Source organism: Streptomyces sp. NPDC104307 (assembly GCF_055584045.1).
Genome location: NZ_JBVJMU010000001.1, coordinates 1,216,157 through 1,271,900, shown reverse-complemented (window position 1 = coordinate 1,271,900; position 55,744 = coordinate 1,216,157). Strand labels below are relative to the sequence as shown.

Sequence of the window (55,744 nt, the reverse complement as noted above, 5' to 3'; positions counted from 1 at the left end):
CCAACTTTGTAGATCGGGATTGCGTTCCCCCTCTTGCGGGCGGCGCGCCGCCGGAGACGCGCTGGCTCGCTGCGCCGCCGCCCTCCCCGGGCCGTCCGGGGGAGGGCGGCGGCTCCGGTTCAGCGGCGGATGAGCCTGCGGGCCGTCGCTGCCGCGACCGCCGCCGTGCGTGAGTCGACGCCCAGCTTGGCGTAGATGTGCACCAGATGGGACTTCACCGTCGCCTGGCTCAGGAACAGCTGCTTGCTGATCCGCAGGTTCGACAGCCCCTCGCCGACCAGTTGCAGGACCTCCAGCTCGCGCTTGGTGAGGGCCTCCGCGGGGGTCCGCATCCGGTCCATCAGCCGGTGCGCGACGGCCGGGGCGAGCGCGGACCGGCCGGCCGCCGCCGTACGGACCGCGGCGGCCAGCTCCTCCGGCGGGGCGTCCTTCAGCAGATAACCGGCGGCCCCCGCCTCGACCGCGGCCAGGATGTCGGCGTCCGTGTCGTAGGTGGTCAGGATCAGCACCCGGGGCGCGTCCGGCACCGAGGTGATCGCCGCGGTCGCCTCGGAGCCGTGCAGACCGGCGCCGAACTGGAGGTCCATCAGGACGACGTCGAACTCGCCCGTGGCGGCCAGGGCCACGGCCTGCTCCGCGGTGGCGGCCTCCGCCGCGACGTGGAAGTCCGGCTCGGTGTCCAGCACGGCCCGCAGCCCCGCCCGGACCACCGGGTGGTCATCGGCGAGCAGCAGCCTGATCGGCGTGGTCATGCGGGATCCTGTCCGTTCGGGCCTGCGAAGAGCGGTGAATCCGTACCGGCGGGGAGCGGCAGGGTGAGGGCGACGGCCGTGCCCTGGCCGGGCGCCGACTCGACGCTCAGCGTGCCGCCCAGCGAACGGGCCCGCGACCGCATGGCGGGCAGCCCGAAGCCGCCCGTCCCCGTGCCGCTGCCGCCGGGCAGGACGGCGTCCGGCGAGAAGCCGCAGCCGTCGTCGACCACGTCCAGCGACACCGAGGTGTCCATGAAGCTCAGCGTGATCTCGGTCCGCCGCGCCCCGGCGTGCCGCACGGTGTTGGCCAGCGCCGACTGCGCGGTACGCAGCAACGCCACCTCGTACGGGGTGGGCAGCTCCACCGGGGTGCCGCTGACGGCGAACTGCACGGTGAGAGCGGCGTCCGTACCGCGCTCTGAGAGCCGTTCCAGGGCGGCCGCGAGGGAGCCGTTCTCCAGGTCGGGCGGGGTCAGGGCGCGGACGAAGCGGCGGGCCTCCGCGAGGTTGTCCTGGGCGGCCTCGCGGGCCTGGCGGACATGCGGGGTGGCGGGCGCGTCCGGTTCCAGGGTGCGTTCGGCCGCGCGCAGGAGCAGTTGGATGCTGGAGAGGCCCTGCGCGAGGGTGTCGTGGATCTCCCGCGCGAGGCGTTCGCGTTCCGCGAGGGTGCCCGCGGTGCGTTCGGCCGCCGCCAGCTCCGCCCGGGTCGAGACGAGCTCCTCGATGAGTTCGCGGCGCCGCTCGCTCTCCCGGAACAGCGCGTCGTACCCGAGCACCGTCGCGACGGCCACCGCGGCGCCGAGGACCGGGCCGATGAAGGTGCCGGGCGTGACCTCCTGCCCGTGCACCAGGAAGCTGACGATGGCGGCGGCCGCGGTCACCGCGACGGCGGGCAGCCCCCAGCGCATCGGCAGCAGGTGCAACTGGAGGAAGTAGAGCGGGAACGCCACCCACAGCCCGTCCGGCGACAGGACCAGCAGCACCAGCCAGAGCGCCCCCAGTACGGCGAGCCAGCACGCCCCGGCCAGGGTCCCCGGCTGCACGACGGGGGCCAGCGCACCCGCCGCGTACACCGAGGCCAGCACGCAGGACACCACGACGACGGCGGTGGCGTGCGGGTCCCCGGCGCTCACGGCCTTGACCGCCGCCAGCGCCAGCAGCCCCAGCAGCAGGGCGTGCAGACACAGCCGCAGCGCGGCGGCGACCGGCGGATGAACACGTGATTCCATGATTCGTCCAGCGTAGGCGGGCGGTGCCGTGGGTCGGTCAATCGAAAGGTTGATGTCTCGCCCAGCCCGAGGGCGATGTTTCCCGGGCCGCCCCGGCCGACGCTGGAGTCATGTTCGTCGCATGGAGAGATCTTCGGTTCGCCAGAGGCCGGTTCGCGCTCATGGGCACGGTCGTGGTGCTGATCACGCTGCTCGTGGGTCTGCTGTCCGGCCTCACGGCAGGACTGGCTCGGGAGAACACCTCGGCCGTCACGGGGCTGAGCGCCGACCACTTGGCGTTCGCCGCCCCGCCCGACGGCCAGTCGGTGTCCTTCACCAATTCCACCGTCAAGGAGAGCGCCTGGCGGAGCTGGGCCGGACAGCCCGGCGTCGAGAAGGCCCGGCCGCTCGGCATCCGCACGATCGACGCCGCCGCGGTGGCGGGGGAGCGGACGGCGGCCGTCTCGGCGTTCGGCGTCGAACCGGACAGCGGCCTGGCGCCCTCCGGTACCCCGGTCGGACCCGGAAGGGTAGTGCTCTCCGAGCAGGCCGCGGAGGACCTCTCCGCCCGCACGGGTGACCGGCTGCGGCTCGGCGGCACCGAGGTCACCGTCGCGGCCGTCGCGGGCGACGCCTCGTACAGCCATACGCCGGTCGTATGGACCGGGCTGGCCGACTGGCAGCGGCTCGGCGCCGACGACGCGGCCCGCGCCACCGTGATCGCCCTGACCACCACCGACGGCGCGGACCTGGCGGCGGGCGACCGCGCGGCCGGCACCAGCACGCTCACCCTGGACGGATCCCTCACCGCCATCGGCTCCTACCAGGCCGAGAACGGCTCGCTCCAGCTGATGCGCGGGTTCCTCTTCGCCATCTCCGCCCTCGTCATCGGCGCCTTCTTCACCGTCTGGACGATCCAGCGCAGCGGCGACGTCGCCGTCCTCAAGGCACTCGGTGCCTCCACGCCCTATCTGCTCCGGGACGCGCTCGGGCAGGCCGTGGTGATGCTCGCCATCGGCACGGGGACCGGCACCGCCCTGGCCTCCGGCATCGGCGCCCTGGTCAGCGGCGGCGCCGTGCCCTTCGTCCTGGAGGCATCGACCGTCCTCGTCCCGGCAGCCGTCATGATCGCCCTCGGCGCCGTCGGGGCGGCCCTGTCCATCCGGCGGATCACCGCCGTCGACCCGCTCACCGCACTCGGGAGTGCCCGATGACCCTCATGCTCACCGATGTCACGCTCACCTACCCCGACGGCGACGGGCGGCTCACCGCCCTGGACCGGGTGGCACTCGATGTACCCGCCGGCACCCTCACCGCGGTCGTCGGCCCCTCCGGCTCCGGCAAGTCCAGCCTGCTCGCCGTGGCCGCCACCCTGGTCACCCCGGACGAGGGCGCCGTCGTCGTCGCAGGGACCAACACGGTGGGGCTCAGCCGTGCGGACAAGGCGGCGCTGCGCCGCGAGCGGATCGGCATCGTCTTCCAGCAGTCCAATCTGCTGCCGTCGCTGACCGCCGCGGAGCAGCTCCAGGTCATGGCCCATCTGTCGGGCGGTGCGCCCCGGACCGCCCGGACCCGGGCGCTGGAACTGCTCGACGCGGTCGGCCTGGCAGACAAGGCCGACCGCAGGCCGCACCAGCTGTCCGGCGGTCAGCGCCAGCGGATCAACATCGCGCGGGCCCTGATGAACGACCCGGCGGTCCTGCTCGTCGACGAGCCGACCAGCGCGCTCGACCAGGAACGGGGTGCGGCCGTGCTGGACCTGCTCGTCACGCTGACCCGCGAACGGTCCACGGCGACCGTCATGGTCACCCACGACCGGACCCAGCTGGACCGGATGGACGTGACGGTCACGATGCGGGACGGCCGGCTGACCGCCCCGGCACTGGCCTGAGCCCCCGCTCAGCCGCCGGACGTCCCGCTGCTGGCCAGTACCTCGGAGAGCTCCTTGGCGGCCTGCTGGAGCATCGGCACGATCCGCTCGGTGGCCGCCTCCGTCACCCGGCCCGCCGGACCCGAGATCGAGATCGCGGCGGAGGTCGGTGAGTTGGGTACCGAGACCGCGAGGCAGCGGACCCCTATCTCCTGCTCGTTGTCATCCACCGCGTAGCCCGCCCGGCGGACCTGCTCCAGCGCGTCCAGGAAGCCCTCGGGGGTGGTGATCGTCTTCTCGGTCGCGGCCGGCATCCCGGTGCGCGCCAGCAGCGCCCGCACCTCGTCCGGCGAGGTGTGCGCGAGCAGTGCCTTGCCGACACCGGTGGAGTGCGGCAGCACCCGGCGGCCGACCTCGGTGAACATCCGCATCGAGTGCTTGGACGGCACCTGCGCCACGTACACGATCTCGTCGCCGTCGAGCAGCGCCATGTTCGCGGTCTCGCCGGTCTCCTCGACCAGCCGCGCGAGATACGGGCGGGCCCAGGTGCCGAGCAGCCGTGCGGCGGACTCGCCGAGCCGGATCAGGCGCGGGCCGAGCGCGTACCGCCGGTTGGGCTGCTGGCGGACGTATCCGCAGACCACGAGCGTGCGCATCAGCCGGTGAATGGTGGGCAGCGGCAGCCCGCTGCTCGCGGAGAGCTCACTCAGACCGACCTCGCCCCCCGCGTCGGCCATCCGCTCCAGCAGATCGAAGGCGCGCTCAAGGGACTGCACACCACCGCTGGGTCCGGCGGGCTTGGAGTCGGATGTGCTGGCGTGGGACGGCGGCACGTCAACGGTCCTTTCGAAGCGGAAGAGCAAGGCAGCAGCCTACCGGGCGCTTCCCGATCGGCCCACTGTTCCGGGTCGGCGTCCTGGCCGGTCAGGGCCCGTTTGTCCGGGTGTCCACCGGCGGCCGGACGGTTCTGGCGCACGGCCTCCGGCTTATTCTACGTTCCGCTCTACGAAATTAGTCTTTTACTTTGTGGAAATCTCCAGTCGACATCCCTCATGGTCCGCTGGGTGGCCGACGCGGAGAGCGGGGGTCTTGACGGGCCGCTTTCGCGAGTGAAGACTCCGTCAACAGTTCGTTGAATTTCTGGAAGTGGGGAGCACGCGTGTCCGCTACGGACGTGAAGCTGGTACTGCGCTCGACGCGGGTCGTCACTCCTGAGGGGACGCGGCCCGCGACGGTCGCCGTCACCGACGGGAAGATCGACGCCGTCCTGGCGTACGACGCGGAGGTGCCCGAGGGCGCCCGGCTGGAGGACTTCGGTGACGACGTCCTGCTGCCCGGCCTGGTGGACACCCACGTCCATGTGAACGACCCCGGCCGCACCGAGTGGGAGGGCTTCTACACCGCCACCCGCGCCGCCGCGGCCGGTGGGATCACCACCCTGCTCGACATGCCGCTCAACTCCCTCCCGCCCACCACCACCGTCGAGCACCTGCGCGTCAAGCAGCGGGTGGCCGCCCCCAAGGCGCACATCGACACCGGCTTCTGGGGCGGTGCGATCCCGTCCAACGTGAAGGACCTGCGCCCGCTGTACGAGGCCGGGGTCTTCGGCTTCAAGTGCTTCCTGTCGCCTTCCGGCGTCGAGGAGTTCCCCGAGCTGGACCAGGAGCAGCTGGCCCGCTCGATGGCGGAGATCGCCGGGTTCGGCGGGCTCCTGATCGTGCACGCGGAGGACCCGCACCACCTGGCGGCCGCACCCCAGCGCGGCGGCCCCGCCTACGCGGACTTCCTGGCCTCGCGGCCGCGCGACGCCGAGAACACCGCGATCGAGGGGCTGATCGCCCACGCCAAGCGGCTGAACGCCCGCATCCACGTACTGCATCTGTCCTCCAGCGACGCGCTGCCGCTGATCGCCGCGGCCAAGCGCGAGGGGGTGCGGGTCACGGTCGAGTCCTGCCCGCACTTCCTCACCCTCACCGCGGAGGAGGTCCCGGACGGCGCCACCGAGTTCAAGTGCTGCCCGCCCATCCGCGAGGCGGCCAACCAGGACGCGCTGTGGGAGGGGCTCGCGGACGGCACCATCGACTGCATCGTCTCCGACCACTCGCCCTGCACCACAGATCTCAAGACGCCGGACTTCGCCTCCGCGTGGGGCGGGATCTCCTCCCTCCAGCTCGGTCTGCCCGCCATCTGGACCGAGGCCCGCAAGCGCGGCCACTCGCTCGACGACGTCGCCCGCTGGATGTCGGCCGCCCCCGCCGAACTGGCCGGTCTGCGCTCCAAGGGTGCGATCGAGGCCGGCCGGGACGCCGACTTCGCGGTCCTCGCCCCCGACGCCACCTTCACCGTCGACCCGGCCGGGCTGTTCCACCGCAACCAGGTCACCGCGTACGCCGGCCGGACCCTGCACGGCGTCGTCAGGTCCACCTGGCTGCGCGGCGTACGGATCGCGTCGGACGGCGTGCTCGACGCCCCCACCGGCCGCCTCCTCGAAAGGGACCGCTGAACACGGCCGGCTCTTGCTGGGGACGGGCTGGGGGCGCGGGCCCTACTGGGCGGCCGCCGGTTCGAACGCCACATCCAGGCAGTCGAAACCGCGCAGCCCGTTGTTGATCATCGGCTTGGACTGGAGGATCTCGAAGCGGGTGACCCGGTCGGCGAGCCGTTCCAGTAGCGCGCTCATCTCCAGCCTGGCGAGGTGCATACCGACACACACGTGCTCGCCCCGCCCGAAGGCGAGGTGATCCGAGGGGCGGCGGGTGATGTCGAAGCGCGTCGGGTCCGGGTAGTGCCGGTCGTCGCGGTTGGCGGAGGCGTAGAGCAGCGCGACCCGGGAGCCGGCGGAAAGTCCGACACCGCCGATCTCATGCTCCTCGGTGAGAAACCGGCTGAACTGGGGAACCGGTGATTCGAGGCGCAACGACTCGTTGATCGCGTGCGGGATCAGCGATCGGTCATCGCGCAGCAGGTCCCACTGAGCGGGGTGCTGGGCGAACAGCGCCACCATGTTGGCGATGGCGAGAATCGTCGTGTCCAGACTCGGAGTGACGTAGTCGAGCATCATCATCGGACACTTGTCGGGCGAGATTTCGCCACGGTCGGCGGCCTCGTAGAGCTGCGCCGCCCAGCCGTTGGGATCGATCTTCCCCGGCACGGCGTCGTTCATGGCGAAGGACATGAACTCCTCGACGGCAGGTCCCGCCGCGGCGGCGCGCTCGTCGGCGGGGCCTTGGGTGTTCCAGATGGCGGCGGCCCATTCGAGCATCTTCTCCCGTCCGTGTTCCGGGAGGCCGACCAGATCCGACACCACGGCCATGGGGAGGTGTCCCGCCAACTCGGCGACGACATCGCACCGGCCCTGGCCGACCACCCGCTCGACGACCCGGTCGGCCTCGCTCTCGATACGCGGAGTGATCTCACGCATCCGGTCTGCCCGCAGCGGCCGTCCCAACACGGTTCGCATCGCCGTGTGTTCGGGCGGATCGCTGCACAGCGTGATCCCCTCAAGCTGGGCGTTCACCTCCCTGTCCACGAACACACCGTGTGCTGAGGAGAACGTCTGCCAGTCCGTCAGGGCAGCGCGTACCTCGTCGTAGCGCGGCAACGCGTACATGTCGTAGCGGGCCAGGTACACCACGGGCCCGAGTGCCCTCAGCTCGTCATAGATTGCGTAGGGGGCGACGCGCGCCGAATCGGTGTAGAGGTCGACGTCGCTGACGGGTATGCCGGGCAATGGTCCTCCTGGGGACGCGCGCGACCTGGTGCCGCTCGGACGCAGTAACTGCTGCCCAGAAGTGCCAAGAATGAACGAACCTCGCCTCGGCTGATCCATAAGCTCGGTCCGAGGGCTCGGCCCCGTCGCGGCTGAATCCGACGCAGTTCTGTGTGACAGGTTCGGTTGCGCGGCTTGGAGGGCTGGTGTGCTCAGAACTCCTCGTGCGTCGAGGGGTCCCCGCCGAACCGCTGCCGGGGCCCGGCCGCGATGCGCGCCAGCTCCTGGGCCGTCAGCTCGAAGCCGAAGAGGTCCAGGTTCTCGCGCTGCCGTCCCGGATCGGCGCTCTTCGGGATCGGGACGGCCCCGAGCTGGGTGTGCCAGCGCAGCACCGCCTGTCCCGGTGTCACCCCGTGCGCCCGCGCGACGGCGACGAGACCGGGGTCGGCCAGCAGGTCGTGACCTCGGCCCAGCGGGCTCCAGCTCTCCGTGACGATGCCCTTGGCGGCGTGCACGGCCCGCAACTCCTCCTGCGGCAGCCGGGGATGCATCTCGATCTGGTTGACGGCGGGCAGCACCCCCGTCTCCCGCTCCAGCCGGTCCAGGTGGTCCGCGGTGAAGTTGGAGACCCCGATCGACCGTACGAGCCCCTCCTCGCGGAGCCGGATCATGGCCTTCCAGGTATCGACGTACAGATCGACGCGGGGCAGCGGCCAGTGGATGAGGTAGAGGTCCACGTAGGAGAGGCCCAGGTTGCGCCGGGACTCCTCGAACGAGGCCAGCGTCTTCTCGTACCCGTGGTGGCGGCCCGGCACCTTGGTGGTGACGAAGACGTCCTCCCGGTCCAGCCCGCTGCGGGCGATCCCGCGCCCGGTGCCGGTCTCGTTGCCGTAGTTCAGCGCGGTGTCGACGAGCCGGTAGCCGAGGCCCAGGGCCCCGGCCACGGCTTCCTCCGCCGCGTCGTCGTCCAGGGGCCAGGTGCCGAGCCCGACCGAGGGCACGGTCCGGCCGTCGATGAGTGTGTGCGACGGGGTCTCGGGCATGTTCGGCTTCCTCTCGTCGGACGGCTGCCTGCCCGGCCAGCCTAGGGTCACTTCTCGCGGCCGGCCTCGCGGTGCAACTGCGCGATGACCTCGTCGACCCGGCTCCGCTCGTAGCCCCGGCGGACGAGTTCGAAGGCCACCGCTTCGGGCGGCGGCGCACCGCCACGGAGCCGGACGAGGTAGGCGTCGACCTGATCGCGGTCGTATCCGCGCCGGGCGATGGTGAAGCCGAACTCCTCGTGCAGCGGGGGTTCGTACTCCTCGCGCGCCTCACGTGAGCCGCGTGACCAGAACATGGGTGCCTCCTCCGGCAGGGTGGGCGGACGGACGGAAACGTCCGCCCACCCTGCCACGGAACTCAGGCGGCGTGGCCACCGTCCACCACGACCTCGGTTCCGGTGATGTACGCGGCCTCGTCACCGGCCAGGTAGGCGATGAGCGAGGCCACTTCTGCGGCCGTGCCGAACCGGTCCAGCGCGGTCGCGGCCCGCTGCCCGGCGGCGAACGGGCCGTCGGCCGGGTTGAGATCGGTGTCCACCGGTCCGGGCTGGACCAGGTTGACGGTGATCCCGCGCGGGCCGAGCTCGCGGGCGAGCGGCTTGGTGAGTCCGGACAGCGCCGACTTGCTCATTGCGTAGAGCGTGCCGCCCGGTCCGCCCGCGAACCGGCTCAGGGCCGTGCCGAGGGTGATGATGCGGCCGCCGCGCTCCATCAGGCCGGCCGCCGCCCGGCAGGCCAGGAAGACGGCCCGCACGTTGACCGCGAGCACTTGGTCCACATCGGCGGTGCTGAGGGTGTCGATGGGGCCGAGGACGCCGATGCCCGCGTTGTTGACCAGGACGTCGAGCCGGCCGAACGTCTCCGCCGTCCGGTGCACCGCCGAGGGGACGGCCTCCGGGTCGGCCGAATCGGCGCGCAGGGCGACCGCGCGGCGGCCGCACGCCTCGATCTTCCGCACGGTCTCCTGGGCGGCGGCCTCGTCCCTGGCGTAGGTCAGCGCCACATCGGCGCCGTCCTGGGCGAGCCGCAGGGCGGTCGCGGCGCCGATGCCCCGGCTGCCGCCGGTGACGAGTGCGACGCGGTTGGAGCCGGTGCTGCTGGTGCTGTTCATCAGGGGTCCTGTCCGTTGCCGGTGGTGGTGTCGCCGGTTGGCTGACAAGGACAAGGAAAGTTCTTCTGCGGCCCGGAGACCGGCGGGAAACGGACGCCCACTCCGTTTCGGTGTCCCGGCCGGCCGATGAGTTGCGGCCCGCGCGGGGGTCAGAACAGATGGAAGCGGAATCCGCGGCCGTTACCGAGCCCCGAAGAAGGAGCAGGACCATGGCGAAGCTGACCCTCATCACCTTCCTGACGCTCGACGGCGTCATGCAGGCCCCGGGCGGCCCCGAGGAGGACCCGAGCGACGGATTCGAGTACGGCGGCTGGCAGGCCCCCGTCATCGACGAGGAGAGCGGGCGGTTCGTCGGGGAGCTGTTCGACCGCTCGGCGGCCTTCCTGCTCGGCAGGCGTACCTACGACATCTTCGCGGGGTACTGGCCGGGCATCACCGACCCCGACAACCCGATCGCCGGCCGGCTCAACCGGTACCCCAAGTACGTCGTCTCGACCACCCTGGAGAAGGCCGACTGGGAGAACACCACCGTGATCTCCACCGATGTCGCCGCCGAGATCGCCCGGGTCAAGGAGCGCACCCAAGGGGGCGAGGTGCAGATCTACGGCAGTGGTGTACTCGCCCGGTCCCTGATGGCGCACGGCCTGATCGACGAGTACAACCTGCTGGTCCACCCGGTCGTGCTCGGCGCGGGCAAGCGGCTGTTCACGGACGGCGGACTGCCGACGGCCTTCGAGCTGACCGGCGCCCGCACGACGCCCAACGGCATCGCGATCAACACCTACCGGCCCACCGGGCGGGCCGAGTTCGGCTCCATCCCCGACGGCACGTGAACGACCGGCACGTGCGTACCCAGTACGAGAACGAGCGGTACGTGGACGGCCCCCGCGCTCAGCCGCCGTGCGGCGGGCTCCAGTCCGGCGAACGGCCGAGCGCCGACAGCACGAGCCGGAAGGTGTCCGGGCTCCCGGAACCCGCCGCCCCACCGCCCGGCAGGGCGGGCCGGAAGGCCGCCCCCGGCCGCTCGCGCGACTCGCCGCCGGGGACGCGCAGGGCGATGGGCAGCGCGGCCTCGACGACGTCCGGAGGGAAGGCTGTGCGCAGCCCGAGGGAGGCCGCCGCGTCCCAGGAATGCACCACGTAGTCGATGAAGTGGAACCCGATCGCGGTCGGCGCGGCGAACGTCGCGGCGGCATCGATCTCCGGAAGCGCGAACCGCCGCTCCAGCATGCCCGGTTCCGCGAACGCGTCCAGCACCGCATCGGCTGCCTCCCGGTACCGGGCCGCCGGATCGTCCCCGTACGGGCGGGTCCGCCAGGCGGCGGCACCGGCCCCCTGACCCCGCGCGGCGGCGGCGAACCCGAGGTGCTGGGCGCCCATGTGCTCGACGAGGCGGCGCAGCGTCCAGTCGGAGCAGGGGGAGGGGCGGTCCCAGTCGCCGGGGCCCGCGCTCCGCACGATGCGCACGGATTCCAGCACTGCGGCCCGGTCGAGCTGCACGATGTCCACGGTCGGGGTTCCTTTCGTCGGGCGGAACAGATGGTTCGGGCGGTACAGATGGTTCGGGTGGGCCCGGGGGTTCGGGTGAGCTTGGCGGTGTGGGGAGGTCAGGCCGGCGGCGTCGGCCACGGTGCCGTTCCGGATACCAGCCGCCAGGCGGATTGGCGGAGCACGGCGGGGGAGGTGAACGGGGCCGTCCAGGTGGCGGAACGCAGAGTGCCGCGGTCCCGGTGGGCGCGGACGATGCGCTGGTGGTCGGGGCGGGCGACGAAGCCCATCAGGTGTTCGGGGGAGGTCCAGACGGTGATGGACCCGGAACGGTTCATCCGGGGGCTCACGTCCACCCACAGCCACATGCCGACCGCGCCCGGGGTCGCCGGCCAGGTGCGGCGCAGCCGCATGCCCGCAGCCCCGACGGACGGGGTGCTCCAGGGGCGGTGAGTGACGAACTCGGTGACACCGACGACCACTTCGGTCCCCCGTTCCACGGTCCGGGCGGCGGGGCCGCTCCGCCAGTGCGTGCTCCAGAGGATGTGCGGCACGGGCTGTCCTTCCCCCTGCGTGGTCCGGCCGGGCCGTCGCGGAGTTCCGCAACGGATGACCGCGACCATACAGTTGAACGAACGATCGTGCTATTAGTTTTGGGCAAGCCGCCTGACAGAGGGCAGGTGCGCCAGGCGCTACGCGCTGCCGGGCAGCGAAGAGGCGTCCACCGCCACCGCCCGCAGCCGTTCCAGGATCGCGCGCGCCGCCCTCGTGTAACCCTCGGAGCTCTTCCGGAGCACCGAGTCGCCGTTGGCCAGCTCCAGGAACGCGATGATCTCGAAGGCGAGCTGGGCGGCATCGCAGTCCGCCTGGATCTCGCCCAGTGCCCGTGCCTCCTCGATGCGCCGCTCCACGAAGGCGACCCAGCCGGACTGCGCGGCCACGAGCGCGTCGTGCACCGGGCCCTCGCGCGCGTCGAACTCCGCGATGGCCGCGTAGAAGAAGCAGCCCCCGGGGAACACCCGCTGCTCCGAGTACGCGATCCAGCGCTCGTACAGCTCCCGGATCCGCCCCAGCCCGGCCGGAACGGCGCGTACCGGCCGTACGACATGCTCGTCGTACACCGCGGCGGCGGCCCGCACGGTGGCCAGCTGGAGCTCCTCCTTGGAGCCGAAGAGGGCGAACACACCGCTCTTGCTCAGCCGGAGCTCGGTGGCGAGCCGGCCGAGCGAGAGGCCTTCGAGGCCCTCCACCGACGCGACCGAGGCAGCGTGCGCGAGCACCAGCTGCCGGGTGCGGTTGCCCCGTTCGACCCTTCCGTCCTGGCGTGCTCCCGCCATCTGGCGACTCCGTGCTCGGTGGGGTGCGGGGCGGCCGATGTCGGACCGGCCCGGGGCTCGCCATTGTAGGAGGGCGACCGGTACGGTGATCGTTCCGCGTGCGAGCCAGTGAGGTCTCCGCATCCTGCCTGTGGAGAACCAGGAGATCCGGGTGTCCTCAATCGCCGTTCCCGCACTCGCACCGCAGCGCCGGGCGTGGCTCACCGATCTGCCCGTCCTGCTGGTCGCGGTCGTCTGGGGTTCCAGCTACCTGGCGGCCAAGGGCATCACCACGGCGCAGACCGTCATCGCGGTCCTGGTGCTGAGGTTCGCCGTCGTGCTGCCCGTGCTGGTGGTCGCCGGGCGGCGCAGGCTGTCGGCGCTGACCGCGGCGCAGTGGCGGGGCGCGGGGCTGCTGGGCCTGGTGCTCAGCGGGATCTTCCTGGTGGAGACGTACGGCATCGTGCACACCTCGGCGACCAACGCCGGGCTCATCATCAGCCTCACCGTGGTCTTCACCCCGCTCGCCGAGGCGGCGGTGACCCGGGTCCGGCCGGCCGGGAGCTTTCTCGCCGCGGCCGGGCTCTCGGTGGCCGGTGTGGTGCTGCTGACCCAGGGCAGCGGATTCACCAGCCCCTCCGCGGGCGATCTGCTGATGCTCGTCGCCGCCCTGGCCCGCACCCTGCACGTACTGCTCATGGCGCGTATCAAGTCCGTCCGCTCTGCGGACTCGCTGTCGCTGACCACCGTCCAGCTCGGCAGCGCGGTCGCCGTCTTCGCGGCTCTGGCCGCCGTCCCCGGCACCGGCGAGTCGCCGTGGTCGGTCGCCGCCGGATTCGGTGTCCGCGAGTGGGGTGGGCTGCTCTTCCTGTCGGTCTTCTGCACGCTCTTCGCGTTCTTCGTGCAGATGTGGTCCGTACGCCGCACCTCGCCGTCCCGGGTCAGCCTGCTGCTCGGTACGGAACCGCTCTGGGCCGCCGCCGTCGGCATCGCGATCGGCGGCGAACGCCTCGGCGTCCTCGGAGCGGCGGGCGCGGTCCTGGTGCTCGCGGGTACGGCCTGGGGGCGCCGCAGCGCGGCCCCGGCTACTCCTTGACCGAGTCAGACGCGATCATGACGGCGGTCCCCGTCACCACCAGCACGATGCTGACGAACAACGAGTAGCCGCCGAGGAACGGCAGCCGTTGCACCAGGCCGAAGAAGTGGAACCAGCCGAGCCATTCGTGGAGCAGCCCCGCGGCCCCCTGGGCGAAGACCAGGAAGCCGACCGTCTCGCAGAGTCTCTTCATGGGAGTGAGCCTGGCGCGCCGGGCACCGCCGTCGCATCGGCCGGTGGTCCGGGCCGCTCGTCCGAAAGTCTTCCCTTCCGCGACTTTGGTCGCCTCCCGGCCCCGAACCGCCGGAAGCCGTGATTCCGCTGCGTAGCTTTGTCGATATGACGCGCACGGAGTACCCCTGGCTGCTGCCCTCGGCGATGGCCGACCCCGAGCTGCCCGGTGACCGGGGCGCCCGCTCCCGCCGCACCGTGCGCGACTGGATCGTCGACATCACGGCGTTCCTCTGCGCGGCGGGCATCGGCCTGGCGACCATCGCGACGATCGAGGCCGACCCCACCACGCCCGAGGGCGTCGTCTTCGTGGACTCGCTGGTCGGCGCCGCGGCCTGCTGCGCGCTGTGGGCCCGGCGGCGGTGGCCGGTCGGCCTCGCGGTGGCGATGACGGCGCTCTCCATCGTGGAGCCCGTCGCGGCCGGGGCGCTGCTGGTGGCCCTCTTCAGCGTGGCCGTGCACCGGCCGTTCCGCCCCGTCGCCTTCGTCGGCGCGGGCGCCCTGGCCGTCGCCCCGATCCAGCCCTACGTGCGCCCCGACCCGACCACCTCGTTCATCGCGTCCACCGTCATCGGCGTCCTGCTGATCCTGCTGGTGCTCAGTTGGGGCATGGTCGTACGCTCCAGACGCCAGCTCGTCGTCACCCTGCGCGAGCGCGCCCGGCGCGCCGAGACCGAGGCCGGACTGCGCGCCGAACAGGCCCAGCGGCTGGCCCGCGAGGACATCGCCCGGGAGATGCACGACGTCCTCGCCCACCGGCTGACCCTGCTCTCCGTGCACGCCGGAGCCCTGGAGTTCCGGCCCGACGCACCCCCCGCGGAGGTGGCCCGCGCCGCCGGAGTCATCCGGGACAGCGCGCACGAGGCGCTCCAGGACCTCCGCGAGATCATCGGGGTGCTGCGCAGCCCCCGGGACAGCGAGGGTGACCGGCCGCAGCCCACCCTCGCCACGCTCGACGCGCTGGTCGCCGAATCCCGACTGGCCGGGATGAAGGTGGCCCTCGACAACGACCTGGCAGAGCCGGACGCGGCGCCCGCCGCCACCGGCCGCACCGTCTACCGCATCGCCCAGGAGGGCCTGACCAACGCCCGCAAGCACGCACCGGGCACCGAGGTCACCGTCAGGGTCTGCGGCGGCCCCGGCCGGGGCATCACCGTCGAGGTGCGCAACCCGGCCCCCACCGAGCCCTTCGAGCAGGTGCCCGGCTCCGGACAGGGGCTCATCGGACTGACCGAACGAGCCACCCTCGCCGGCGGCCGCCTCGACCACGGACCCGAACCTGACGGCGGGTTCGGGGTCCGGGCTTGGCTACCGTGGCCGTCATGACCACCCCGACTCCCGCCCCCGCCGACCGCCCCGTCCGGCTCCTCATCGTCGACGACGACCCCCTCGTACGGGCCGGGCTCGCCCTGATGCTCGGCGGCGCCGACGACATCGACATCGTGGGGGAGGGTGCCGACGGCAGCGAGGCGCCCGGACTCGTCGAGCGGCTCCGCCCGGACGTCGTCCTGATGGACATCCGGATGCCGGTCATGGACGGGCTGACCGCCACCGAGGTGCTGCGCGGCCGCCCGGACGCACCCGAGGTCATCGTCCTGACCACCTTCCACGCCGACGAACAGGTGCTGCGCGCGATCCGTGCCGGAGCGGCCGGCTTCGTGCTCAAGGACACCCCGCCCGGACAGATCGTCGACTCGGTGCGCCGCGTGGCGGCCGGTGACCCGGTCCTGTCGCCCGCGGTGACCCGGCAGCTCATGGCCCGCGCCGCGGGCCCCGGCGGGGAGGAGAAGGCCGACCGCGCGCAGGGGGCCCGCCGACGGCTCGCCTCGCTCGCCGAACGGGAACGCGAGGTGGCCATCGCCGTCGGGCACGGCCGTTCCAACGCCGAGATCGCCGCGGCGCTCTATCTGAGCGTGGCCACCGTGAAGACCCAGGTGTCACGGATTCTGGCCAAGTTCGACTTCAACAACCGAGTCCAGATCGCCCTGCTGGTCCACGACGCGGGCCTGCTCGACGACGGAGACGGCCCGGGGCTGTCCTGAACTCTCCGTCCGTCCCGGACCCGGCGGCATACGCTGAACCGGCCGGTCCCCGGCGGCCGGACCGATCAGACCGGGAGGGTGGGCCCATGTCCGATGTCGACGTAGATCTGCGTGGGGTCGCGGACTTCACCGCGAATCCGTACCCGTACTACGAGAAGATGCGCGCCGCGGGTCCGGTGCACTCCGCGCGGACGGACGAGTTCGACCGGGTGTGGCTCGTCGTCGGGTACGACGAAGGACGGTCGGTCCTGGCCGACCAGCGGTTCGGCAAGGACTGGCGTACGCTGCCCGGCCAGACGGGCATGGGCGACCCGATCAACGCCAACATGCTGGAGATGGACGCACCCGACCACACCCGGCTGCGCAAGCTGGTCGCGCGGGAGTTCACCGCCCGCCGGATCGAGGCGCTGCGGCCCCGCGTGCGGCAGATCACCGACGGACTGCTCGACGCGATGGTGCCCGCCGGCCGGGCGGATCTCGTCGACGCCTTCGCCTTCCCGCTGCCCATCACCGTCATCTGCGAACTCATCGGCGTCCCCGACCTGGACCGGGACGCCTTTCGGCTGCTGTCCAACGGAGTGGTCTCCCCGGCGGGCGCGACCGAGGAGGGCGACGCGGCCCGTGCCATGGGCGGCTACCTCGCCGAACTGATCGAGGACAAGCGCCGCTCGCCGGGCGAGGACCTGCTGAGTGCGCTGATCGCCGCCCGGTACGAGGACGAGGACGCGCTGTCGCCCGACGAACTGGTCGGCATGGCCTTCCTGTTGCTCGTCGCAGGCCATGAGACGACCGTCAACCTGATCTCCAACGGGGTGCGCGCACTGCTCGAACACCCTGAGCAACTGGCGGCTCTGCGCGCCGACTTCGGACTGATCGACGGGGCGGTCGAGGAGATGCTCCGCTATGACGGGCCGGTGGAGGCCGCCACCTTCCGGTTCGCCCGGGAGACCGTGCCGATCGGCTCCGCCACCATCGCGGAGGGCGATTCGGTCCTGGTCGCCCTGGCAGGCGCCGACCGCGACCCCGCCCGCTACCCGGAACCCGACCGCTTCGACATCCGCCGCGACGCGCAGGGACACCTGGCCTTCGGGCACGGGATCCACTTCTGCCTGGGCGCGCCGCTGGCCCGGATGGAGGGCCGCATCGCGGTGCGGGCGCTGCTGGAGCGGTGCCCCGGACTGGATTTCGATCCGGACGCCGGGGAACCGGACTGGCTGCCCGGCATGCTGATCAGGGGGACGCGGAAGCTGCCCGTGCGCTGGTGAGGCAGACTCGCCGCAGGACAGCGTGCCTCGCCGCAGGACAGCGGACCTCGCCGCTGGACAGCAGGCACAGGTGAACAGAGAGGAACCCGTCATGACCGGACTCGACCTGGAGATGGCGCAGAAGGTGCTCGACAGCCAGCCGTTCAGCGGGCTCGTCGGCGCGCGGATCACCGCGTTCGGGGACGGCGGGGCCACGCTGGAGATCGACGGCCGTGAGGAACTCCAGCAGCAGAACGGGTTCCTGCACGGCGGGGTGCTCGCGTACGCCGCCGACAACGCGCTCACCTTCGCCGCCGGAACGACACTCGGCCCGGCCGTGCTGACCGGCGGCTTCTCGATCCAGTACCTGCGGCCCGCCACCGGCGGCGGACTCGTCGCCCGTGCCTTCGTCGTCCACTCCGGCCGCCGGCAGGCGGTGGCGCGCTGTGATCTGTTCAGCGTGGACGGGAGCGGGGCAGAAACCCTGTGCGCGGTCGCCCAGGGCACCGTGCTGAATGCCGCGTCGGCCTGAAGGAGCCCTGCTTGACCACGGAAGAGGCAGTCGATCTCGGAGCGATGGGGGACAGGTTCACCCGCGATCCGTACAGCGTGTACGCGGCCCTGCGGGCCCGTGGCCCCGTCCACCGGGTCCGCATCCCGGAGGGCGCGCCCGCCTGGCTCGTCGTCGGGTACGAGGAGGGCCGGGCCGCGCTCGCGGACCAGCGGCTCTCCAAACAGTGGGCCCTGGCCTCGCCCGGCCTCGGCGTGAGCAAGGTCTCCTCCGGGACGTCCATGCTCAGCACGGACGCACCCGTGCACACCCGGCTGCGCAAGCTGGTCACCCGGGAGTTCACGCCCCGCCGCATGCAGCAACTCCTGCCGAGTGTGCGGCGGATGACCGACGAACTGCTCGACACGATGCTGGCGCTGCCCGGCCGCCGTACCGACCTCGTCGACTCGCTGGCGTTCCCGCTCCCGATGTCCGTCATCTGTGAACTGCTCGGCGTCCCCTTCCTGGACCGCCAGGCCTTCCGGGCCTGGTCCAACACCGCGGTGTCCTCCATCGACGCGGCGGCGCGGAGCGCGGCGAACTCCGACACCTCCCGCTATCTGGCCGGGCTCCTCGACGACAAGCGCGAACAGCCCGGCGACGACCTGATGAGCGCGCTGATCCACACGGCCGACGAGGACGGCGACCGGCTCTCGGCCGATGAACTGATGGGCATGGCCTGGCTGTTGCTCGTGGCCGGCCATGAGACCACGGTGAGCCTCATTTCCAACGGGGTGCTCGCCCTGCTCACCCACCCCGAACAGCTCGCGGCGCTACGGGCGGAGCCAGCGCTGATCGACAACGCGGTGGAGGAGATGCTGCGTTACGCGGGCCCGATCGAGACCCCCACGTACCGCTTCACGACCGGCCCGATCGACATCGGCGGCACGGTCGTCCCGGGCGGCGGCGAGCTGGTCCTGATCGCGACGGCCGACGCCAACCGCGACCCGGACCGCTACCCGGACGCGGACCGGTTCGACATCACCAGGGACGCCCGGGGGCATGTCGCCTTCGGCCACGGGATCCACTACTGCCTGGGCGCGCCGCTGGCCCGTATCGAGGCGGCGGTGGCGGTCGGATCGCTGCTGGAGCGCTGCCCGGGGCTGGCGCTCGACACCGATCCGGACACGCTGACCTGGCGGACGGGGATGCTCATCAGGGGGCCGGAGGCTCTGCCGGTCCGGTGGTGAGCCGACTCCAGGCCCTCGCCGGAGTCAGGCCCCGGGGATCTCCGTCAGCTCCACCGGCCGGCGCTCCCGGCGTGAGAGCTCGCACGCCTCCGCGACCCGCAGCGCGTGCAGGGCCTCGCGCCCGTCGCAGGGATTGGCCGCCTCGCCCCGCACCAGCCGGACGAAGGCGTCCAGCTCGGCCTCGTACGCCGGGGCGAAGCGTTCCAGGAACCCGGGCCAGGGCTTGGCCGGGGCGGCGGGGCCCTGCGGTTCCGCGGAGGTCAGCGGGGTGCGGTCGTCCAGGCCGACCGCGAGCTGGTCCAGCTCTCCGGCGAGCTCCATCCGCACGTCGTACCCGGCGCCGTTGCAGCGGGTCGCCGTCGCCGTGACGAGGGTGCCGTCGTCGAGGGTCAGCAGCGCCGCCGCGGTGTCCACGTCACCGGCCTCGCGGAACATCGCGGGTCCGGCGTCCGAGCCGGTGGCGTACACCCGGGCCACCTCATGGCCCGTCACCCAGCGCACCATGTCGAAGTCGTGGATCAGGCAGTCCCGGTACAGCCCGCCGGAGAGCGGCAGGTAGGCCGCGGGCGGCGGCGCCGGGTCGGAGGTCACCGTCCGCACGGTGTGCAGCCGGCCCAGCTCCCCGCCGCGCACGGCCGAGCGCGCCGCCAGGTACCCCGCGTCGAACCGTCGCATGAACCCGAGCTGGAGCACGCTCTCGGCCTCCCGCGTCTCGCGCAGCGCGGCCAGCGTGCCCGGCAGGTCGAGGGCGACGGGCTTCTCGCAGAACGCGGGCACCCCGGCGCGGGCGGCCCGGCCGATCAGCTCGGCGTGCGCCGCGGTGGCCGAGGCGATCACCACGGCGTCCACGCCCGCGCCGAACACCTCCGCGGCGGACCCTGCGGTGACCGCCCCGGTCCGGCGCGCGACCTCCGCCGCGCGGGCCGGGTCCGTGTCCGTCACCACCAGGGCGTCCACCGAGGGGTGGCGGGACAGCACGCCCGCGTGGAAGGAGCCGATCCGGCCGGTGCCGATGAGTCCGATGCGCATGGACCCAACGTGCCGGTCACCGGCAACGCTGTCAACTGTATGTCCTGACAAAGTCGGCCAGGTGTCGGAGCGCGGCCCGCGCCGGGCCCCGCCTCACTCCTTCGATTCCCGCCGCCCCGTACGGTGACAGCGCCCCATGACTTCCGTACGGTGTCGGAGGCTTCCCGGCTTCGCGTACGGCCCCGGGGGCGGCGCCAGGCCGCCCCCGGGCGCCGTACGCGCCCCGTCCCGACACACGCGCCGCGCCCTGCCGGGTGACGGCGGCGGCGGCTCGGGGATACTTGCCCAGCCGGACCGGGACCGTACGGGCCCCGGCTCCACCAGCAGCACAACGAGCAGCACGAGAAGGGCACGGAGTCGTGGCAAGGGTTCGGACAGGGGTACGTGCGATGGGCGCCGTGCTTGCGGCGGTGCTCGGGGCTTCCCTCATGGGATGCAGCAGCACCGGCGGCAAGCGGGCGGAGGAGCGAGCGGCACAGTCCGCCGCCGAGGGCCGGTCCGCGGTGAACACGCCCCGCTGGACCTTCGCCATGGTCACCCACTCGGGCGACGGCGACACCTTCTGGGACATCGTCCAGAAGGGCGCCAAGATGGCGGCGGGCAAGGACAACATCAACTTCCTTTACTCGCACAACGACGAGGCGCAGCAGCAGGCCCAGCTGGTCCAGGCCGCCATCGACAAGAAGGTCGACGGGCTGATCGTCACGCTCGCCAAGCCCGACGCCATGAAGGACGTCGTCGCCAAGGCGACCAGGGCCGGTATTCCGGTGATCACGGTCAACTCGGGTGTCGCGGAGTCCAAGCAGTTCGGCGCGCTCACCCACATCGGCCAGGACGAGTCCATCGCCGGTGAGGCCGTCGGTGAGGAGCTCAACAAGCGCGGCCGCAAGAAGGCCCTGTGCATCCTGCACGAGCAGGGCAACGTGGGCCACGAGCAGCGCTGCGCCGGAACGAAGAAGGCCTTCGACGGCCAGATCCAGAACCTGTACGTCGAGGGCACCAACATGCCGGACGTCCAGGCCTCCATCGAGGCGAAGCTCCAGTCCGACAAGGACATCGACGCGGTCGTCACCCTCGGCGCGCCCTTCGCGGACGCCGCCGTCAAGGCGAAGCAGACCGCGGGCAGCAAGGCCGAGATCGACACCTTCGACCTGAACGCCAAGGTCGCCGCCGAGCTGAAGGCCAAGACCCTCGGCTTCGCCGTCGACCAGCAGCCCTACCTCCAGGGGTACGAGGCCGTCGACCTGCTCTGGCTCTACCGCTACAACCGCAACGTGCTCGGCGGCGGCCGCCCGGTCCTCACCGGTCCCCAGGTCATCACCTCCGCCGACGCGGCCCAGCTCGCCGAGTACGCGGACCGGGGAACCCGATGACCGCGGCCTCCGGATCCTCCTCGCCCGCCGGTACGGACGAACGGCTGCTGCGCACCTCACCGCTGCGCAAGCTGCTCGGCCGCCCCGAGCTGGGCTCCGTCGTCGGCGCGCTGGCCGTCTTCCTCTTCTTCGCGATCGTCGCCGACAGCTTCCTGCGCGCCACCAGCTTCGGCACGGTCCTGTACGCGGCCTCCACCATCGGGATCATGGCGGCCCCGGTCGCGCTGCTGATGATCGGCGGCGAGTTCGACCTCTCGGCGGGGGTGATGGTCACCAGCTCCGCGCTGATCTCGTCGATGTTCAGCTACCAGATGACGGCGAACGTCTGGGTCGGCGTCTTCGTGTCGCTGCTGGTCACGCTCGCCATCGGCGCGTTCAACGGCTTCATGCTGACCCGCACCAAACTGCCGAGCTTCATCATCACGCTCGGTACGTTCCTGATGCTGACCGGTCTGAACCTCGGCTTCACCAAGCTGATCAGCGGGACCGTCTCGACGAAGACCATCGGCAACATGGAGGGCTTCCCCTCCGCCCGCAAGCTGTTCGCCTCCTACTGGACCGTCGGCGGCGTCGAGCTCAAGGTGACCATCCTGTGGTGGGCGGTCCTCGTCGCCGTCGCCACCTGGATCCTGCTCCGCACCCGCTTCGGGAACTGGATCTACGCGGTCGGCGGCGGCGCCGACGCGGCCCGCGCGGTCGGCGTCCCGGTGATCCGGACGAAGATCGGGCTCTACCTCGGCGTCGCCTTCGCCGCCTGGGTCTCCGGACAGCACCTGCTGTTCAGCTATGACGTGGTGCAGTCCGGCGAGGGTGTCGGCAACGAGCTGATCTACATCATCGCGGCGGTCATCGGCGGCTGCCTGATCACCGGCGGCTACGGCTCCGCCATCGGCTCGGCGGTCGGCGCCTTCATCTTCGGCATGACCAGCAAGGGCATCGTGTACGCGGAGTGGAACCCGGACTGGTTCAAATTCTTCCTCGGAGCGATGCTGCTCCTGGCCACCCTGCTCAACGCATGGGTACGCAAGCGCGCGGAGGCGACGAAATGACGGCCCCCAAGGCACCGGACGTGCCGGAGGACACCGAGCCGCGGGCGCTGGTCGAGCTCGACCACGTCAGTAAGTACTACGGCAACATCAAGGCACTGGAGGACGTCTCGCTGGAGGTGCACGCGGGCGAGATCTCCTGCGTCCTCGGCGACAACGGCGCCGGCAAGTCCACCCTCATCAAGATCATCGCGGGGCTGCACCGGCACGACGCCGGAAGCTTCCTCGTGGACGGCGAGGAGACCACCCTCGCCAACCCGCGTGACGCCCTGGACCGGGGCATCGCCACGGTCTACCAGGACCTCGCCGTCGTCCCGCTGATGCCGGTCTGGCGGAACTTCTTCCTCGGCTCTGAGCCGACGACCGGCGTGGGCCCCTTCAAGCGCCTCGACGTCCGGCTGATGCGCGAGACGACCCGCTCCGCGCTGCTGCGGATGGGCATCGACCTGCGCGACGTCGACCAGCCCATCGGCACCCTGTCCGGCGGCGAGCGCCAGTGCGTGGCCATCGCGCGGGCCGTCCACTTCGGCGCCAAGGTGCTCGTCCTGGACGAGCCGACCGCGGCGCTCGGCGTCAAGCAGTCCGGCGTCGTCCTCAAGTACGTCGCGGCGGCCAGGGACGCCGGACTGGGCGTGGTTCTCATCACGCACAACCCGCACCACGCGTACCTGGTCGGTGACCGCTTCGTGCTGCTCAAGCGCGGCGCGATGGCCGGCAGCCACACCCGGGGCAGCATCACGCTGGACGAGCTCACCCGCCAGATGGCGGGCGGCAGCGAGCTGGAGGAGCTCAGCCACGAGCTGGAGCGGACCCCCGGTCCTGACCTGTCCGGCGGCCCCGCGACGAAGCACGACACTCCGTAGTCCGGCCGGGCCGCGGAGCCCGTCCGGCAGCCCCGTCCCCCCGGCAGTGGCAGAATCGGGGCCGACGGGCGCCGCCCGCCGCCGGGATCAGTACGCGCCCGGCCACCCCGACCCCCCAGGGACGATGAGCACGTACCGCGACTTCACGCACCGCGGCTCCGCCCGCGCCACCGTCCTGCGGACCGTCGGCACCCGGGAGCGGCGCTCGCACCTCACCGCGCCGAGGGTCCCCACCGTCGGCATCGACATCGGGGGGACGAAGGTGATGGCCGGCGTCGTCGACGCCGACGGCAACATCCTGGAGACCCTGCGCACCGAGACGCCGGACAAGTCCAAGAGCCCCAAGGTCGTCGAGGACACCATCGTCGAGCTGGTCCTTGACCTCTCCGACCGGCACGACGTGCACGCGGTGGGCATCGGCGCGGCCGGCTGGGTCGACGCGGACCGGTCCAAGGTGCTGTTCGCCCCGCACCTCGCCTGGCGCGACGAACCCCTGCGCGACGCCATCGCCTCCCGGCTGGTCGTCCCGGTCATGGTCGACAACGACGCCAACACCGCCGCCTGGGCCGAATGGCGCTTCGGCGCGGGCCGGGGCGAGGACCACCTCGTCATGATCACGCTCGGCACCGGCATCGGCGGCGCGATCCTGGAGGACGGTCAGGTCAAGCGCGGCAAATACGGCGTAGCGGGTGAGTTCGGACACATGCAGGTGGTGCCCGGCGGCCACCGCTGCCCCTGCGGCAACCGGGGCTGCTGGGAGCAGTACAGCTCCGGGAACGCACTCGTCCGGGAGGCCAGGGAACTGGCCGCGGCGGACTCCCCGGTGGCCCACGGAATCATCGAACGGGTCAAGGGCAACATCCCCGAGATCACCGGACCGCTCATCACCGAACTGGCCCGCGAGGGCGATGCGATGTGCATCGAACTCCTCCAGGACATCGGCCAGTGGCTCGGCGTCGGCATCGCCAACCTGGCCGCCGCGCTCGACCCCTCCTGCTTCGTCATCGGAGGCGGCGTCAGCGCCGCCGACGACCTGCTGATCGGACCGGCCAGGGACGCCTTCAAACGCCACCTCACCGGCCGCGGCTACCGCCCGGAGGCGCGCATCGCGAAGGCGCAGCTCGGCCCGGAGGCGGGTATGGTCGGCGCCGCCGACCTCGCCAGACTGGTGGCCCGCAGGTTCCGCCGTACCAACCGCCGCCGCGTCGAGCGGTACGAGCGGTACGCGCAGATCTACGACCAGGCGGCGAGCACCATCCGTAACACCCGCAACACCCGCACTTCCTAGGGATTCCCAGAGCGATGAACGCAGCCGAGCACCCCGTCGTGCCGCGTCAGTCCCCGCCGCCCGAACCGGGCGACGGGCGGCTGCCGGAGGACCGGCGCAGAACGATCCGCCGGCGCCTGATCACGGCGACCATCATCGTGCTGCTCATCGGCGTCCCCGCCGGATATCTGCTGATCTCCGCGAGCCAGAGCCGCCGCTCCGGCCAGGACAAGGCCGCGGAGGCCGCCGCGCAGGGGCTGCGCGAGGGCTGGCCGTCCCGGATGCTGCGCCGGATCTTCGAGGTGCCCATCCCCTGGGACGCGCAGGACGTCGAGTACTACGAGACGAACAACTGGAAGGCCAGCCGGATGTACGTGCAGTTCCGCACGTCGTCCAACGGCCTCGACCGGTTCCTGACCAACGTCGGCACCGGCCGGGCGGCCCTGACCGAGGGCAAGGTCACCGTCGGCGCCCGCGACACGAAGGTCGCGGGCTGGTACTTCGGCAAGGGTGTCGCGTGGGCGGGAACCACGCACACCAACAAGGACCCGCGCCCCACCCAGGACATCACCGTCGACATGACCGACCCGATGGCCCCTGTCGTCTACGTCGTCTCCGCGGCCACCCCCTGACACACCCGCCGGCCGGTGCCGGCGGAGGTGCCAGGGGGCCGCGGCGCGTGGTCAGACGCGGTCTGCCGCGATCAGGAGGTACTGGAAGGAGCCGTCCTTGTAGGAGTTGATGAACGCGTCCTCGATCCCCGTCACCAGCGAGGACGTGGCCCGCAGCTCCCAGTAGGGCAGGGTGTCGGGGGTGAGGTCGATGATGGTCTGCGGCACCAGGCGGTTGTCGGCCATGGCGCGCAGGTACTCCCGGCGGGAGTGGATGTTGCACTCGAAGTGCGCGTTGATCTGCGAGACCCACTTCGAGGGCTGGCCGTACCGGGGGTTCCAGCAGCCGGTGATGGTCACGTATCGGCCGCCGACCTCCAGGACGCGGGAGTGCTCCGCGAAGAGGTCGTGGAGGTCGACGTACATGCTCGACTCGTTGTTCCAGGAGGCCGCCGCGGATCCGGTCTCGAACGGGGTGGCGAGCATGTTGCAGACACGCGCCCGGACGTGGTCCTGGAGGCCGAGTTCGCGGGCCCGGCCGTTGGCGAATTCGGCCTGCTTGGTGGAGAGCGTGACCCCTTCGACCTTGCACCCGAAGCGCTGGTGCGCCATCACCATCGAGCCGCCCCGGCCGCAGCCGGCGTCCAGCAGGGTGTCCTCCCGCCCGATGTGGCCGAGGTGTCCCAGGAGATATTCCGCCTGCGCCGACTCCAGCCGGTGCAGCTCGGAGATCAGCGCCTTCTCGCCGGCGCCGTCCCCGGCGGCACCGAGCGCGGCGGTGTCGATCTCACCGATGCCGTAGTGGTGGTGGTAGAGCCCGTCGACATCGCCCAGGCGCAGGTTCACAGGCCTGGCCTCGCCGTCCCAGTAGCGCGCGATGTCTCCCTGGTACGGGGTCGCGGGGCTGGGGATGCGCACCGGGGCGGAGGCGGCCGTGCGGGTGGAGCCGCCGGTGGCGGTGAGTTCGGCGTTGGTCACGGATGAATCCATTCTCTTACCAGAAATCGGGCAAGCTGTAGCGGTAGGTGTTCGACTGATGCCAGTGGTGATTGCCGTCGACCCAGGCGGCCACGCCGCGCAGGAAGCGCTGCACACTCGGCACCGGGGATTCCGCGGCCAGGGAGGCCGCGGCGGTTTCGAAGTCGTGCATGAGCTCGTTGTGGATCTCGACCGACTTCAGATAGGCGTCGCGGTCGGAGACCCCCTCACGTTCGGAGATCACGACGGGCAGGTTCAGGTGCCGGCCCGTCGCGTCGAGCTCCTTGGTGTACGAGTACAGGTCGTTCACGATGGTCGTCGCGTTTCCCGCCAGGGCGATGACCTCCTGCATGGCCGGCTGGGCGTGCAGGTCCGCGGGGAGCTCGTAGCCCCCGACGGTGTCGGTGATGGTGGGGCAGGGGCGGAAATTGTTGAACTGGCGCATCGCCAGGTACTCCCACACCTCCGGGACGTGGTCCATCTGCGCCCAGGCCGCTTCGGCGAGGTAGCCCATGTGCAGCCGGGCCATGTCGTGCCGGAGCCGGTCCGCCTGGGAGGGGCCGGCGGCTCCGACGAAGTACTCCATGGCGGAGCGGTAGGCACGCCGGGGCGCGTCCGCGTGGAGCGACTTCGCCCACTGCGGCCGGTACTCCGCGGTGGTGTGCAGGGAGTCCAGAGCGGTGTGCGCCAGCAGCAGCCGCTCGCCCAGGCCGTCGGGTGATCCGCCGTGGTCCTCGCAGTAGCAGTCGTCCACCGCGTTCTCGGCCACCATCAGGCGGGTGGCGAGCATGAGATGGTCGATGGTGGGCGCGTCCGGATGGCAGCCGACCATGTAGCGGCCCACGGAGAAGCCGTCGAACTCCTCCTCCCAGTCCTCTGGATACAGCGAGACCTCGTCCAGGGCCCAGGCCTTGATCCGTCGGCTGACCTCTTCGACCCGCACCGGATCGGGCTCCGGAATCGGGTGGTAGTAGAGGCCCGGGATCACCTTGCCCTGGGCGTCGGCCTGGGTACCTGCCTGCGCACCGCTCTCCGCCGGGGCCGCCGGGGGAGGGGGCGTGTCCCGCCGCAGCAGCGTGCGCAGGCTCGCGGTGCCCAGGCCGGTGGGCCCGCCCAGGACCCGCACCGGCCCGGCGGGAGGGGCCGCTGCCGGAGGCGGGGGCGGGGAGGGCACCGGCGGACGGGGCAGGCCCCCGGCGGCGGCGCCGATGTCCCGGGCGCGGGACGCGGCCTCGGCGAGTACGTGAGCCCCGAAGCGGGAAGCGGCCTCCGGCAGTCTCGGCTGCGGAGGTGGCAGCTCGGGTGCGGGCATCCATGACTCCTTGGTGGGTGGGCGGTTGTCCGGAGGCTTCCGGGCGAGGGGCGCCGGGCGAGCACGATCGGCCTGCCGGATCCGCGCCCTCGCACCACGCGGCACGGGCCGGCCGGCTACTTGGGCCAGTTGGCGATCTGCACGTTCTCCAGCACACCGACCGCGTCCGGCACGAGGATGGCCGCGGAATAGTAGGTGGTGACGAGGTAGGACGTGATCGCCTTCTCGTCGAGCCCCATGAACCGGACCGACAGTCCCGGCTCGTACTCGTCCGGCAGACCCGTCTGGTGCAGGCCGACCACGCCCTGGTTCTCCTCGCCGGTACGCATGCAGAGGATCGAGCTGGTCCGCTCCTGCGTGACGGGGATCTTGTTGCAGGGGAGGATCGGCACCCCGCGCCAGGCCGGAACCTGCTGGCCGCCGAGGTCGACATGGTCCGGGTAGAGTCCGCGCGAGTTGAACTCCCGCCCGATCGCCGCGATCGTCCGGGGGTGCGCGAGGAAGAACTTGGAACCTCGGCGGCGGCAGAGCAGTTCGTCCAGGTCGTCCGGGGTCGGCGCGCCGGAGTGCGGCTGGATGCGCTGCTTGAAGTCGGCGTTGTGGAGCAGCCCGAACTCCCGGTTGTTGATCAGCTCGTGCTCCTGGCGCTCGCGCAGCGCCTCGATGGTGAGCCTGAGCTGCTCCTCGGTCTGGTTCATCGGCCCGTTGTAGAGGTCCGCGACCCTGGTGTGGATCCGCAGGATGGTCTGGGCGACCGAGAGTTCGTACTCGCGCGGATTCAGCTCGTAGTCCGCGAAGGCGCCGGGCAGCGCGTGCTCGCCGGTGTGGCCGGCCGACATCGCGATCTCCGCCTCGCCGCGATGGTTCTGCGCCTGGCGGGAGCGCGAGGTGAACTGCTCGACGTGGTCTCGGAGTCCGGGGGCCGAGGCGACCACGGCCATGAAGTCGGCGCGGGACAAGGTGAGCAGCGTGCCGGACGTCTCGGCGACAGCGGTCTGCTCCCACCGGGCGTCCTCGTCCAGCAGCGCGTTGTCCCCGAACCGGTCACCGTCCGCGAGGACGTCCAGGGCGATCTCGTCGCCGTAACCGCCCACGGAGGTCTGGCCGATGCGGCCGTGTGCGATGAGGTGGATCCGGTCCGCCGCCGCTCCCCGCTCGACCAGCGTCTCGCCCGCCCGGAAGTCACGCTGGACGCACCGGCCGGCGATGGCGGTCAGCGCGTCGAGGTCGTCGAAGCCGCGAAGCAGGGCCAGTTCACCCAGCTCCTGGGGGATCACCCGGACCTCGGCGCCGTCCTGGACGAACTCCACCTTGCCGTCCCCGACGGTGTAGGCGAGCCGGCGGTTCACCCGGTAGGCACCGCCCTTGGTCTCCACCCAGGGGAGCATCCGCAGCAGCCAGCGGGAGGTGATCTCCTGCATCTGCGGGGCGGACTTGGTCGTGGAGGCGAGGTTACGGGCAGCCGCTGTCCCGAGACTGGACTGTTTGGGCAGTTCCAGCCGTGCTTCCGAGTTCGAGTCAACAGTCATCGGGGAGGCTCTCCTTGGTCAGGGCAGTCGAGGTCATATGCGAACACACCGAACAACTGGACGAAAGCGTGGGATACGAAGGTGAATCCGTCCAGATCCAGGGGAACAGTAATGGCCGCTCCGCCGCCCGGACCAAGGAAATCTGCCGATATTAACTCGATGCGATGATCGCGGCCGGGTGATGTTTGTGCTGGTCCCGGCGGGATCTGGCCATGTTTCGGCGCGGGTGCACGCGAGATGCGGGGCGGCGGCCGGGGCTCATCCCGCGGAGCCGTCGTCGGCCTTCCGGTCAGGCCGGGAAGAATTGTTGAGAGCGTACAATCTCTCGCTTCCGAATCGGTCGGCTCCTGCCCTGAGTTCCCTGCTGAATGCTGGAATGATCGCCGTGAGGGCAGATCGTTGATCTGTCGTATTCAGACAGTTCCAGGAGGCTCGTGTGACCCATGACAGTCGTGTGCTGGTTACGGGCGTCGGTGCGATGACGCCACTGGGAGCCGACGCGCCGTCGACCTGGTCGGGGCTGCTGGCCGGTACGTCCGGGGTGCGTCTCCTGGCGGAGGAGTGGGCGGCTGACCTGCCGGTGCACGTGGCGGCCGGGCTCACGGTGGACCCCGCCTCCCTGCTGCCGAGGGCCGAGGCCAGGAAGCTGGACCGGGGCGAGCAGATCGCCGTCCTCGGCGCGCGCGAGGCCTGGCGGGACGCCGGGGCTCCGCAGGTCGAGCCGGAAAGGTTCGCAGTCGTCATCGGTACCGGAACCGGTGGTGTACTAAGCACACTGGGGCAGGACGACATCTTCGAACGCGCCGGTATTCGCCGGCTGTCGCCGTTCGCGGTCCCCATGCTGATGCCCAACGGGCCGGCCGCCTGGGTGAGTATGGACCTGGGCGCGAAGGGGGGTGCCAGGACTCCGGTGAGCGCCTGCGCGTCCGGGGCCGAGGCCCTGGCCCTCGGGCAGGACCTGATCCGCGGCGGCCGGGCCGACGTGGTGGTCGCGGGTGGCGTGGAGGCGTGCCTGCACCCCTTCACCATCGCGGCATTCGCCCAGATGAAGGCCCTGTCGACACGCTCCGCAGACCCGGAGACCGTGTCCCGCCCCTTCGACGTCAAGCGGTCCGGGTTCGTCATGGGCGAGGGCGTGGGGATGGTGGTGCTCGAACGCGCCGGGTTCGCCCGCGCCCGTGGAGCACGTGCCTACGGCACGCTGGCCGGCAGCGCCGTGAGTTCGAGCGCGAACCACATCACGGCGTCCGACGCGGACGGCCAGGCCCGCGCCATGGAGCTGGCGCTGCACGACGCGGGCCTGGCCCCGGCGGACATCGGAATCGTGCACGCCCACGCCACCTCGACCGAGTCCGGCGACCTGGCGGAGGCCGAGGCGATCAGCCTGGTGATCGGCGGCCACGCCGCGGTGACGGCGACGAAGTCGATGACCGGCCACATGATCGGCGCGTCCGGTACGGTCGGCGCCATGGCCGCTCTGCTCGCGCTCAGGGACGGCACTGTCCCGGCCACGCGCAATCTCGACGAACTCGACCCGCGCGTCGAACTGGACGTGGTGCGCGGCGAGCGGCGCACCGGGCAGTGGTCCGCCGCGCTGGCCAACTCGTTCGGGTTCGGCGGACACAACGTCAGCCTCGTCTTCACCAGGTGACGCCGAGGACCGCGGCTATTCCGGCGGAGGCGCGCCCCCTCCGCCGCGCCACATGGCGACGAGTGCCCTGACCGCCTCCTTGCCGCCGGGCCGGGAGGCGAGGCAGGCGATCAGCGTGGCGATGAACAGCACCGGCACGTATTCGGCCGGCAGGTATCCGCTGATGCCCGGCGGCTGAACCACTGTGACCGGTACGGGAGTCGCGGGCGCGGGCTCGGTCCGCGGGAGAGTCTGGACCGGGGCGGATACGGGGGCCGGGGTGGTGCCGGGTTCCGCGATCGCCTGCGCCGACGCGGAGGCCGACAGGACCAGCAGCACCAGCAGGAGCAGCAGGAGCAGGACGGCGGCAGCGATGACCGCGCGGGCCGTACGAGGGTGAGTTCGCGCCGGCCGGGCGGGGCGGGCGAGCGGGCGCCGCCGGGATTCTGTGGCGGCCTCGCCGCTGGGTGTGTTCGTCATGGTGGCGATGGTGGGGCGCGGGCCGTGTCCCGGCCGGGTCCGGTTTCGGCGTACCGGGAAGAACCGCAGGCGGGAGCGGTTACGGTCGACCTGTCCGGAGCGGATCCGGACCGGAGATATCCGGAGGTGGGGTTGACCGACCACGAACCGCGGTCAGATCGTCGGGAGTTCGCCGCGCGCGTCGTCGAGCTGATCGACGCCTCCGGGCTGAGCAGGGCGGAGTTCGTGCGCCGGGCCGCCCTGATCGAACGGCATCTGCCCGATCCTCCGAAGCGCGCCCCGAGCTTCTCGGAGCAGCGCCTCAGCGACTGGTGCTCCGGCAGGAACGTTCCCAACGAGCGCGTCGTCATCGCCCTGGTCCATACGGCGGTCCAGGCCCGACGGAGCCAAGGCCTGCCCCCGGCCAACCGTCTGACGCCGGGACTTCTCTCGGTTGACCGGTGGCTCGGCCGGCGACGCCGGGCACGCACCGAGCGACCGACCGGGCTGCCGGGCGAGCGGGCGGCCGGTTCCGGCCTTCCGGCCCCGGCACCCGTCGACGTACCCACGGACCCCGTGGCATCGCGGAACCCGCCTGCCGGTCGGGCGTCCCCCGCCCCGCACGAGCCGGTGGGAGACTGGCTGACCGAGACAACCGATCCCTTCGCGCTGGGAGTTCACCGCAGCATCGCGGTGCCCAGGGGGCGCTCTGCGGGGTCGCCCCCGTTGCCGCCCTACGTAGGACGCGCACACGACGAACGGCTGGCGGCCGGAGTCGACGCGGCGGTCACGGCGGGGGAGAGCAAACTGCTCTGGCTGACCGGTGATTCGTCCTACGGCAAGAGCCGCGCCTGTTGGGAGGCGCTCGGCGCGCTGCGGCGTCGTGGCGACTGGCGGCTGTGGGCACCGCACAGCGCGGAGGAAGCCCTCGCGGGGCTCCACCGGGTGGCGCCGCAGACCGTGATCTGGCTGGACGAGACCCGCTACACGTGCCTGCCCGCCACCGGCGGTGCCGACGGCGGTCAGCTCGCCGACCGGATCGACGACCTCGTCCACAGCGCGCGGCGGGCGCCCGTACTCGTTCTGGGGACGATGTGGACGCGGACGTGGCACGAGCTGACCGCGGGAACCGACCCGAGGGCCCGGTGCTTCCAGTCACTGCTGCGGGATCCGATCCCCGTGCCGCCCCGCTTCACCGACGACGACATGCGGGCGCTGCGACGTGCGGCGAACACCGACGCGAGGCTCGCCGCAGCCTCGGAACAGGCCGCCGACGGGGAGGTCGCCCAGTGGCTGGCCGGAACACCCGTGGTCCTGGCGCGGTGGGAAGCCGCGCCGGAGAACGCGCGGGCGCTGCTGCTCGCCGCCATGGACATCCGTCGGCTCGGGCATGATCAGCGGATTCCGCTCGCACTGCTCGAAGCCGCGGTGCCGGTCTACCTCAGTGCCTCCCAGCGCGAGCGGCTGCTGCGCCGCCCCGACTGGCTGCGCGAGGCCCTGTCGTACGCCACCGAGGAGTGCCTCGGAGCCGCCGGGCCACTCACCCCCACGCCGCCGCCCGCAGAGGCCGGACCGGGAGTCCCGCACTACCGGCTGAGCGACGTCCTGGACCAGTACGGGCAGGAGCGGCGGACTGTCGAGCCGGTCCCTCCCGCACTGTGGCGGACACTGGCCGAGCACATGGATGCCACCGGTCTGCTGGAACTGGCACGGACCGCTCACCGCCGCGGGCTGTACCGGCTGGCCCACGATCTGTGCCGCGACGCACTACGGGCCGGAAACCGGGGTGCGTGGTGGCAGGCGGCCGAGTTCCTGCGGCATCAGGGACGTATCCCCGAGGCCGATGCCTGGACCGAGGCCGCCGCCGAGGCCTCGGACGCGGCCGCGCTGGCGTGGATGGCTTCCCGGTGGTGGGAGACGGACCCCGCGGGCGATTCGTGGTTCGCCAGGGCGGTGGACGCCGCGGCGGACCCGGAGCCGCTGGTGGATGCCGCCGGGCGCCTCTACGAGTGCGGCGACAGCGAGCGGGCGCATGAGTGGTACGACGTGATCATCGCCCGGTTCCCGGACGGCACGGCGGCCCTGGATCTCGCCTGGCGACTCGTCGAAGCGGATCAGTGGGACGAGGCTTTGCGCTACTACGAGACTGCCGCGCGGGGCGGAAACCTCGATGCCTACCAACTGGCCTGCGTGGACGCTGTCTACGTCCGTCGCTGGCGCGAGGCCCGGGAGTTGCTGGCGCGTGCCGTCGCCGTCGGCCGCACCCGCCACCTCTTCGAGTCCTACGCTCCTGTGCCGGACGAGGACTGGCCGGAGGCCAACGCCTTCTTCCGGGCAGCCGTGGCGTCGGGTCTGACCGAGGCCCGGTCCGCCTGGGCGTCGACGTTGGCCGCGTCGGACCGGGTGGAGGAGGCGCTGGGCGTACTGGAAGCGGTGCCGACGGACAGAGAGGAGGTTTCGCTGTACGCGCAGTTGCTGCCGGACGGCCGTCTGAACGAAGCCGTGGCACGGCTGAGCGCGTTTCCCTGGCCGGCACGCGAGATACCGGTCCTGATTGTCGTGAGCCGGCTGATCCACGCGGACCGCGTGAGCGAGGCCCGGCAGGTCTGCGCGGTCCTGCCCGCGGCGGGCAGGGTGTCGTCGCTCCACGCGGGCGCGGCATGGCTGCTCGACGCGGGCCGCCCCGAGTCCGCCCTGACCTGGTTCGACGAGGCCGCCTCGATCGACCCGGCCTCGATGGCGAATGCCGCCCGCGCCCTGGAGGGTGCCGGTCACGAGCGGGCGGCGCACTACTACGCCCGCGCGCTGGAGGCGGGGAACGCACAGGCCCAACAATGGTTCGCCGACACCCTGACCGCCGCGCGCAGCTTCGGTGAGGCACTGACCTGGTACGAGAAGTCCTGGCGGCAGGGCGAGATCCAGGCTCTGAAGAGCGCGGCCGAATCCGTGTACGCGGCGGGCCGGGAGCAGGAGGCCCTCGTTCTGTACGGAAGGTACTGGGGCGCCCGGACCGACCCGCTCATGTTGGCCCCTCCCTGCCCTCCGGGCGAAGAGGCCACCGTTGCCCGCGTACGCCGGTACGGCTGGGACATCGACGGAGCGCCCGCCGGTGAGTGGGCGGCTCCGCTGCCGCCATGAGCGCGAATCGGCTCCGCCCGGGGAGGGCGGAGCCGATTCGCGGTGACGTTCGTACGGGGTCAGGCGTGGCGGCGGTTGCCGGTGAAGACGCGGTACAGCACGAGGAGGATGAGCGAGCCGACGATGGCCGCGATCCAGGTGGAGAGGTCGAAGAAGCCGTCGATGGAGTCGACGCCGAAGATGACCTTGCCGAGCCAGCCGCCGAGCAGACCGCCCGCGATACCGATGAACATCGTGATGATGATGCCGCCCGGGTCCTTGCCCGGCATCAGGGCCTTGGCGATGAGGCCCGCGAGCAAGCCGATGATGATCCAAGCAATGATGCCCATAATGCCTCTCCTACCTGGTTGTATAAAGTCGCTGTCAAGGACCGTCTTTACCGTGTCGGTGCTTTCAAACGTTGGTCACACCGTTGCGTGGCACCGCTGCCGCGTACGGCCGACTTCCGCTTCGTGGCGCGTGACGCCGGCCGGTAGGTGTGGGACGACAGGCCTCGAAGGCCAATCGGCTGCCGTCGGGAACAGACGGTCCGGCCGGTGCGGTTGCATCACCGGGGGACCGGCGCCGCACGGGCGGGGAATCGCGGCGACCGCAGTGTCGACCGCCCCGCCGGGTGACGGCCCCCGGATCGCGGTATGCCCGCCGCGCACGCACACCGAGAAGTATGTCCGCAGGAGGACTTTTCCATGACTGACCGGCCGTTGACCCTCATGGCAGTGCACGCCCACCCCGATGACGAGGCCACCGGAACCGGCGGAATCCTCGCGCGCTACGCGGCGGAAGGCATCCGCACGGTTCTCGTGACCTGTACCGACGGCGGTTGCGGTGACGGACCCGGGGGTGTCAAGCCGGGCAGCCCCGGGCACGATCCGGCGGCCGTCGCGTCAATGCGCCGCAAGGAGCTTGAGGCGAGCTGCGAGGTCCTGAAGATCAGCGACCTGGAGATGCTCGACTACGCGGACTCCGGGATGATCGGCTGGCCGAGCAACGAAGCGCCCGGATCCTTCTGGCAGACCCCCGTGGAGGAGGGCGCCGCCCGGCTCGCGGAGCTCATGCGGCACTACCGGCCCGATGTGGTCGTCACGTACGACGAGAACGGCTTCTACGGCCACCCCGACCACATCCAGGCCAACCGCATCACGATGGCGGCGCTGGAGATGACATCGCTGACCCCGAAGGTGTACTGGACGACGATGCCCCGCTCCATGATGCAGCGGTTCGGGGAGACCATGCGTGAGTTCCACGAGGACATGCCGGAGCCGGACCCCGCAGAGGCCGCCGCGCTGGCCGAGATCGGCCTCCCCGACGACGAGGTCACCACGTGGGTGGACACCACCGCGTTCAGCGGTCAGAAGTTCGACTCGCTGGCAGCGCACGCCAGCCAGGGCGAGAACATCTTCTTCCTCAAGATGGGCAAGGAGAGGTTCGCCGAGTTCATGGGCCTGGAGACCTTCGTGCGCGTCAAGGACGCCACCGGGGCGGCCCTGCCCGAGAACGATCTCTTCGCCGGACTGCGCTGATCTCCGCCTGACCGCGCTCCGCTACTCGATCTGCCCGAGCGTGAGCATCGCCTCCGCGACCTCGTCGACGGCCGCGTCGGGGATCGTGGTGGCCGCCCCGTCGAGGACGAGCAGCCGTGCCCCGGGGATCTCGCGCGCGATCGCCTCGCCGTTGCCGACGGGGAAGAACGGGTCGCGGCGGCCGTGGACGACGAGTGCGGGGACCGTGATACCGGGCAGACGCTCGCGCCAACGGGGTGTGCAGTCGAGCTTGGAGAACACCATGCCCAACTGGTTGGCCAGGTGGACCGGCGGCGCGGAGCCGGGCGTGCGGTCCCAGACGCGCCCGGCGACCGCGCGTGCGGCGGCGGGGTCGTCGCCACGGATCTCCGCGCCGTCGGCGGCGAACTCCGCCACCGCCGCACGGTCGGTCCAGTCGGGCATCGGGCGCGCGAACAGCCGGCTCATCGTCGCCCGGTCGTGGTCGGGGAGGTCCTCGTCGGGCGGGCCGGGGGCGACCGGGCGGGTACCGGCCAGGGTGAGCGCCGAGAACGTGCCCGGATGGTCGAGCACGGCCACCTGGGCGACCATCCCGCCGACGCCGATCCCCGCGAGGTGCGCGGGCCGCCCGCCGAGCGCGTCGGCAAGGGCCGCCGCGTCGGCGGCGAGATCGCGCAGGGTGTAGGCGGGAGCCTGCGGGTCCGCCGTCGTCGACTCCCCGCTGTCGCGCAGGTCGTAGCGGACCACGCGGCGTCCGCCCCCGGCGAGGCGCTCGCACAGCGCGTCGGGCCAGGAGAGCATGGTCGTCCCGCCCACGAGCAGGACGAGTGGCGCGTCGTCGTCACCGAACGACTCGATGCCCAGGGTGATCTCATGGACGGCGACAGGGCGGTGGGGGCGCCCTGTGGCGGGGACGTCGGGAGAGACGGAGCCGGGGGAAACGACGCTGATGCGAGTCATACCAGGGCAGACTCGGTCCACCGGCCGAACTCATCGCTGCCCTGCTCCGACCGGCCATCGAGGCCCTGGCGGGGGAGCAGGGCCGAACCGGAAAAGAATTCCGCGCCGCGTTGTCGGATTCCGCGAAGGCCGTTCGTCGTCCTCATGAAGCGTCCGAAAGGAGAACGGTCATGAAGTACGTGTTGTTCATCGCCACGGACCCCGCGGGGGAGCCGACCGACGAGAACCCGCAGGCATGGGTCGAGAAGTGGAACGACCGAGGCGTCCGGGTGGAGGGAATGCCGCTCAAGCCGGCCGAGGAGACCAGAACGGTCCGCGTGCGCGGGGACCGGGTTCTGGTCACCGACGGCCCGTTCGCCGAGACGGCCGAGTGGATCGCCGGGTACGACCTCCTGGAGGCCGCTGACCTCGACGAGGCGATCGAGGTCGCCGCCTCGCACCCGATGGCGACCGCAGGACGCATCGAGGTCCGGCCCGCCGAACCGATCGATCACGGGCCCGGCACCGGAAACACCCCGCACGAGGGCGACGCGCCCGCTTCCCGCTTCCTCGCGATCATGCGGACGGACCCGGACGCGCCGGCCTTCACCCCCGAGCCCGCCGCGGTGGCCGACTGGGTCCGCGAGGGCCTCGCCTCCGGCCACTACCTGGCCGGTGAGCACCTGCGTCCCGTCCAGGACGCCACCCTCGTACGCCGCCGCGAAGGGGAGTTGCTGATCACCGACGGCGCTTACACGGACGGGCCGGAACAGGTGTCCGGGATCGTGTTCGTGGACGGTGAATGGGAGGAGGCGATCCGCTACCTCGCCCGCTGTCCCATGGCGCGGTCCGGAAGCGTCGAACTGCGCGAGTTCTGGAGCGACTTCTCGTGAACACCGGGCCGGCACAGGTGCGGGCGGCGCTCGCGGAGGCGTACCGGAGCGAGTGGGGCGTCGTGTTCGGCACGATCGTGCGCCTCACCGGCGACTGGGAGCTGGCCGAGGACTGCGCACAGGAGGCGTTCGCCCGCGCCCTGCCGGCCTGGGAACGGGAAGGGGTGCCGCAGAAGCCGGGGGCGTGGCTGGTGACCGCCGCGCGGCACCGTGCCTTCGACGTACTGCGCCGGGGGACGACCGAGCGCGGCAAGCTGGCCGAGGTCGCCGCGCTCGATGCGGCCCGCGAACCGCAGCCGCCCGGGGACGAGCGGCTACGGCTGGTGTTCACCTGCTGCCACCCGGCGCTCCCGATGGAATCCAGGGTCGCACTGACCCTGCGGGCGGTCAGCGGCCTGACCACACGCGAGATCGCCCGCGTCTTCCTGGTGGGCGAGGACACCGTGTCGCAACGGATCCTGCGGGCGAAACGCAAGATCGCGGCCGCAGGCATCCCGTACCGGGTACCGCCGCCCGGCGCCCGCGCCGAACGGCTGGACGGCGTACTCGCCGTCATCTACCTCATGTTCACCGAGGGTTACGCACCGAGTGACGGCAGCACCCAGCGCGACACCCTCGCGGAGGAGGCCGTCCGCCTCGCCCGGCTCGTCGCCGCCGAGGCACCGGACGAGCCGGAGGCGCGGGGGCTCCTCGCACTGCTGCTGCTCCAGCATTCGAGGCGCGCCGCCCGGCTCGACGCCGACGGCGGGCTGGTCACGCTGGACCGGCAGGACCGCACCCGGTGGGACCACGCACTCATCGCGGAGGGAGTTGCTCTCGCCCGCGAGGCCGTCGATTCAGGCGGCTCCTACGCCCTCCAGGCGGCCATCGCCGCGCAGCACGCCCTCGCCCCGACCGCGGCCGCGACCGACTGGGCGGCGATCGTGACGTGGTACGACCGGCTCCTCGCCCTGCGCGCGAACCCGGTGGTCGAGCTCAACCGCGCTGTCGCGGTCGGGATGCACCAGGGCCCTCAGGCGCAACTGGACGCAGTGGACGCTCTCGGTACGTCCAAGAAGCTGGCCGGGAACCACGCCGTGCCCGCGGTCCGCGCGGACGCGCTGCGCCGGCTCGGCCGCGCGCGTGAGGCTGCCGGGGTATACCGGACGGCGGAGTCGATCGCCCCGAACGCGGCGATCGCCCGGGAGTACGCCAAGCAGGCCGAAGTACTGGAACAGATGGCTGAAGGGAACGTCCCGCTGTGACGCATGCGCATGAGGACGAAGTGCTCGCCCGGATCGCCCAAGGGCTCATCTACACCGAGTCGGAAGCGGCTTCCCTGAACTCCGAGCGGCGGACGGAGCAGATCTTCGACTACAACCACACACCGCCGCGCGAGGAGGAGCGGCGCCGGTCGCTGCTCGTCGAGATCCTCGGCTCGGTCGGGGAACGTACGGTGCTGCTGCCGCCGTTCCACGCCGCGTTCGGCAGCAACGTCCACATCGGGGACGACTTCTTCGGGAATGTGAATCTGACGTTCGTCGACGACGTGGACATCCGCATAGGCAACGGCGTCATGATCGCGCCCGGCGTGACGCTGGCCACGACGGGACATCCGGTGCACCCGGCACGCCGGGTCGACTTCGCGCGGTTCTCCGAACCGATCGTCATCGAGGACAAGGTGTGGATCGGCAGCAACGTGGTGGTCCTGCCGGGGGTGCGGATCGGATACGGCTCGGTCATCGGCGCCGGCAGCGTCGTCAGCCGCGACGTCCCCCCGATGACGGTCGCTCTCGGGACACCCTGCCGGGTGGTCCGCGAGATCACGGACGCGGACCTCACCACCCGCCTCGCCGGTCGGTAGCGCGCTCTGCCCCGCCCGGCAGCCGCCTGATCGGGCGGCTGCCGGGCTTGTTGTCACAGGCGCCGCTTAGAGTCTCTCCCACTCGTCACGGTGCGTTGCCCCGGACGGGTTTCATCGGCGTGTGCCGCCGGTTCGGCGGCCGTTCGGAACAATGGGGAGAACAGCGCATGGGGTGGGTTCCGGCGGGCGACTACGAAGTCGCCCTGGAGGCGGGCACGGTGGTCTGCCGCAATGGGAAGGGCCGGCGGCTGAAGTCCGTTCCGGCCAGATTGAAGGACGACCCGGCGGTCGTCGGACTCCGGCAGCTGACCGAGTGGCTGGAGCAGCACGCACACCAGTGCCTGACCGACGTCGAGCAGTGGATGGTGCGTTCGCTGCCCGTTCCCACCGCCGTGCTCGCCCGGGTCTGGCCCGACCCGGCGTGGCAGACGGCCCTGCGGGACGTGGTGATCACCGGCGTGGACGGTGGGGTCGCCGGGTTCCTGCGTGATGTCGATCCCGAGCGCGGCCTCGGCCTCGTCGACCTGGACGGCGATACGGTCCGGATCACCCCGGACGTCGTCCGCGTGCCGCACCCCGTCCTCCTCGACGACCTCGACGAGCTGCGGGAGTTCGCGGTCGAACTGGAGGTGCGTCAGAACGTGGGCCAGTTGTTCCGCGAGGTGTGGAGCCGTCCGCCCGGCCTCGGCCCGGACACCACGTCCGTGGAGACCTACGCCGGCGGCGTGTTCAAGGAACTGCGCTTCCTGCACGGCCGCGTGACCCAGCTCGGATACCGCTCGCGCGGCGGATACGCGGTCTGCCCGGTCGTCGAGGACGGTGCCACGACCGAGGCGCGCATCTGGATCGGTGAGCACGACGGATACGACGAGTACGGCACCGAGACGGGCTCCCTGGGCTGGACCGACCCCGCGGGGCGCGCGCTGACGGCCGCAGAGGTCGGCCCCGTCGCGTGGTCGGAAGGTATGCGCATGGCGGCGGCGCTCTACGCCGGACGCGACGTGGCGGACGAGGAGCGGGCGGCATGAGCACCACGACGACGAACACCCACACGGACACGACGGCGGCGGGCACTGCCGCCCTCCCCGCCCAGGCCCGGGGCCCCGTGGCCGAGGCCCGCGCGGCGGCTCTGCTGGACGCGGGCGCGATCCTCCCGGCCGGCACCACGGAGCGGGACGACGCCGACGCGCTGACCGCCCGCACCTACACGCACAGCGCCCTCGGTGACCGCACCGTGGTCCGGCTCGTGCCCGGCACCCTCGGTGAAGCCGAGGACCTGGCCCTGGAGTTCCTCGGGCTGGCCCGGTCGCAGGAGGCGCCCGTCGTCGGCCAGGTGCGCCGCGAGGCGCTGGGCTTCCCCGCCTGGGCGCTGGTCAACGACCCGGCCAACGGCCACCACGCCCTGGCCCTGGTCAAGGACATCGAGCGGCTGGGCCGGCAGGCCAGGACCCGCGCCGGAGCGGCCAAGGAGGGCTTCGACGCACTCGGCACCCGGCTCGGCCGGGCCGTACCCCACTTCCTCCCCACCTACTACGAGCAGGTGGCGCGCCTCTTCCTCCAGGCCGAGAACACCAGCTACGCCGCCTCCTTCTTCGGCAAGGCCCGCGAGGCCGAGCGGGTGCACGGGCTGGTCGTGGACGAGGACCGGCAGCGGGCCGTCTTCCTGGAGTTCGCCTTCGCCGGCGCGCTCACCGTCAAGGCACTGCGGCAGTACGTGCGTGACCTGGTGGCCCGGCTCGAACCGGCTGACGCCTGGGCGCAGTTCCGCCGGCTGCTGGTCGAGCGCTGCGCGGCCGGCATGCCCCCGTACGCGGCGCTGCCGCAGGACGTGCGCGCGCTGGTGAAGGCCGCCGGTCTGGACCGGGAGGCCGCAGAGCGCGAGCTGGTGGCCGATCTGATCGCCGCCCCGGGAGTCGTCCGCGCCCCCGCCTCGTTCTGGGCCGCCTACCGCTCCGCGATCGTCGGCCTCGCTGAGCAGGACGCGTCCGTGCGGGCCCGGCTCCTCGGCTTCTTCCCGGAGACCTTCAGCGAGGACCGCCGGGAGAAGGCCGGCGAATCCGACTGGCTCGCGTTGCTGGCCGAGTCCGGCGCGGAGGAGCTGCTGACCGGCCTCCCGGACCCGGCGGGGAACGCTCCCGCCGACTCCGTCGCGTCCGTCGCGTCCGCTGCGTCCGCCTCCGCCGTCTCCCCGGCGGACTGGCTCGCCCGCTGGGAGGCACACCGCCGGCGCAACCGGGCCACCGCGGGCCGCAGCTCGGGAACCCTCGACCTGGCCGCCCGGATGGCGGACCGGCTGCGCGCCGACGGGCGCCCCGTCGAACTGTTCCAGGGCCGCTGGCAGCGCAACGCCGACCTGGACCTCCTCGACCTCTGCCTGGCCTCCGGCATCCCCGTAGCCGAACCGGACGAGCGGGAAGCGGGCACCAGGCAGGGCCCCGGTGTTCCGCTCGGCTCCTGGCTCACCGACACCGCGCCCGGCGCGCGGGACCTCACCGCCGTCTCCGGACAGCCGGCCTTCCGCGCCCTGCTGCGCAGGACCGTCGGCGAACTCGGCGACGGGTACGGCCAGCGGCTGAGCGACGCCGGCCTGGCGAAGCTGGCGGCGCACCCCGTGCTCTCCGGCATCCTGCGGGAGTGGCTGACCGCCTGCGCGGAGGAGTACACGGCCGCGCGAGGCCTCCCCGGGCTGCAATCCGCCCTCAACAGGCTCTCGTTCTTCCGCACCGTGATCGCGGACGTCGCCCCGGAGGCCGTGCGGCTGCTCAGGGGCCACGAGGTCGTGCCGCTGCTCGCGGCCACCCTGCGCACCGGTGTCCTCGACGAACTGGGCTGGGCCGCGCTCGATACGGCCTACGCCGAACTGGCCGCCGAATCCGCCGGCGTGCAGCGGCGGGGCCGCCGCTCTGAAGGCGTCGGGGTCACCGGCGCCTGGCCCGCGCTGATCCTGAACACGCTCGAACGGGCCGTCGTCGTCGGCCCGGAAGGCGTGCTGCTGCGGCACACGCTGCGGCTGCCCGCCGCCGTCGACCACTGGCGGTCGCTCGCCTTCCGTTATGTCGACGGCGAGTTGCTGGTCATGTGGTGGGAGGACGGCAAGTCGCGCGGCTACTGGTCGCACCGCCCCGCAGAACCGTTCACCGTCGGCGGCGAGCAGATACCCCGCTGGGGCGGCTCCGGCCCCTCGGATCAGGTCTGCCTGCCGCTGCCCGGCGGCGGCCGCGCCACCGGGGGCAAGGCCCTGCACGCGGGCGACACCTCCCTGCCGCCCCAGCGCGCCGTCATCTCCGACGGCACCGGTCTCTGGCGGGAAGGCCACCAGGGCACGCAGCGGGTGTGGCTGGAATACGACCCGGCCACCGGCACGCACGGCCGGGCGTCCCTGCCCGCCTTCCTCCGCTCCGGGGTGCGGGACGGCACCCGGCTGCTCGCCGAGCACTGCCAGGTGCTGCCCCTCCAACCCGGCCTGGAGAAAACCCCGTTCGGTACGGACGGCACGGTCCTCGGCCGCTGGGTCCGCAGCACGGCCACCGAGCCCGGCACGGCCGCCCCCGCCGACGGGCACCGGATCGTCGCCGGCACCCCCGACGGCCACACGGTCACCCTGCCGCACCCGCTGCCCGACGGCGGGTCCCCGGTGCCGCTCGGCGCACTCACCCTGCCCGGCGGGTCACGGCCCCTGGTGGCCCTCTACCACCGCTCCGTCGCGGCGCACCCGGCGGACGCGGACGGAGCCGGTGGCATCCTGTGGTCCGTCACCACCGACTCCTCCGGCGGGAACGACGCGGCGGGCACCCCGTATGTGCCTCCCGTCGCCTACTGGCACGCGCTGCGCCCGAGGGACGAGCGGGGCTCCGCCGCCCTGCGGAACCTGACCGGCTCCCGGGCGGGGGAGCTGTTCGAGGTGGTCGCCGCCGCCGTCGCCCGGCACCTGGAGGCGTTCCGGGCCGCCCAGGAGTACACCGGGCCCTCGGCGCGGGAGCTGAGCGAGGAGGCCATGGCCCGGGTGCTGCCCGAGGTGTCCGACGCACGGCTCCTCGCTGGCGTCACCGCCGTCGTCCGGGACGCGGTGGACCGCGCCGCGTCGGCCGCCCGGTACCTGGAACCGCCCAAGCCCGCGCAGCCGGCCACGTCCCGGAACACCGCGCGCATCCAGGGCATGTTCTTCGAACACGAGCCCGAGCACGGCGACGACACGACCCTGCAGACCGCCTCCGCCTGGGACTCCGAGCGGATGCGCGGCGGCTGGTGGGGAGCCGGGAAGCGGTGGACCGTGATCCGGCAGATCCTCGCCGTCAACCATGTACTCGGCGGCGAGCCCGCGTTCGGTCCGTCCATCACGTCCAAGGCCCCGTTCACCTCTGCGGACGGCTGGCAGCGCGACGAGTACACCGTGCCGAGCGACGCCCTGACCTGGGCCTCCCTCCTCGACAACCTGCCCGAACTGGCCTACCGGGCCGCCTCCGCGACCACCTCCCCCGAGCACCGCGCCGGACTCCTCGTGCTCCTGGAGACCCTCGCCGCGGGCCCGCTGGCCGAGCCGGCGGGCACAGTGCGGCAGGTGGAGCTCGTCGAGCCGTTCGGCGTGGGGACATCCGGGACGGGACGCCCGGAGGCCGTGCACCGCCTCGGCCAGGTGCTGCGCAGGGGCGCCCGCACCGTCGTGATCCTCGCCCACCGCGGCCGGAACTACCGGAGCGACGCGGAACGCTGGCTCGCCCTCGACCACGACCCGGCCGGCGCCTTCGGCCCCGTCCCCGGATTCACCCTGGACCACGAGCACGTGTACCGGCACGGCATCGCCCGCGACCGGCTCACCCGGCTCATCGCCCTGGTACGGGAGCAGGGCCCCGCACCCTGGCGCCCCGAGGCGGCGCAGGCGTTCCACACGGCCACCGGAATCGGCGCGCTCCAGTCCCTCGCCCTGCTCTCCGCAGCCGTCGAGGAGCCCGGAGCAGAGGCGCTCGCGCTGCTCGGGGCGAAGACGCGTGCCTTTGAAGCGGCCCAGGGCAGGCTGAACGCCCTGCCCCGCGACGACCGGCACGCCCTGCTCCAGGCACTGCTGCCCGCGGACCCGGCAGAGCTGTGGTCCACGGGCCCCGACGTCCCGGCCGCCACCGAGGTCTGGCAGGAACGCCTGGCCTCTCTCGTCCGGGTCCCGGAGGAACTGGACCTCGACCTGTCCGGTACCACCCCGGGCGCCGTCGACCTCATCCTCAACGCGGGCTCCCGGGCCTGGCTCAGCCACGGCACCGATATCGAGGACGGCACCGGCCGCCCGGCCCTGCGCCGGGTGGGCGCACGCGGTGCGGTCTCCACCGCCCTGACCGCCCTGCGCACCCTCGCCTACACGCTGCCGTACGGGCATCCGCTGCGGGCACACCTGCCCACGGGGCTGGCAGCCGTCCGCGGCCGCCTCGCCGACCCCGGCCTGGTGCTCGACCTCGGCCTGGACTGGACCGAGTCCGGACACTCGATCGGCCCCGTGATCCGCGCCGCCCACGGGCTCCCCGAGTCCGGCGGCGCCGGGCCCGACGGGCTGGTCAGGGCCGGCACGGCGCTGCTCCTCGCCCCCGGCCACGGCGACAGCGAGAAGCTGCTGATCCGCCCGGCCGGACTGGCGGGCCCGGACGACCCGGCGTTCGGCCTCGTCGAAGGCACCGTCGGCGGTTACGGGACCGGCGATCTGCTCGCCCTGCGCGCACTGCTGGGCGAGGAGACCGACGCGCTGGCCTCCGCGGGCGCCCCCGACGGCCCCCCGCACCACCCGGCCCAGGACCCGACGCGTGCGGTGCCGGACCTGGTGGCCGAGGCCGCCGACACCCTCGGCCTGAGCGCGGACGCGGCCGCCCTCTACCTGATGCTGCTCGCCCTGCCCGACCCGACGGACCGCAACTGCGTCCGCTGGACCGAGTGGAAGCCGGCCCGGGTCAAGAGGGCCCGCGCGGAACTCGCCGCCACCGCCCTCGTCGTGGAGGCGAAGCGCTCCCGCGCCGGCCGCACCCTGTTCCTCCCCTGCGGCTGGCTCGAACGCGGCGCCCCCGGGCTGCCGTTGGAGACCTGGAAGGAACGCCTGTACCCCGTGGCCGGGTCGGCCCGGACCCTGCCCCACCTCCCCGTGCCCGAGCTGTTCGCAGCCGCCTGGGCACGGGTCCGCGGCGGCGACGCCCCGGCCTTCGAAGAACTGGACACCCGCGCACCCCGGAAGGGCCGCCGCCGATGACAAACGACACCACGACCACCACCGTGGACACCACCACGGCCGACGGCGCCCCGGACCGGGCGACGCCCCCCGGCCGAGAACACCGCCAGGTCACCCCGCCCGAGGACCGGTACGCCACCGAACTGGCCTTCCTCGCCGCCCACGACTCCGGGCCCCGCCCACCCGGCTGGCTGCTCACCCCGCGCGCCGTCGTCGCCTTCGTGATGGGCAGCGCGGGCGAGGCACTGAGCCTGCCGAAGGGCGCCCGGCCCGGCGCCGGAGTGCCGCGCCGACTGGTGATCGAGCAGAAGTTCGTCGGCGAACGCGCCCTGGTCGAACGGTGCGTGGTCACCCTCGCCGGAGAGCGCGGGCTGCTGCTCGTGGGCGAACCCGGCACCGCCAAGTCCATGCTCTCCGAGCTGCTGTCGGCGGCCGTCTGCGGGACCAGCGCGCTCACCGTGCAGGGCACCGCGGGCACCACGGAGGACCAGCTCAAGTACGGCTGGAACTACGCGCTGCTGCTCGCCCAGGGCCCCACCCAGCAGGCCCTGGTGCCCTCCCCGGTGCTCGCCGCGATGACCCGGGGGGCCGTCGCCCGCGTCGAGGAGGTCACCCGCTGCCTGCCGGAGGTCCAGGACGCCCTGGTGTCGCTGCTCTCCGAGCGGCGGATCGCGGTCCCGGAACTCGCGGGCGGCGAGGGCGCCCAGGTGCACGCCGCCCCCGGCTTCACCCTCATCGCCACCGCCAACCTGCGCGACAAGGGCGTCTCGGAGATGTCCGCCGCCCTGAAACGGCGCTTCAACTTCGAGACCGTGGGCCCCATCGGGGACGTGGACGCAGAGACCGCGCTCGTCCGGCGCCAGTCGCGGGCGGCCGTCGAACGCGTGGGCGCCGCCTTCCAGGTGGACGACGCGGTCCTCGAAGCCCTGGTCACCGCCTTCCGGGACCTGCGCGATGGCCGTTCTGCGGAGGGCTGGGAGGTCGAGCGCCCCTCCACGGTGATGAGTACGGCGGAGGCGGTCTCCGTGGCGGGCGCGCTGGGCCTGGCCGCCGCCTACTTCCCCGGCGACCGTGATGTGCTCTCCCTCCTGCCCGGCCATCTGCTCGGTGTCGTCAGGAAGGACGACCCCGCCGACGCGGCACGGCTGCTGGGGTACTGGGACGGGCCGGTGCGCAGGCGTGCGGAGCAGGGGGCGGCCACCTGGCGTGCCCTGTGGGACCTGCGCTCGGTGCTGGAGAACTGACGGATGATCGAGTCGACCATCCCCGAGAACGCCGTCCCTTCGGCGCGGGACACGGCGGCCGGGCCCGCCACCCCGGAGGCCGCTGTGGCGGCGCTCGCGGCGACCGGGCCCGGGGCGCCGTTCCTGATCGGGGTGCGCCACCACGCGCCCTCGCTGGCGGCCGCCCTCCCGGCCCTGCTGGACGCGGCGGCCCCGGACGTCCTCCTCGTCGAGCTGCCCGCCGAGTTCCAGCCCTGGCTGGGCTGGCTCGCCCACGAGGAGACCGAGGCCCCGGTGGCGCTGGCCGCCGTGTCCGCAGAGGGGCCAGGAGCCGGTCCGGCCGACGAACGGGGGCCCGCCTTCTACCCGTTCGCGGACTTCTCGCCCGAACTGGCCGCGCTGCGCTGGGCGGCGAGAAACGGGGTCCCGGCGGTGGCCTGCGACCTGCCGCTGGCCGACCGGGCGTGGGCGGTGGGCGGCCCGGACACCCCCGCGCCCGCCCCGGTCCCGGGCGCCGACTCCGTACCCACACCGGGGGAGGGGCTCGGACTGTCCGACGCGCTCAGGTCCCGGCTCACCGGCCGGGACGGTGACGACCTGTGGGACCGGCTGGTGGAGACCCTCGCGCCGGGTTCGACACCCGAGGCACTCCGCCGTGCGGCCCTGCTCACCGGCTGGGCACTGCGCCACGAGTCCGAGGCGCGGGGCGGGGTGCACCGTACGGACCTGGCGCGCGAGGCGTGGATGCGCGGACACGTCGCGCAGGCCCTGGCGAGCGGGCAACGGCCCGCCGTGGTGGTGGGCGCCTTCCACGCCCCGGCGCTGCTGCCGTCCGCCATGGGGGCTGCTGGGGGCGCGGGGGCTGCCGGGGTCTCCGGGGCTGCTGGGGCGGCCGGGGTTAACGGAACCGCCGGAACAGCCGGAACAGCCGGAACCGCCGGGGCCGCCGGGGCCGCCGGAACAGCCGGAACAGCCGGAACCGCCGGGGCCGCCGGAACCGCCGGGGCCACTGGCCCAGCCGCCTGCACGGTCTCCCTGATCCCGTACACGTACCCGCTGCTCGACTCGCGGTCCGGCTACCCGGCCGGCATCCGGGACCCGGAGTGGCAGCACACCGTCCTGGACGCCGCCGGGGACCCGGCCGCGCTGCACGAGGCACTGATCCGCACCGCGGTCCGCATCTGCGCCGCCCTGCGGGAACAGGGCCACCCCTACGGCCCGGCGGACGGCCGGGAGATCGTCCGGGTCGCCGGTGATCTGGCCCGCCTGCGCGACCTGCCCGCCCCCGGCCGAGGCGAACTCCTGGAGGCCGTGCAGACGGTGCTGGGGCGCGGCGAGACCTACGGCACGGGACGCGCCGTCGCCCTGGCCCTCGAACGCGTACTCGTCGGAACCCGCACCGGCCGCCCAGCCCCCGCCGCCCCGCGCAGCGGGCTGGCCCCCGCCGTCGAGGCCGCGGCCGCGGCGCTCGCCCTCCCCGGTCCGCAGGACGCGCACGAGAAGACCCCGCGCGACCTCCGGCTCGACCCGGCGCGCTCCACCCTGGACGGGCGTCGCGAACTGCTGCTGCGCAGGCTGACGGTGTGCGGCATCCCCTACGCGCAGGAGCAGCGGGTGTCCGGCGCGGCGGGCACCGAAGGGCTCACCACGCGCTGGCAGGTGCGGTGGACCCCGGCGACGGCCGCGATGCTCACCGCGGCCGGGGCCCGCGGCGTCACCCCGGTCCAGGCGGCCGAGGGCGTGCTGCGGCAGCGGCACGCGGCGGAGTGCGCGGCGGACGGTCCGACGGCCGCCCAGGTCGTCCGGGGCCTCACGGAGGCCGCCGAGTGCGGGCTCCCCGCCCTGGCCGATGAACGGCTGACGGAGCTGACGTCCGTACTCCCCGCGAGCGGCACCCTTCCCGAACTCCTGGGCGGGCTCGACCTGCTGGACCGCATCGCGGCCGGCCACCTGCCGGGCCCGGCCGCGTCCGACGGCTACCAGGACCCGGATGCCACCGCCGCCGCCCGTGCCGCCCGCACCGCGCACGCGGCCGAACTCCTGACCTCGGCCGCGGTCCGCCAGGTCGACGGACTGACCGGCTCGGAGGAGCCCGGGGACGCGCGGGCGCTGCTCGAACTGTCCCAGCGGGCCGACCGGGTGGGCGGCATCCGGCTCACCGACGCCCTCGCCCGGCTGGCCGCGGACGGGACGCCGTTGATCGCCGCGGCCGCCGGAGCGGTCAGGGTGCTCACGGGCCACGAAGAGGCAGAGAGCTTCGGGGGGCGTGTCGCCTCCTGGGTGGACGGAGCCGTGGACGGCGCCTCCCGGGCCGCGCTCACCGCCCGCCTCACCGGCGTCCTGACGGTGGCGGGCCCGCTGCTGACCGTCGGCGTCGGCGCCCTGGACCCGTTGTTGCACCGGGTCGTCGAGCTGGACGACACCGCGTTCCTGGCCCGGCTGCCGGCCCTGCGAGGTGGCTTCGACACCCTGAGCCCGGCCGCCCGGGACCGGCTGCTGGACACCGTCGAGGAGCGGCTGGGCGAACGGGTGGACGACCTCGACGCGGATGATCCGGCGGAGCTGGCCCGCCGGACGGCCGCCGACCTCGCGGCCCGCGAGCTCCTGACCGGCCTCGGCCTGCCCGTCCCGCCACCCGCGCACGACGACCGCCTCCCACCGCTGCCCGCCGCAACCTGCCCCACCAGCGGAGCCGCAACCGAGTCCACCCCCGCACCGGCCACCGCGCCCATCACCGATGCCGCCCCCGAGCCCATCACCGACGCCACCCCCACGCGGACCCTCGCCTCCGCCGACCGGTGGCGGCTCGTGCTCGGCCGGCGCTCGGACCGGCTGCCGTCCGGCGCCGCCCGCCTGGCGACCGCTCTGGACGAGCTCTACGGTGCGGGACACGGGGAGGGATCCCGGGGCGGCCTGCCCGGTCCCGGTGGCGGCTCGGGCGGCGGCCGGGAACCCTCGTTCCCCGGTGTCCGCGAGTGGTCGGAGGAACTGGCCGCGCTGTTCGGCCCCGGCGTCCGCGAGGAGGTCCTCGCCGCCGCGGCCGGGGCAGGCCGGCAGGACGTCCTCGCCGAACTCGACCCGGCGGCCGCCACCCCTTCCGTGGAACTGCTCAGGACGATCCTGCGGTACGCCGGTGGGCTCCCGGAGGCCCGACTCGCGGCGCTCCGGCCCCTGGTCGCCCGCCTGGTCGGCGAACTGACCCGGCAGCTCGCCACCCGGCTGCGCCCCGCCCTCACCGGTGCGATGACGGCCCGGCCCACCCGCCGCCCCGGTGGCCGTCTTGACCTGCCGCGCACGCTGCGCGCCAACCTGGCCACCGCCCGCCGGACGGCCGACGGAACGGTCCGGGTGATCCCCGAGAAGCCGGTGTTCCGCAGCCGCGCCCGCCGGTCGGCCGACTGGCGCCTGATCCTGGTCACGGACGTCTCCGGATCCATGGAGGCCTCCACGATCTGGTCCGCGCTGACCGCCTCCGTGCTCGCCGGGGTGCCGGCCCTTAGCACTCACTTCCTGGCCTTCTCCACGGAGGTCGTCGACCTCACCGGCCATGTTCACGACCCCCTCTCCCTCCTGCTGGAGGTGAGCGTGGGCGGGGGCACGCACATCGCCGCCGGGCTGCGGCACGCCCGCAGCCTGATCGAGGTGCCCTCGCGCACCCTCGTCGTCGTGATCAGCGACTTCGAGGAGGGCGCGCCGCTCGGCGGACTGCTGGCCGAGGTGCGGGCCCTGGTGACCACGGGCTGCCACGTCCTTGGGTGCGCCAGCCTCGACGACGCCGGCCGGCCCCGCTACTCGACGGGCGTCGCCGGTCAGCTGGTGGCCGCCGGTATGCCCGTGGCGGCCCTCAGCCCGCTCGAACTGGCCCGCTGGATAGGGGAGAAGACCGCATGACCGCCGCTCAGTTGCCACCCGTCGCGCCGGAGGTCACGGCCACGCTGGTGGAGGATCTCTCGCCCCGGCTGCGCAAGCGGCTGGACGCCGCGGTCACCAAACTCGGCGCCCGTCCGACATACCGCGACGGGGACACGGTGACGATCGAGGTCGACGACGAGACCGAGTTGCGCCTGCATGCCCCGAGCGGTGCGGTGGCGACGCCGGACGCCATCACCTGCGGCTGCCTCCTCGCCCCGGCATGCGTCCACCGCGCGGCCGCCGCCTGCGCCGCCCCCGTGGCGGACCCGGTGCCGGACCCCGCCGACCAGCCGGTCCCGGCTGCCCCGGAACCCGTCCCCGCGACGGACCCGGCCTCGGCGACGGGCCCCACCCCCGTAACGAACCACGCGCCCACGGCGGCCACCGCCACCCCGGACCCCGCCGCCCCGCCCGAGGTGGCGAGCCCCGCCCAGCGTGGAGCGGCCGACGCCCTGTGGGCGGCGGGCGCCGCCGTGCTGGAGGCCGGTGTCGACGGGGCCGGTGCCGTCACCCAGGCGGCCCTCCTCCGTGCCGCGCACACCGCCAGGCTCCGGCAGCTGCCGCGCGTCGCGGGCGCCGCGCTGTCCGTCGTCACGCTGCTGCGCGCGGCCCGCGCCGGGGACCCGTCCTACCGCACCGCGGAACTCGTCACCGCGCTGGCCGAACTCCTGGGCACCGCACACCGGGTGGCGGCGGCGTCCGGGGCCGAGCTGGCCACCGTCAGGGGCCGGGCGCGCCGTCCGTACAGCCCGGACGGTGCTCTGCGCCTGTACGGACTGTTCACCGAACCCGTGGTCACGGACTCGGGGCACGGCGGCGTCCGCACCTGGGTCGCCGGGGCCGACGGCCGCCTCTGCACGGTCGGCGACGTGGCACCCGGCGGCGTCGGGCGCGCTCTGGGCGTGGCCGACCGGGCGGTGCGCCTCGGGGACAGCGCGCTCACCCATCGGGAGCTGGGCCGGGCCGGTCTGGCGGTCTCGGGTGCCACGGTCTCACCGGACGGCAGACTGGGCGCGGGGAAGGGCGTCAAGGCCGTGACCGCCCGGGGCGCGGCGTGGACCGAGCCGCCGCTCGCAGCTCTGTGGGCGACACCGCCGTCCGAACAGGCCACCCGCGCCCTGCGGTCCACCTCCCGCTACGCGGACCCGGACGGCGGCGGCAGCGACCTGCTCTTCCTGGACGTCGAACTCCTCGGCGCCGTAAGGGAGTCCGGCGGCACCTGCCTGCTCGCGCGGTGCGAAGGCGGCATTGACGTCCGGCTCGCCGTCGCCGACGACGATCCCGCGCTGGCCCACCGCGACAACCTGATGCTGCTGGCTGCGGCGCCGGGGGCCCGGCTGAGGATCATCGGCCGCCTGGTGCCCGCCCTTCACCCCCGGCTCACCCTTCTCGCCTGCTCGCACCCCACCGGCGAGGGCACGATCGACCTCGGCCTCGACCGCCTGCGCCGCGCCGACCTCCCGGACCCGGCCGCCCCCGTCCACCTGGCGTCGCGCCGGCCCGGGGAGTCCGACGCGCACTCGCCCCTCTACCTCCTGGAGCGCCGGGTCGAACAGACGGTCCCGGCGGGCCGGGCCGCCCTCGGCATGCTCGGTGACGTCACCGCCGAGACCCGCCGCATCAGCCGTGCGGGCCTCCACACGGCCGCCGGGCTGCTGACCGCGCTGTGCGCCTCTGCGGCCCGCCGCGACCGGGACCACTTCGGCCGCCTCCTGCCTGCCGATACGGACGACTTCGCCCTGTACTGGCTCGCGGCCGCCCGTTATACGGCTGCCGTGGCCGAGTCCCTGTGCGCGGCGGCCTGGGGAGCCCCGCGGCCGGCCGGCGAAACGCCGTCACGCTCGCGGTAGGGGCCCGCGGGCGTACCGGGCGGCGTTCATGCCTCGGCGGGTGCGCCCGTGGCCGCCGCGATCAGGGCGGTCGCCGCGGCACGGGTGGCCGCGGCCACGCCGGAGCCGTGGTCCATCAGGGCGGAGATGCCGGCGCCGTCGTAGAGGATCTGGAGCTGGTGGCCCAGGGCGTCGGGGTCGGCGGCGCCCGCCTCGGTGGCGAGGCGGGTGAAGAGTCCGCGCATCCAGCCGCGGAAGCTGTCCGCCGCTTCCTGGACCAGTCCGCCGGGGCTGGCCTCCGCGCCGACGCGGATGAACGCGCAGCCGTGGAAGTCGGGCCGGTCGAACTGCCGTCCCTGGGAATCGAAGACCGCGAGCATCTGCTCGCGGGGCGTGTCGTGCTCCGCGACGGCCCGGGTGATCCGCTCTGCGGTGGCCGCGTGCCGGGTGTCCAGGTAGGCCCGGACGAGCTGCTCCTTGCCGCCGAAGGTGTTGTACAGCGACGCCTTGGCCACGCCCGCGTGCTCGATGACCCGGTCGATTCCGACGCTCTGCACGCCCTCGGCGTAGAACAGTTCGTCGGCGGCGGCGAGCAGGCGCTCGCGCGCCGACGGCTTCGCGGTGCTCCGGACACTCGCCATGGCGGTCACTCCTTCAGACAGATCTGTCTACATTATGCCCCGGCCCGGGGCCACCCCTCAGGCGCTGCCGCCGATCCGCTCGCCCGGCAGGACCGCCGCCCCGTCCCGGCCGCCGCGCACCAGCCCGAGCAGCGCGAACGCCGCGAGGACGATCACGGCGACGCCGTACTCCTGCGCGGTGGCGGCGAGTCCGCCCGCGTGGACGACGAGGAACCCGGCGATCACGGTGGGCACGCCCATCCCCAGGTAGGAGATGACGAAGAGCAGGGACAGCACCCCGGAACTCTCGTGCGGCCGGGCCAGCGGCATGACCGTACGGATGCCGCCCTGGAACCCGCTGCCGAAGCCGACGCCCGCGAGGGCGGTGCCGGCGAAGAAGCCGGTGGGGGAGGAGCCGCGGATCGAGGCGAGGGTGAGGGCCACCCCGGCGATCAGCGCGAGGATGCCGGTGAGCATCACCGTCCGGGTCGCCGCCTTGCGCAGGACCAGTACGGAGACGGCGGCCACCCCGGCGAGCACGAACAGGCTCAGCCCGCCCAGGACTTCGGACCCGGAACCGGTCAGCCGGCGCGCGAGGGACGGGCCCAGCGACCCGTACAGCCCGGCCAGCGCCCAGACGGCGAACAGCACCGGTGCGGCCACCAGCATCGGGCGGCGTACGGCGCGCGGCAGCTTGATCTCCGGGGCCAGGCTCGCCAGTGCCCCCGGCTTGCGGGTCACCGTCTCCGCCATCAGCGCGACGGCGACGGCCTGGACGACGAAGACCGCCAGCAGCCCCAGGTAGACCAGGTGCGTGGGGGCGGGCAGGAACTGGACGACGAGTCCGGAGACCAGCGCGCCGGTCGCCGTGCCGATGCCCGGGGCTACCGCGTTGGTGATCGTGCCGCGCGGCCGGTCGATGTCCATCATTCCCGCACCGATCGCGCCGAGCGCCGCGCCGGTCGACAGGCCCTGCACGATCCGGGCGGCCATCAGCGCCGGCACGCCGTCGGCGGTGGTGAACACGACCATCGAGAGGGCCTGCGCCGCCAGCGCGGCCAGCAGCACCGGCCGCCTGCCGACATGGTCGGAGAGCTTGCCCATGGTGAGCAGCCCGAGCAGCACGGCCACCGCGTAGACGCCGAAGACCACGGTCGTGGTGATCGGGTCGAAGCCCCATTCCGCCTGGTAGACCGCGTAGAGCGGAGTCGGTGCGCTGGAGGCCGCCAGGAACGAGATGGTGATCGAGGCGAGTACGTACAGCGCCACGTTCGGCGGCAGCCGCCGGCCCCGAGTGGATATGGCGGCGGGTATGGCAACGGATCCGGGGCCGGCGGGCGCCGCGTCCGATGCGCGGGCCGGTTTGGATATCGGGACGACCGAGGGATTCGTCATGACCATTCCCGTCCAGAGCATTGAGTAGACCTGTCTGTCTAGTTTCTTCAAAGAGGCTAGACAGACAGGTCTACTCAGGTCAAACGCGGTCGCGCACCGGCAGCCGCCAGTCCGAGCAGCAGACCGGGGTGGCCGTGCTCCGTCGCCCGTGTGGTGCTCCCGTCAGGGGCTTCTCCGGGTCGGGTCGGGGGCCGTTCAGGGGTGCTCGGGGGGTACTCCGGGGCGCCCGGGGCTCAGGGGCGAAAAGGAGGGCGCCGTGCCGTACCCGTAAGCTGATCACGCCCCGCGGGGGAAGTCCGGTCGAATTCCGGCGCTGACCCGCAACGGTAGGCGGAGCCCTCCTGATGGCTCCGCGAGCCCGATTACCCGCGGTGGTGAAGGCTCCTGTCAATTCGCCGTGGACTGCGAGAGGTGCTGCACAGGGCGCCTCGCGTCCGGGCCGCTCCTTCGATCGTGCAGGTGCACGGCCTGAGGTGAAAGCGATCCGACCGTGGTCACTCCCCTCGAACGCATACCCGCCCCGCCCTCGCGCGCGGCGCGCGCCGGTGGCGGGCCCGCCCCTCCCCGCCGCGTACCCCTGCCCCTGCTGGTGATCACGCTGTGTGTCCTGCTGCCGCTCTCCCTCGTCTGCGGCGCCGGAATCGGTGCCTCGGGGCTCTCCTGGGGAGAGGTGTCGCGCTACCTGTGGGCCGGCCTGACGGGACAGCGGATCGCTCCCGGCGAAGTCGCCGGATACACCATCGTGTGGGAGCTGCGCTTTCCACGAGCCGTGCTGGCCGCGGTCGTCGGAGCCGGACTGTCCGCGATCGGCGTCGCGGTCCAGGCCATGGTCCGCAACGCCCTGGCCGACCCGTTCGTCCTCGGCATCTCCTCCGGCGCCGCCGTCGGCGCGAACGCCGTACTCATCTTCGGGATCTTCGGCGCATTCGGTGTCTGGGCGCTGTCCACGGCGGCGTTCGTCGCCGCGCTCCTCGCGATGATGCTCGTATACGCGGTCGCCGGCACCGCGCGCGGACTGACCCCGCTGCGCCTGGTCCTGACGGGCACGGCCATGTACTACGGCTTCTCGGCCATCACGACGTTCATGGTGTTCGCCGCGGAACGGGGCGAGGCCGCCCGCTCCGCGATGATGTGGATGCTGGGCAGCCTCGGGGGCGCCACCTGGTCCTCCGTACCGATCGCCGCGGGCGCCACCATCGGCGGCCTCGCCCACCTCTGGTGGTCGGCGCGCCGGCTCAACGCCCTGGCGATGGGCGACGAGACCGCAGCCGCCCTGGGAGTGGACGCGGGCAGGCTGCGCAAGGAAC

General features: G+C 72.8%; 47 protein-coding genes and 1 riboswitch (1 of these 48 only partly in view). Of the genes, 27 read left to right on the top strand and 20 right to left on the bottom strand.

Annotated elements, in window-relative coordinates; translation table 11 throughout:
- Positions 1-119: 119 nt before the first annotated feature.
- The gene (locus ACZ601_RS05175; RefSeq protein WP_469533122.1) at positions 120-752 is read right to left on the bottom strand and encodes a response regulator; all 633 of its coding nucleotides are present in this window, start codon (positions 750-752) and stop codon (positions 120-122) included.
- Positions 749-1,981: a sensor histidine kinase gene (locus tag ACZ601_RS05170; RefSeq protein WP_469533120.1), complete on the bottom strand. Its 1,233-nt coding sequence runs from the start codon at positions 1,979-1,981 to the stop codon at positions 749-751. The genes ACZ601_RS05175 and ACZ601_RS05170 overlap by 4 nt, the downstream gene beginning before the upstream one ends.
- Before the next feature lie 110 nt (positions 1,982-2,091).
- On the opposite strand from ACZ601_RS05170, the gene ACZ601_RS05165 reads away from it, so the two are divergent.
- Positions 2,092-3,174 (top strand): ABC transporter permease, encoded by a 1,083-nt coding sequence (locus ACZ601_RS05165; RefSeq protein WP_469533117.1) that lies wholly within the window; start codon positions 2,092-2,094, stop codon positions 3,172-3,174.
- Positions 3,171-3,851, top strand: coding sequence for an ABC transporter ATP-binding protein (locus tag ACZ601_RS05160; protein ID WP_469533115.1), 681 nt, complete (start codon positions 3,171-3,173; stop codon positions 3,849-3,851). Before ACZ601_RS05165 ends, ACZ601_RS05160 begins: the two co-directional genes overlap by 4 nt.
- Before the next feature lie 8 nt (positions 3,852-3,859).
- Here the strand turns inward: ACZ601_RS05160 and ACZ601_RS05155 are convergent, their stop codons facing one another.
- Positions 3,860-4,663, bottom strand: coding sequence for an IclR family transcriptional regulator (locus ACZ601_RS05155; protein WP_440573196.1), 804 nt, complete (start codon positions 4,661-4,663; stop codon positions 3,860-3,862).
- Positions 4,664-4,989: 326 nt separating this feature from the next.
- Here ACZ601_RS05155 and allB point away from each other — a divergent pair, with 326 nt between their 5' ends.
- Entirely contained in the window at positions 4,990-6,333 is a 1,344-nt protein-coding gene (gene allB, locus ACZ601_RS05150; RefSeq protein ID WP_469533112.1) for an allantoinase AllB, read from the top strand.
- Positions 6,334-6,375: 42 nt separating this feature from the next.
- On the opposite strand, the gene ACZ601_RS05145 is transcribed toward allB, so the two are convergent.
- From ACZ601_RS05145 to ACZ601_RS05130, 4 genes are all read right to left on the bottom strand, one after another.
- The gene (locus tag ACZ601_RS05145) at positions 6,376-7,560 is read right to left on the bottom strand and encodes a cytochrome P450 (RefSeq protein WP_469533109.1); all 1,185 of its coding nucleotides are present in this window, start codon (positions 7,558-7,560) and stop codon (positions 6,376-6,378) included.
- Positions 7,561-7,751: 191 nt separating this feature from the next.
- The gene (locus ACZ601_RS05140) at positions 7,752-8,582 is read right to left on the bottom strand and encodes an aldo/keto reductase (protein ID WP_469533106.1); all 831 of its coding nucleotides are present in this window, start codon (positions 8,580-8,582) and stop codon (positions 7,752-7,754) included.
- A gap of 47 nt (positions 8,583-8,629) precedes the next feature.
- Positions 8,630-8,878, bottom strand: coding sequence for a DivIVA domain-containing protein (locus ACZ601_RS05135; protein WP_469533100.1), 249 nt, complete (start codon positions 8,876-8,878; stop codon positions 8,630-8,632).
- A gap of 62 nt (positions 8,879-8,940) precedes the next feature.
- Positions 8,941-9,693, bottom strand: a complete 753-nt coding sequence (locus ACZ601_RS05130) for a 3-oxoacyl-ACP reductase family protein (protein ID WP_469533097.1) — start codon at positions 9,691-9,693, stop codon at positions 8,941-8,943.
- A gap of 209 nt (positions 9,694-9,902) precedes the next feature.
- Here ACZ601_RS05130 and ACZ601_RS05125 point away from each other — a divergent pair, with 209 nt between their 5' ends.
- Positions 9,903-10,526, top strand: a complete 624-nt coding sequence (locus ACZ601_RS05125) for a dihydrofolate reductase family protein (RefSeq protein ID WP_469533093.1) — start codon at positions 9,903-9,905, stop codon at positions 10,524-10,526.
- Between the two features lie 58 nt (positions 10,527-10,584).
- Here ACZ601_RS05125 and ACZ601_RS05120 read toward each other — a convergent pair whose 3' ends face one another.
- The 3 genes from ACZ601_RS05120 to ACZ601_RS05110 all read right to left on the bottom strand — a co-directional run bounded on the left by ACZ601_RS05120 (position 10,585) and on the right by ACZ601_RS05110 (position 12,518).
- Complete coding sequence (locus tag ACZ601_RS05120) at positions 10,585-11,202, bottom strand: TIGR03086 family metal-binding protein (RefSeq protein WP_469533090.1); 618 nt, start codon at positions 11,200-11,202, stop codon at positions 10,585-10,587.
- A 98-nt stretch (positions 11,203-11,300) separates the two neighbouring features.
- The gene (locus ACZ601_RS05115) at positions 11,301-11,735 is read right to left on the bottom strand and encodes a hypothetical protein (RefSeq protein WP_469533088.1); all 435 of its coding nucleotides are present in this window, start codon (positions 11,733-11,735) and stop codon (positions 11,301-11,303) included.
- 138 nt (positions 11,736-11,873) lie between these two features.
- Entirely contained in the window at positions 11,874-12,518 is a 645-nt protein-coding gene (locus ACZ601_RS05110) for a TetR/AcrR family transcriptional regulator (protein ID WP_469533085.1), read from the bottom strand.
- 151 nt (positions 12,519-12,669) lie between these two features.
- Between ACZ601_RS05110 and ACZ601_RS05105 the strand changes: the two genes are divergently transcribed.
- The gene (locus ACZ601_RS05105) at positions 12,670-13,593 is read left to right on the top strand and encodes a DMT family transporter (protein WP_469533083.1); all 924 of its coding nucleotides are present in this window, start codon (positions 12,670-12,672) and stop codon (positions 13,591-13,593) included.
- Here the strand turns inward: ACZ601_RS05105 and ACZ601_RS05100 are convergent.
- On the bottom strand, positions 13,583-13,786 hold the full coding sequence (locus ACZ601_RS05100; protein ID WP_469533080.1) for a hypothetical protein: 204 nt from the start codon (positions 13,784-13,786) through the stop codon (positions 13,583-13,585). The genes ACZ601_RS05105 and ACZ601_RS05100 overlap by 11 nt on opposite strands.
- A gap of 146 nt (positions 13,787-13,932) precedes the next feature.
- On the opposite strand from ACZ601_RS05100, the gene ACZ601_RS05095 reads away from it, so the two are divergent.
- The 5 genes from ACZ601_RS05095 to ACZ601_RS05075 all read left to right on the top strand — a co-directional run bounded on the left by ACZ601_RS05095 (position 13,933) and on the right by ACZ601_RS05075 (position 18,850).
- Positions 13,933-15,150, top strand: a complete 1,218-nt coding sequence (locus tag ACZ601_RS05095) for a sensor histidine kinase (RefSeq protein ID WP_469533077.1) — start codon at positions 13,933-13,935, stop codon at positions 15,148-15,150.
- The gene (locus ACZ601_RS05090) at positions 15,147-15,866 is read left to right on the top strand and encodes a response regulator (protein ID WP_469533075.1); all 720 of its coding nucleotides are present in this window, start codon (positions 15,147-15,149) and stop codon (positions 15,864-15,866) included. The genes ACZ601_RS05095 and ACZ601_RS05090 overlap by 4 nt, the downstream gene beginning before the upstream one ends.
- Positions 15,867-15,952: 86 nt before the next feature.
- Complete coding sequence (locus tag ACZ601_RS05085) at positions 15,953-17,131, top strand: cytochrome P450 family protein (protein WP_469533072.1); 1,179 nt, start codon at positions 15,953-15,955, stop codon at positions 17,129-17,131.
- A 91-nt stretch (positions 17,132-17,222) separates the two neighbouring features.
- Positions 17,223-17,642, top strand: coding sequence for a PaaI family thioesterase (locus ACZ601_RS05080; RefSeq protein WP_440573182.1), 420 nt, complete (start codon positions 17,223-17,225; stop codon positions 17,640-17,642).
- Positions 17,643-17,653: 11 nt separating this feature from the next.
- Positions 17,654-18,850: a cytochrome P450 family protein gene (locus ACZ601_RS05075; protein ID WP_440573181.1), complete on the top strand. Its 1,197-nt coding sequence runs from the start codon at positions 17,654-17,656 to the stop codon at positions 18,848-18,850.
- 24 nt (positions 18,851-18,874) lie between these two features.
- Here the strand turns inward: ACZ601_RS05075 and ACZ601_RS05070 are convergent, their stop codons facing one another.
- Positions 18,875-19,879 (bottom strand): Gfo/Idh/MocA family protein, encoded by a 1,005-nt coding sequence (locus tag ACZ601_RS05070; RefSeq protein WP_469533068.1) that lies wholly within the window; start codon positions 19,877-19,879, stop codon positions 18,875-18,877.
- A gap of 359 nt (positions 19,880-20,238) precedes the next feature.
- On the opposite strand from ACZ601_RS05070, the gene ACZ601_RS05065 reads away from it, so the two are divergent.
- The 5 genes from ACZ601_RS05065 (at position 20,239) to ACZ601_RS05045 (ending at position 25,060) form a co-directional block, all read left to right on the top strand.
- Positions 20,239-21,252: a sugar ABC transporter substrate-binding protein gene (locus ACZ601_RS05065; protein WP_469533065.1), complete on the top strand. Its 1,014-nt coding sequence runs from the start codon at positions 20,239-20,241 to the stop codon at positions 21,250-21,252.
- Complete coding sequence (locus ACZ601_RS05060) at positions 21,249-22,301, top strand: ABC transporter permease (RefSeq protein WP_123527509.1); 1,053 nt, start codon at positions 21,249-21,251, stop codon at positions 22,299-22,301. Before ACZ601_RS05065 ends, ACZ601_RS05060 begins: the two co-directional genes overlap by 4 nt.
- Positions 22,298-23,161 carry an ATP-binding cassette domain-containing protein gene (locus ACZ601_RS05055; protein WP_469533060.1) on the top strand — a complete coding sequence of 288 codons (864 nt, stop codon included), beginning with the start codon at positions 22,298-22,300 and terminating at the stop codon, positions 23,159-23,161. The genes ACZ601_RS05060 and ACZ601_RS05055 overlap by 4 nt, the downstream gene beginning before the upstream one ends.
- Before the next feature lie 124 nt (positions 23,162-23,285).
- Positions 23,286-24,449: an ROK family glucokinase gene (locus ACZ601_RS05050; RefSeq protein WP_371775334.1), complete on the top strand. Its 1,164-nt coding sequence runs from the start codon at positions 23,286-23,288 to the stop codon at positions 24,447-24,449.
- Between the two features lie 14 nt (positions 24,450-24,463).
- Positions 24,464-25,060: a hypothetical protein gene (locus tag ACZ601_RS05045; RefSeq protein ID WP_469533057.1), complete on the top strand. Its 597-nt coding sequence runs from the start codon at positions 24,464-24,466 to the stop codon at positions 25,058-25,060.
- A 51-nt stretch (positions 25,061-25,111) separates the two neighbouring features.
- On the opposite strand, the gene ACZ601_RS05040 is transcribed toward ACZ601_RS05045, so the two are convergent.
- From ACZ601_RS05040 to ACZ601_RS05030, 3 genes are all read right to left on the bottom strand, one after another.
- Positions 25,112-26,017, bottom strand: a complete 906-nt coding sequence (locus tag ACZ601_RS05040; protein ID WP_469533054.1) for a geranyl diphosphate 2-C-methyltransferase — start codon at positions 26,015-26,017, stop codon at positions 25,112-25,114.
- 16 nt (positions 26,018-26,033) lie between these two features.
- The gene (locus ACZ601_RS05035) at positions 26,034-27,329 is read right to left on the bottom strand and encodes a family 2 encapsulin nanocompartment cargo protein terpene cyclase (protein ID WP_469533051.1); all 1,296 of its coding nucleotides are present in this window, start codon (positions 27,327-27,329) and stop codon (positions 26,034-26,036) included.
- 116 nt (positions 27,330-27,445) lie between these two features.
- Positions 27,446-28,858 (bottom strand): family 2B encapsulin nanocompartment shell protein, encoded by a 1,413-nt coding sequence (locus ACZ601_RS05030; RefSeq protein WP_469533049.1) that lies wholly within the window; start codon positions 28,856-28,858, stop codon positions 27,446-27,448.
- A 436-nt stretch (positions 28,859-29,294) separates the two neighbouring features.
- Here ACZ601_RS05030 and ACZ601_RS05025 point away from each other — a divergent pair, with 436 nt between their 5' ends.
- On the top strand, positions 29,295-30,509 hold the full coding sequence (locus ACZ601_RS05025) for a beta-ketoacyl-[acyl-carrier-protein] synthase family protein (protein ID WP_469533047.1): 1,215 nt from the start codon (positions 29,295-29,297) through the stop codon (positions 30,507-30,509).
- Between the two features lie 15 nt (positions 30,510-30,524).
- Here ACZ601_RS05025 and ACZ601_RS05020 read toward each other — a convergent pair whose 3' ends face one another.
- Complete coding sequence (locus tag ACZ601_RS05020; RefSeq protein ID WP_469533044.1) at positions 30,525-30,968, bottom strand: hypothetical protein; 444 nt, start codon at positions 30,966-30,968, stop codon at positions 30,525-30,527.
- A 132-nt stretch (positions 30,969-31,100) separates the two neighbouring features.
- On the opposite strand from ACZ601_RS05020, the gene ACZ601_RS05015 reads away from it, so the two are divergent.
- Positions 31,101-34,085: a hypothetical protein gene (locus tag ACZ601_RS05015; RefSeq protein WP_469533042.1), complete on the top strand. Its 2,985-nt coding sequence runs from the start codon at positions 31,101-31,103 to the stop codon at positions 34,083-34,085.
- Positions 34,086-34,144: 59 nt separating this feature from the next.
- On the opposite strand, the gene ACZ601_RS05010 is transcribed toward ACZ601_RS05015, so the two are convergent.
- The gene (locus ACZ601_RS05010) at positions 34,145-34,414 is read right to left on the bottom strand and encodes a GlsB/YeaQ/YmgE family stress response membrane protein (protein WP_440575863.1); all 270 of its coding nucleotides are present in this window, start codon (positions 34,412-34,414) and stop codon (positions 34,145-34,147) included.
- Between the two features lie 357 nt (positions 34,415-34,771).
- On the opposite strand from ACZ601_RS05010, the gene ACZ601_RS05005 reads away from it, so the two are divergent.
- Positions 34,772-35,605, top strand: coding sequence for a PIG-L family deacetylase (locus tag ACZ601_RS05005; RefSeq protein WP_440575864.1), 834 nt, complete (start codon positions 34,772-34,774; stop codon positions 35,603-35,605).
- Positions 35,606-35,626: 21 nt separating this feature from the next.
- On the opposite strand, the gene ACZ601_RS05000 is transcribed toward ACZ601_RS05005, so the two are convergent.
- Complete coding sequence (locus ACZ601_RS05000) at positions 35,627-36,544, bottom strand: alpha/beta fold hydrolase (protein ID WP_469533038.1); 918 nt, start codon at positions 36,542-36,544, stop codon at positions 35,627-35,629.
- A 170-nt stretch (positions 36,545-36,714) separates the two neighbouring features.
- On the opposite strand from ACZ601_RS05000, the gene ACZ601_RS04995 reads away from it, so the two are divergent.
- The 8 genes from ACZ601_RS04995 (at position 36,715) to ACZ601_RS04960 (ending at position 52,443) form a co-directional block, all read left to right on the top strand.
- Positions 36,715-37,416, top strand: coding sequence for a YciI family protein (locus ACZ601_RS04995; protein WP_440575866.1), 702 nt, complete (start codon positions 36,715-36,717; stop codon positions 37,414-37,416).
- A complete protein-coding gene (locus ACZ601_RS04990; protein ID WP_469533036.1) occupies positions 37,413-38,660 on the top strand; it encodes an RNA polymerase sigma factor in 1,248 nt (415 codons plus the stop codon). Before ACZ601_RS04995 ends, ACZ601_RS04990 begins: the two co-directional genes overlap by 4 nt.
- Positions 38,657-39,259 (top strand): sugar O-acetyltransferase, encoded by a 603-nt coding sequence (locus ACZ601_RS04985; RefSeq protein WP_469533033.1) that lies wholly within the window; start codon positions 38,657-38,659, stop codon positions 39,257-39,259. Before ACZ601_RS04990 ends, ACZ601_RS04985 begins: the two co-directional genes overlap by 4 nt.
- Positions 39,260-39,426: 167 nt before the next feature.
- The gene (locus ACZ601_RS04980; RefSeq protein ID WP_469533030.1) at positions 39,427-40,287 is read left to right on the top strand and encodes a DUF4132 domain-containing protein; all 861 of its coding nucleotides are present in this window, start codon (positions 39,427-39,429) and stop codon (positions 40,285-40,287) included.
- Positions 40,284-45,479, top strand: coding sequence for a hypothetical protein (locus ACZ601_RS04975; protein WP_469533027.1), 5,196 nt, complete (start codon positions 40,284-40,286; stop codon positions 45,477-45,479). The genes ACZ601_RS04980 and ACZ601_RS04975 overlap by 4 nt, the downstream gene beginning before the upstream one ends.
- Positions 45,476-46,702 (top strand): ATP-binding protein, encoded by a 1,227-nt coding sequence (locus ACZ601_RS04970; protein ID WP_469533025.1) that lies wholly within the window; start codon positions 45,476-45,478, stop codon positions 46,700-46,702. Before ACZ601_RS04975 ends, ACZ601_RS04970 begins: the two co-directional genes overlap by 4 nt.
- Before the next feature lie 3 nt (positions 46,703-46,705).
- Complete coding sequence (locus ACZ601_RS04965) at positions 46,706-50,572, top strand: vWA domain-containing protein (RefSeq protein ID WP_469533022.1); 3,867 nt, start codon at positions 46,706-46,708, stop codon at positions 50,570-50,572.
- Positions 50,569-52,443, top strand: a complete 1,875-nt coding sequence (locus tag ACZ601_RS04960; RefSeq protein ID WP_469533019.1) for a hypothetical protein — start codon at positions 50,569-50,571, stop codon at positions 52,441-52,443. The genes ACZ601_RS04965 and ACZ601_RS04960 overlap by 4 nt, the downstream gene beginning before the upstream one ends.
- A 26-nt stretch (positions 52,444-52,469) precedes the next feature.
- On the opposite strand, the gene ACZ601_RS04955 is transcribed toward ACZ601_RS04960, so the two are convergent.
- Complete coding sequence (locus tag ACZ601_RS04955) at positions 52,470-53,063, bottom strand: TetR/AcrR family transcriptional regulator (RefSeq protein ID WP_440579169.1); 594 nt, start codon at positions 53,061-53,063, stop codon at positions 52,470-52,472.
- 57 nt (positions 53,064-53,120) lie between these two features.
- Positions 53,121-54,437 carry an MFS transporter gene (locus tag ACZ601_RS04950; protein ID WP_469533016.1) on the bottom strand — a complete coding sequence of 439 codons (1,317 nt, stop codon included), beginning with the start codon at positions 54,435-54,437 and terminating at the stop codon, positions 53,121-53,123.
- Positions 54,438-54,679: 242 nt separating this feature from the next.
- Positions 54,680-54,825, top strand: a riboswitch (cobalamin riboswitch).
- Positions 54,826-54,927: 102 nt separating this feature from the next.
- On the opposite strand from ACZ601_RS04950, the gene ACZ601_RS04945 reads away from it, so the two are divergent.
- On the top strand, positions 54,928-55,744 hold the 5' portion of the coding sequence (locus ACZ601_RS04945; RefSeq protein ID WP_469533013.1) for a FecCD family ABC transporter permease. 293 nt of this gene lie beyond the right edge of the window; only the first 817 of its 1,110 coding nucleotides appear in the window; it begins with the start codon at positions 54,928-54,930; its stop codon lies off the right edge, out of view.

Bases quoted from the DNA above. Each gene is read 5' to 3' on its own strand.
- ACZ601_RS05175 (WP_469533122.1), bottom strand. From the start codon at position 752: ATGACCACGCCGATCAGGCTGCTGCTCGCCGATGACCACCCGGTGGTC.
- ACZ601_RS05170 (WP_469533120.1), bottom strand. From the start codon at position 1,981: ATGGAATCACGTGTTCATCCGCCGGTCGCCGCCGCGCTGCGGCTGTGT.
- ACZ601_RS05165 (WP_469533117.1), top strand. From the start codon at position 2,092: ATGTTCGTCGCATGGAGAGATCTTCGGTTCGCCAGAGGCCGGTTCGCG.
- ACZ601_RS05160 (WP_469533115.1), top strand. From the start codon at position 3,171: ATGACCCTCATGCTCACCGATGTCACGCTCACCTACCCCGACGGCGAC.
- ACZ601_RS05140 (WP_469533106.1), bottom strand. From the start codon at position 8,582: ATGCCCGAGACCCCGTCGCACACACTCATCGACGGCCGGACCGTGCCC.
- ACZ601_RS05135 (WP_469533100.1), bottom strand. From the start codon at position 8,878: ATGTTCTGGTCACGCGGCTCACGTGAGGCGCGCGAGGAGTACGAACCC.
- ACZ601_RS05130 (WP_469533097.1), bottom strand. From the start codon at position 9,693: ATGAACAGCACCAGCAGCACCGGCTCCAACCGCGTCGCACTCGTCACC.
- ACZ601_RS05125 (WP_469533093.1), top strand. From the start codon at position 9,903: ATGGCGAAGCTGACCCTCATCACCTTCCTGACGCTCGACGGCGTCATG.
- ACZ601_RS05110 (WP_469533085.1), bottom strand. From the start codon at position 12,518: ATGGCGGGAGCACGCCAGGACGGAAGGGTCGAACGGGGCAACCGCACC.
- ACZ601_RS05100 (WP_469533080.1), bottom strand. From the start codon at position 13,786: ATGAAGAGACTCTGCGAGACGGTCGGCTTCCTGGTCTTCGCCCAGGGG.
- ACZ601_RS05095 (WP_469533077.1), top strand. From the start codon at position 13,933: ATGACGCGCACGGAGTACCCCTGGCTGCTGCCCTCGGCGATGGCCGAC.
- ACZ601_RS05090 (WP_469533075.1), top strand. From the start codon at position 15,147: ATGACCACCCCGACTCCCGCCCCCGCCGACCGCCCCGTCCGGCTCCTC.
- ACZ601_RS05085 (WP_469533072.1), top strand. From the start codon at position 15,953: ATGTCCGATGTCGACGTAGATCTGCGTGGGGTCGCGGACTTCACCGCG.
- ACZ601_RS05080 (WP_440573182.1), top strand. From the start codon at position 17,223: ATGACCGGACTCGACCTGGAGATGGCGCAGAAGGTGCTCGACAGCCAG.
- ACZ601_RS05070 (WP_469533068.1), bottom strand. From the start codon at position 19,879: ATGCGCATCGGACTCATCGGCACCGGCCGGATCGGCTCCTTCCACGCG.
- ACZ601_RS05060 (WP_123527509.1), top strand. From the start codon at position 21,249: ATGACCGCGGCCTCCGGATCCTCCTCGCCCGCCGGTACGGACGAACGG.
- ACZ601_RS05055 (WP_469533060.1), top strand. From the start codon at position 22,298: ATGACGGCCCCCAAGGCACCGGACGTGCCGGAGGACACCGAGCCGCGG.
- ACZ601_RS05050 (WP_371775334.1), top strand. From the start codon at position 23,286: ATGAGCACGTACCGCGACTTCACGCACCGCGGCTCCGCCCGCGCCACC.
- ACZ601_RS05045 (WP_469533057.1), top strand. From the start codon at position 24,464: ATGAACGCAGCCGAGCACCCCGTCGTGCCGCGTCAGTCCCCGCCGCCC.
- ACZ601_RS05035 (WP_469533051.1), bottom strand. From the start codon at position 27,329: ATGCCCGCACCCGAGCTGCCACCTCCGCAGCCGAGACTGCCGGAGGCC.
- ACZ601_RS05030 (WP_469533049.1), bottom strand. From the start codon at position 28,858: ATGACTGTTGACTCGAACTCGGAAGCACGGCTGGAACTGCCCAAACAG.
- ACZ601_RS05020 (WP_469533044.1), bottom strand. From the start codon at position 30,968: ATGACGAACACACCCAGCGGCGAGGCCGCCACAGAATCCCGGCGGCGC.
- ACZ601_RS05010 (WP_440575863.1), bottom strand. From the start codon at position 34,414: ATGGGCATCATTGCTTGGATCATCATCGGCTTGCTCGCGGGCCTCATC.
- ACZ601_RS05005 (WP_440575864.1), top strand. From the start codon at position 34,772: ATGACTGACCGGCCGTTGACCCTCATGGCAGTGCACGCCCACCCCGAT.
- ACZ601_RS05000 (WP_469533038.1), bottom strand. From the start codon at position 36,544: ATGACTCGCATCAGCGTCGTTTCCCCCGGCTCCGTCTCTCCCGACGTC.
- ACZ601_RS04995 (WP_440575866.1), top strand. From the start codon at position 36,715: ATGAAGTACGTGTTGTTCATCGCCACGGACCCCGCGGGGGAGCCGACC.
- ACZ601_RS04980 (WP_469533030.1), top strand. From the start codon at position 39,427: ATGGGGTGGGTTCCGGCGGGCGACTACGAAGTCGCCCTGGAGGCGGGC.
- ACZ601_RS04975 (WP_469533027.1), top strand. From the start codon at position 40,284: ATGAGCACCACGACGACGAACACCCACACGGACACGACGGCGGCGGGC.
- ACZ601_RS04970 (WP_469533025.1), top strand. From the start codon at position 45,476: ATGACAAACGACACCACGACCACCACCGTGGACACCACCACGGCCGAC.
- ACZ601_RS04965 (WP_469533022.1), top strand. From the start codon at position 46,706: ATGATCGAGTCGACCATCCCCGAGAACGCCGTCCCTTCGGCGCGGGAC.
- ACZ601_RS04960 (WP_469533019.1), top strand. From the start codon at position 50,569: ATGACCGCCGCTCAGTTGCCACCCGTCGCGCCGGAGGTCACGGCCACG.
- ACZ601_RS04955 (WP_440579169.1), bottom strand. From the start codon at position 53,063: ATGGCGAGTGTCCGGAGCACCGCGAAGCCGTCGGCGCGCGAGCGCCTG.
- ACZ601_RS04950 (WP_469533016.1), bottom strand. From the start codon at position 54,437: ATGACGAATCCCTCGGTCGTCCCGATATCCAAACCGGCCCGCGCATCG.